This window comes from Streptomyces celluloflavus, assembly GCA_000720995.1.
Classification (GTDB): Bacteria; Actinomycetota; Actinomycetes; order Streptomycetales; family Streptomycetaceae; genus Streptomyces; species Streptomyces celluloflavus.
The window spans coordinates 57,672-115,342 of the sequence record JOEL01000007.1 but is presented as its reverse complement, the minus strand read 5'-3'; the positions used below and the strand labels follow the sequence as shown (position 1 = coordinate 115,342).

At 69.3% G+C, this 57,671-nt stretch carries 48 protein-coding genes, 2 tRNA genes, 1 other RNA gene and 2 pseudogenes (2 of these 53 cut by a window edge); 33 read left to right on the top strand and 20 right to left on the bottom strand.

What is annotated here, in order from left to right:
- Positions 1–272, bottom strand: a pseudogene (locus tag IH09_RS08985) (transcriptional regulator) (its annotated part extends 123 nt beyond the left edge of the window); the annotation flags it as partial.
- Between the two features lie 171 nt (positions 273–443).
- On the opposite strand from IH09_RS08985, the gene IH09_RS36850 reads away from it, so the two are divergent.
- The 4 genes from IH09_RS36850 (at position 444) to IH09_RS36840 (ending at position 2,310) form a co-directional block, all read left to right on the top strand.
- Positions 444–896 carry a methionine adenosyltransferase gene (locus IH09_RS36850; RefSeq protein ID WP_240151000.1) on the top strand — a complete coding sequence of 151 codons (453 nt, stop codon included), beginning with the start codon at positions 444–446 and terminating at the stop codon, positions 894–896.
- Positions 812–1,129 (top strand): glycosyltransferase family protein, encoded by a 318-nt coding sequence (locus tag IH09_RS39715; protein ID WP_052855575.1) that lies wholly within the window; start codon positions 812–814, stop codon positions 1,127–1,129. The genes IH09_RS36850 and IH09_RS39715 overlap by 85 nt, the downstream gene beginning before the upstream one ends.
- A 78-nt stretch (positions 1,130–1,207) precedes the next feature.
- Positions 1,208–1,423 carry a hypothetical protein gene (locus tag IH09_RS39710; RefSeq protein ID WP_240150999.1) on the top strand — a complete coding sequence of 72 codons (216 nt, stop codon included), beginning with the start codon at positions 1,208–1,210 and terminating at the stop codon, positions 1,421–1,423.
- 47 nt (positions 1,424–1,470) lie between these two features.
- A complete protein-coding gene (locus IH09_RS36840; protein ID WP_240150998.1) occupies positions 1,471–2,310 on the top strand; it encodes a hypothetical protein in 840 nt (279 codons plus the stop codon).
- Positions 2,311–2,900: 590 nt separating this feature from the next.
- Here IH09_RS36840 and IH09_RS08965 read toward each other — a convergent pair.
- The 3 genes from IH09_RS08965 to IH09_RS08955 are packed head-to-tail and all read right to left on the bottom strand — an operon-like array spanning position 2,901 to position 4,683.
- Complete coding sequence (locus tag IH09_RS08965) at positions 2,901–3,134, bottom strand: hypothetical protein (RefSeq protein ID WP_052855573.1); 234 nt, start codon at positions 3,132–3,134, stop codon at positions 2,901–2,903.
- A gap of 2 nt (positions 3,135–3,136) precedes the next feature.
- Complete coding sequence (locus IH09_RS08960) at positions 3,137–4,366, bottom strand: WXG100 family type VII secretion target (RefSeq protein WP_190233241.1); 1,230 nt, start codon at positions 4,364–4,366, stop codon at positions 3,137–3,139.
- Positions 4,366–4,683 (bottom strand): WXG100 family type VII secretion target, encoded by a 318-nt coding sequence (locus IH09_RS08955; protein ID WP_052855571.1) that lies wholly within the window; start codon positions 4,681–4,683, stop codon positions 4,366–4,368. Before IH09_RS08955 ends, IH09_RS08960 begins: the two co-directional genes overlap by 1 nt.
- A 469-nt stretch (positions 4,684–5,152) precedes the next feature.
- Here IH09_RS08955 and IH09_RS08950 point away from each other — a divergent pair, with 469 nt between their 5' ends.
- On the top strand, positions 5,153–6,403 hold the full coding sequence (locus IH09_RS08950; RefSeq protein WP_052855570.1) for a competence protein CoiA family protein: 1,251 nt from the start codon (positions 5,153–5,155) through the stop codon (positions 6,401–6,403).
- A 78-nt stretch (positions 6,404–6,481) separates the two neighbouring features.
- Here IH09_RS08950 and IH09_RS08945 read toward each other — a convergent pair.
- Positions 6,482–6,569: transfer RNA gene (locus tag IH09_RS08945), tRNA-Ser, on the bottom strand.
- A 109-nt stretch (positions 6,570–6,678) separates the two neighbouring features.
- On the opposite strand from IH09_RS08945, the gene ffs reads away from it, so the two are divergent.
- The 10 genes from ffs to IH09_RS08900 all read left to right on the top strand — a co-directional run bounded on the left by ffs (position 6,679) and on the right by IH09_RS08900 (position 17,866).
- Positions 6,679–6,777, top strand: an RNA gene (gene ffs / locus IH09_RS36835) — signal recognition particle sRNA small type.
- A gap of 44 nt (positions 6,778–6,821) precedes the next feature.
- Positions 6,822–9,329 (top strand): DNA polymerase III subunit gamma and tau, encoded by a 2,508-nt coding sequence (locus tag IH09_RS08940; RefSeq protein ID WP_052855653.1) that lies wholly within the window; start codon positions 6,822–6,824, stop codon positions 9,327–9,329.
- 236 nt (positions 9,330–9,565) lie between these two features.
- Positions 9,566–9,922: a YbaB/EbfC family nucleoid-associated protein gene (locus tag IH09_RS08935; protein ID WP_094793775.1), complete on the top strand. Its 357-nt coding sequence runs from the start codon at positions 9,566–9,568 to the stop codon at positions 9,920–9,922.
- Positions 9,923–9,989: 67 nt separating this feature from the next.
- Positions 9,990–10,589: a recombination mediator RecR gene (recR, locus tag IH09_RS08930; protein ID WP_052855568.1), complete on the top strand. Its 600-nt coding sequence runs from the start codon at positions 9,990–9,992 to the stop codon at positions 10,587–10,589.
- The gene (locus tag IH09_RS08925) at positions 10,582–11,244 is read left to right on the top strand and encodes a DUF5063 domain-containing protein (RefSeq protein WP_052855567.1); all 663 of its coding nucleotides are present in this window, start codon (positions 10,582–10,584) and stop codon (positions 11,242–11,244) included. Before recR ends, IH09_RS08925 begins: the two co-directional genes overlap by 8 nt.
- A 430-nt stretch (positions 11,245–11,674) precedes the next feature.
- Positions 11,675–12,946, top strand: a complete 1,272-nt coding sequence (locus tag IH09_RS08920) for an aspartate kinase (protein ID WP_052855566.1) — start codon at positions 11,675–11,677, stop codon at positions 12,944–12,946.
- Positions 12,943–14,058, top strand: coding sequence for an aspartate-semialdehyde dehydrogenase (locus IH09_RS08915; protein ID WP_052855565.1), 1,116 nt, complete (start codon positions 12,943–12,945; stop codon positions 14,056–14,058). The genes IH09_RS08920 and IH09_RS08915 overlap by 4 nt, the downstream gene beginning before the upstream one ends.
- A 556-nt stretch (positions 14,059–14,614) precedes the next feature.
- Positions 14,615–15,190: a SigE family RNA polymerase sigma factor gene (locus IH09_RS08910; protein WP_205380142.1), complete on the top strand. Its 576-nt coding sequence runs from the start codon at positions 14,615–14,617 to the stop codon at positions 15,188–15,190.
- 587 nt (positions 15,191–15,777) lie between these two features.
- Positions 15,778–16,911: a hypothetical protein gene (locus IH09_RS38885; RefSeq protein WP_240151019.1), complete on the top strand. Its 1,134-nt coding sequence runs from the start codon at positions 15,778–15,780 to the stop codon at positions 16,909–16,911.
- A gap of 82 nt (positions 16,912–16,993) precedes the next feature.
- Positions 16,994–17,866: an SURF1 family cytochrome oxidase biogenesis protein gene (locus IH09_RS08900; RefSeq protein WP_052855563.1), complete on the top strand. Its 873-nt coding sequence runs from the start codon at positions 16,994–16,996 to the stop codon at positions 17,864–17,866.
- Between the two features lie 118 nt (positions 17,867–17,984).
- On the opposite strand, the gene IH09_RS08895 is transcribed toward IH09_RS08900, so the two are convergent.
- The gene (locus tag IH09_RS08895; protein WP_052855651.1) at positions 17,985–19,778 is read right to left on the bottom strand and encodes a S9 family peptidase; all 1,794 of its coding nucleotides are present in this window, start codon (positions 19,776–19,778) and stop codon (positions 17,985–17,987) included.
- 174 nt (positions 19,779–19,952) lie between these two features.
- Between IH09_RS08895 and IH09_RS08890 the strand changes: the two genes are divergently transcribed.
- The 4 genes from IH09_RS08890 to IH09_RS08875 all read left to right on the top strand — a co-directional run bounded on the left by IH09_RS08890 (position 19,953) and on the right by IH09_RS08875 (position 23,943).
- Positions 19,953–20,786, top strand: a complete 834-nt coding sequence (locus IH09_RS08890) for a class I SAM-dependent methyltransferase (RefSeq protein WP_052855562.1) — start codon at positions 19,953–19,955, stop codon at positions 20,784–20,786.
- A gap of 168 nt (positions 20,787–20,954) precedes the next feature.
- Complete coding sequence (locus IH09_RS08885) at positions 20,955–22,085, top strand: hypothetical protein (protein ID WP_240150997.1); 1,131 nt, start codon at positions 20,955–20,957, stop codon at positions 22,083–22,085.
- Positions 22,086–22,592: 507 nt separating this feature from the next.
- Complete coding sequence (locus IH09_RS08880; protein WP_244934139.1) at positions 22,593–23,351, top strand: DUF4118 domain-containing protein; 759 nt, start codon at positions 22,593–22,595, stop codon at positions 23,349–23,351.
- Positions 23,352–23,685: 334 nt separating this feature from the next.
- Entirely contained in the window at positions 23,686–23,943 is a 258-nt protein-coding gene (locus IH09_RS08875) for a hypothetical protein (RefSeq protein WP_143682207.1), read from the top strand.
- Between the two features lie 96 nt (positions 23,944–24,039).
- Here IH09_RS08875 and IH09_RS08870 read toward each other — a convergent pair whose 3' ends face one another.
- Both IH09_RS08870 and IH09_RS08865 read right to left on the bottom strand, forming a co-directional pair.
- Positions 24,040–24,549 carry a hypothetical protein gene (locus tag IH09_RS08870; RefSeq protein WP_052855560.1) on the bottom strand — a complete coding sequence of 170 codons (510 nt, stop codon included), beginning with the start codon at positions 24,547–24,549 and terminating at the stop codon, positions 24,040–24,042.
- A 16-nt stretch (positions 24,550–24,565) separates the two neighbouring features.
- Positions 24,566–26,173 carry a flavin-containing monooxygenase gene (locus IH09_RS08865; protein WP_052855648.1) on the bottom strand — a complete coding sequence of 536 codons (1,608 nt, stop codon included), beginning with the start codon at positions 26,171–26,173 and terminating at the stop codon, positions 24,566–24,568.
- An 86-nt stretch (positions 26,174–26,259) separates the two neighbouring features.
- Between IH09_RS08865 and IH09_RS38880 the strand changes: the two genes are divergently transcribed.
- From IH09_RS38880 to IH09_RS08850, 3 genes are all read left to right on the top strand, one after another.
- On the top strand, positions 26,260–26,610 hold the full coding sequence (locus IH09_RS38880) for a hypothetical protein (RefSeq protein WP_052855559.1): 351 nt from the start codon (positions 26,260–26,262) through the stop codon (positions 26,608–26,610).
- Positions 26,600–27,433: an alpha/beta fold hydrolase gene (locus IH09_RS08855; protein ID WP_052855558.1), complete on the top strand. Its 834-nt coding sequence runs from the start codon at positions 26,600–26,602 to the stop codon at positions 27,431–27,433. Before IH09_RS38880 ends, IH09_RS08855 begins: the two co-directional genes overlap by 11 nt.
- Positions 27,434–27,781: 348 nt before the next feature.
- Complete coding sequence (locus IH09_RS08850; protein ID WP_052855557.1) at positions 27,782–28,699, top strand: PaaX family transcriptional regulator C-terminal domain-containing protein; 918 nt, start codon at positions 27,782–27,784, stop codon at positions 28,697–28,699.
- A gap of 182 nt (positions 28,700–28,881) precedes the next feature.
- Here IH09_RS08850 and IH09_RS08845 read toward each other — a convergent pair whose 3' ends face one another.
- The 4 genes from IH09_RS08845 to IH09_RS08830 are packed head-to-tail and all read right to left on the bottom strand — an operon-like array spanning position 28,882 to position 36,647.
- A complete protein-coding gene (locus IH09_RS08845) occupies positions 28,882–29,982 on the bottom strand; it encodes a DEAD/DEAH box helicase (protein WP_052855556.1) in 1,101 nt (366 codons plus the stop codon).
- Positions 29,979–31,871 (bottom strand): DUF1998 domain-containing protein, encoded by a 1,893-nt coding sequence (gene drmB, locus IH09_RS38875; protein WP_190233240.1) that lies wholly within the window; start codon positions 31,869–31,871, stop codon positions 29,979–29,981. The genes IH09_RS08845 and drmB overlap by 4 nt, the downstream gene beginning before the upstream one ends.
- A gap of 4 nt (positions 31,872–31,875) precedes the next feature.
- Positions 31,876–35,034, bottom strand: coding sequence for a helicase-related protein (locus tag IH09_RS08835; RefSeq protein ID WP_052855554.1), 3,159 nt, complete (start codon positions 35,032–35,034; stop codon positions 31,876–31,878).
- Complete coding sequence (locus IH09_RS08830) at positions 35,031–36,647, bottom strand: nuclease-related domain-containing DEAD/DEAH box helicase (protein WP_052855553.1); 1,617 nt, start codon at positions 36,645–36,647, stop codon at positions 35,031–35,033. The genes IH09_RS08835 and IH09_RS08830 overlap by 4 nt, the downstream gene beginning before the upstream one ends.
- A gap of 152 nt (positions 36,648–36,799) precedes the next feature.
- On the opposite strand from IH09_RS08830, the pseudogene IH09_RS40575 reads away from it, so the two are divergent.
- The 4 genes and pseudogenes from IH09_RS40575 to IH09_RS08815 form a co-directional block, all read left to right on the top strand.
- Positions 36,800–38,020: pseudogene (locus IH09_RS40575) on the top strand (sigma-70 family RNA polymerase sigma factor); the annotation flags it as partial.
- Positions 38,021–38,233: 213 nt separating this feature from the next.
- Positions 38,234–40,384 carry a helix-turn-helix domain-containing protein gene (locus IH09_RS40570; RefSeq protein ID WP_052855647.1) on the top strand — a complete coding sequence of 717 codons (2,151 nt, stop codon included), beginning with the start codon at positions 38,234–38,236 and terminating at the stop codon, positions 40,382–40,384.
- Complete coding sequence (locus tag IH09_RS08820; protein WP_052855552.1) at positions 40,381–41,373, top strand: hypothetical protein; 993 nt, start codon at positions 40,381–40,383, stop codon at positions 41,371–41,373. Before IH09_RS40570 ends, IH09_RS08820 begins: the two co-directional genes overlap by 4 nt.
- A complete protein-coding gene (locus IH09_RS08815; RefSeq protein WP_052855551.1) occupies positions 41,370–42,257 on the top strand; it encodes a DUF6339 family protein in 888 nt (295 codons plus the stop codon). The genes IH09_RS08820 and IH09_RS08815 overlap by 4 nt, the downstream gene beginning before the upstream one ends.
- Here the strand turns inward: IH09_RS08815 and IH09_RS08810 are convergent.
- From IH09_RS08810 to IH09_RS08795, 4 genes are all read right to left on the bottom strand, one after another.
- On the bottom strand, positions 42,226–43,542 hold the full coding sequence (locus IH09_RS08810; protein ID WP_052855646.1) for a DNA cytosine methyltransferase: 1,317 nt from the start codon (positions 43,540–43,542) through the stop codon (positions 42,226–42,228). The genes IH09_RS08815 and IH09_RS08810 overlap by 32 nt on opposite strands.
- Before the next feature lie 121 nt (positions 43,543–43,663).
- The gene (locus IH09_RS36815; RefSeq protein ID WP_318279415.1) at positions 43,664–44,413 is read right to left on the bottom strand and encodes a DNA cytosine methyltransferase; all 750 of its coding nucleotides are present in this window, start codon (positions 44,411–44,413) and stop codon (positions 43,664–43,666) included.
- A gap of 264 nt (positions 44,414–44,677) precedes the next feature.
- Positions 44,678–44,751: transfer RNA gene (locus tag IH09_RS08800), tRNA-Pro, on the bottom strand.
- A 224-nt stretch (positions 44,752–44,975) separates the two neighbouring features.
- Positions 44,976–45,902 carry a metallophosphoesterase gene (locus IH09_RS08795; RefSeq protein ID WP_052855549.1) on the bottom strand — a complete coding sequence of 309 codons (927 nt, stop codon included), beginning with the start codon at positions 45,900–45,902 and terminating at the stop codon, positions 44,976–44,978.
- A gap of 123 nt (positions 45,903–46,025) precedes the next feature.
- On the opposite strand from IH09_RS08795, the gene IH09_RS08790 reads away from it, so the two are divergent.
- Positions 46,026–46,487: a GatB/YqeY domain-containing protein gene (locus tag IH09_RS08790; protein WP_052855645.1), complete on the top strand. Its 462-nt coding sequence runs from the start codon at positions 46,026–46,028 to the stop codon at positions 46,485–46,487.
- A 290-nt stretch (positions 46,488–46,777) separates the two neighbouring features.
- On the opposite strand, the gene IH09_RS08785 is transcribed toward IH09_RS08790, so the two are convergent.
- On the bottom strand, positions 46,778–49,009 hold the full coding sequence (locus IH09_RS08785; protein WP_052855548.1) for a transglycosylase domain-containing protein: 2,232 nt from the start codon (positions 49,007–49,009) through the stop codon (positions 46,778–46,780).
- 391 nt (positions 49,010–49,400) lie between these two features.
- Between IH09_RS08785 and IH09_RS08780 the strand changes: the two genes are divergently transcribed.
- The gene (locus IH09_RS08780; RefSeq protein ID WP_052855547.1) at positions 49,401–49,742 is read left to right on the top strand and encodes a WhiB family transcriptional regulator; all 342 of its coding nucleotides are present in this window, start codon (positions 49,401–49,403) and stop codon (positions 49,740–49,742) included.
- Positions 49,743–50,206: 464 nt separating this feature from the next.
- Here IH09_RS08780 and IH09_RS08775 read toward each other — a convergent pair whose 3' ends face one another.
- Positions 50,207–51,652, bottom strand: coding sequence for an ArsA family ATPase (locus IH09_RS08775; RefSeq protein ID WP_052855546.1), 1,446 nt, complete (start codon positions 51,650–51,652; stop codon positions 50,207–50,209).
- Complete coding sequence (locus IH09_RS08770; protein ID WP_052855545.1) at positions 51,649–52,686, bottom strand: ArsA-related P-loop ATPase; 1,038 nt, start codon at positions 52,684–52,686, stop codon at positions 51,649–51,651. The genes IH09_RS08775 and IH09_RS08770 overlap by 4 nt, the downstream gene beginning before the upstream one ends.
- A 188-nt stretch (positions 52,687–52,874) precedes the next feature.
- On the opposite strand from IH09_RS08770, the gene IH09_RS36805 reads away from it, so the two are divergent.
- From IH09_RS36805 to IH09_RS08755, 4 genes are all read left to right on the top strand, one after another.
- The gene (locus tag IH09_RS36805) at positions 52,875–53,036 is read left to right on the top strand and encodes a DUF4177 domain-containing protein (protein ID WP_003975360.1); all 162 of its coding nucleotides are present in this window, start codon (positions 52,875–52,877) and stop codon (positions 53,034–53,036) included.
- Positions 53,033–53,497, top strand: coding sequence for a RidA family protein (locus IH09_RS08765; RefSeq protein WP_052855544.1), 465 nt, complete (start codon positions 53,033–53,035; stop codon positions 53,495–53,497). The genes IH09_RS36805 and IH09_RS08765 overlap by 4 nt, the downstream gene beginning before the upstream one ends.
- A 110-nt stretch (positions 53,498–53,607) precedes the next feature.
- Positions 53,608–54,555 (top strand): NUDIX hydrolase, encoded by a 948-nt coding sequence (locus tag IH09_RS08760; protein ID WP_052855543.1) that lies wholly within the window; start codon positions 53,608–53,610, stop codon positions 54,553–54,555.
- The gene (locus IH09_RS08755; protein ID WP_052855542.1) at positions 54,552–55,382 is read left to right on the top strand and encodes an MBL fold metallo-hydrolase; all 831 of its coding nucleotides are present in this window, start codon (positions 54,552–54,554) and stop codon (positions 55,380–55,382) included. Before IH09_RS08760 ends, IH09_RS08755 begins: the two co-directional genes overlap by 4 nt.
- Positions 55,383–55,682: 300 nt before the next feature.
- Here the strand turns inward: IH09_RS08755 and IH09_RS08750 are convergent, their stop codons facing one another.
- Complete coding sequence (locus tag IH09_RS08750; RefSeq protein WP_006604164.1) at positions 55,683–56,357, bottom strand: Crp/Fnr family transcriptional regulator; 675 nt, start codon at positions 56,355–56,357, stop codon at positions 55,683–55,685.
- A gap of 421 nt (positions 56,358–56,778) precedes the next feature.
- Between IH09_RS08750 and nth the strand changes: the two genes are divergently transcribed.
- Positions 56,779–57,671: the 5' portion of an endonuclease III gene (gene nth / locus IH09_RS08745; RefSeq protein ID WP_190233238.1), read on the top strand. Its footprint extends 46 nt past the window's final position; only the first 893 of its 939 coding nucleotides appear in the window; its start codon is at positions 56,779–56,781; its stop codon lies off the right edge, out of view.

Genomic DNA, 57,671 nt, shown 5'->3' with positions numbered 1-57,671 from the left:
TCCGGTGACTTCCCATACGGGGAGCCATCGCGGCCATCCTTCCGCCTGGACCCGATCGTACGGAACGCACAGCAGGTCGGCGAGGACGCGCTGAGCGTCGGCGTCCGGTTCCTGGCCCTGCTCCCACTTCCACACGGTGGTGCGGTTGGTCGCCAGAGGGATGCCCAGCTCCTTCCCCCGCGCCTGCATGAGTCGGGCGAGCTCGGCCTTCCCCATCCGTTCGACTGGCGGACGAAGGTCGGAGGGTGCATTGCTAACGACTCACCAACCATGACATATGTCCCGTCAACTCCGCCTAGTGATAGGGAGATTAGCCACGGTGACGTGCGCATGAGAGCCCTCGGCGCCGAGAGAAACCCCCTGGAAACGTTCCCGCCTGATCTCCGGACGGCTTCACTCGTCATCAGCCGCTCAGCCGTCGACCTTGAGATGGGAGCACGTTCATGCCCCGCACGAGCACGGCCTTCGGTAACAACCATTTAGTGATCGAAACCGGTGCAGCCCGGCCCGACGCGACCACGATCGTCGAGCGCAAGGGCCTCGGCCACCCCGACACGCTCGCCGACCACCTGGCCGAGAGGCTGTCCCGGGCCTACCGCCGGTACACCGTGCGCCACTTCGGCGCCGTCCTCCACCACAACTTCGACAAGCTCGCCCTGCTCGGCGGCGCCAGCGAGGTCCGGTACGGCGGTGGGGGTATGACCGCGCCCGCCCGAGTTCTGGTCAGCGGCAGGGCGGCGCCCATGTGTGGTGGTGAGCGCTTCCCATCACCGACGGCGAGCGCTCGCGGCTCTACTGCTACTCGCCCAAGATGGTCGAGCGGTATGCTTCCCACAACCCGACCGCCGAACTCGCCGTCCACCTGGGGCTCGACGAAGAGGAACCCCCGGCCGTGAAGGGCCGAGACCTTGTGTGGCTCGGACGAATAGACGAGGACAAGGCACCCCACCTCGCCGTACGGGCGGCGCAGATTCTCGGACGTCGTATACGCATGGTCGGCCCGGTCTTCGTCGAGGAGTACGTAAGCCGATACGAGACGGCCTTCGCTTCGGACCGTGTGGAATGGGTCGGGGAACTGGGCGGAGCGGCCAAGACCGCCGCCATCGCGGGGGGCTCGGTCTTCGTTTAAACCTACGCGCGGAACTACGTGGAGGCCGGCGCAGCCGTCTTCGGGGAGTCCCTGTGGGCTGGAACCCCCATCGCCGCCTTGACATGGCATGACGGCACCTGCGCTCAAGCGGCGCTCTGCGAGCCTACAGGCGACACCGTCGTCAGCGACCCCGCAGCCGACGACGAGAGCGCAGCCCATGCGCTCGCCAAGGCTATCGAGCGTGCCTCCGCACTCGACCACTTCGAGGTACAGGCAACGGGGTTGGCGCGCTTCGCCCCCGCGAGCCACTTCAAGGTTCTGGCGGCGCTCTGATGGAGAGCCACTCGGGAGCCCGCGAGGCAGTTGCCGCCCTACGCCAAGTGCTCGGCCCTCAGCGGGAGTTCTCCCTTGCCGACCGCGCCAACCGCACCTTGGAGATCCGTCACCGCGACCGTGGCACTCCGTACATCCCGCCGCGCTCGGCTCCTTCGTGGACCGAGCTGCTGACCACCCTCACCACGGCCTTCGCCGCGCGAGGCGTCATACGGGATGAGTGCCTGCCTTTGCGCTGGGGCCGTGAGACCGAGCTGACGATCTCTGCCGTGCAGGCCCTGGACCCACTGCTGAAGGGCGGCCATGCCCTCACGTACCGCAAGGGTTTCCTCCCTCAGCCTGTGGTCCGCTTTACCGGAGACCGCGATGAACGCGGAGATCTGCTCGAAGGTTTTCTGACGGCCTTCGTCAATGTCTCCCGGGTCCAACCCATCACCGGCATTGGCGACTATGCCGAGGCGCTGGATGACTGGCTCTTCGTCCTCTCCCAACTCGGTTTTCACGCACGGCACATAGAGATCCACGGGCGTGTCGAGGTGTGGCATCGTAGGCAGGTCGCGGGAGTGACTCTGATGTTCAACCACTTGGACCTCACCATCGGTGACCTCGTTCTCCTGTGGAACACGGAGAATCCCGAGCGCATGGCCCTGGACCTCGTTACGGGGCTCGAACGACTCGCCTGGGCGCGGGCCCGTCGGGACTGGAACGAGCTGGTGTTCGGCTCGTTCGCGTCGGCTGCGCCCGCCTCCGTCTCGGACGCGGTCCGGACAGCGACACTGCTCCGGGGGAGCGGCATCACTCCCCCGGCGAGGGGCGCCGGCGGCGTCGCCCGGCGAGTGATCGCGACCATCCCGCCCGGCCTTGTGCGGCTGGGGGCAGTGCCGTAGTCCGAGTGTTCCACCAGCATTGGGCGGCCGGCGTGAATCTTCCGGTGCCGTGGCCTGCGATCTGCAGTGCCATGGAGGGGGAGGTCGCCAGTCGATCCGTTCGTGCATCACCTCGGCGCCGCGCTGGTGGAGAGCTTGTGACGCCGGACGGGACAGGAGCGAGCTGCCGATGGCGTCGAACATCTCCGCAGCGCTGCTGCTGGGAGTGGTCCGGGTAGTGATGATTCGCGGGTAGCCCCTGAAGGCCGGACTGGCGGTTGTGGCCGTGCACTTCGGCTTCTTCCTGGTACCTCGGCTCGCTACGTATGGTGTGGCTGAAGGTGCTTGAGCCGAATCGGGCAGGCATCACGGCTCACGAGAAGGCCGGGGTTCCGTCCAGCGGGACGGCTCCGGCAGCCGGACTACTGGCCTGGCGAGCATGCTGATGAGCTGATCACGGATGCCTTGCTCGAAGGTTTCCTCGGCCCCTCGGCTGTGTCCACTGCCATTGACGCGGGCACATCCTCATAGATCCCGAGTAATCCGCGGGCAAAGCGATTAAGTTCCTCCGTTCCGGCCCGGTGCCGGAACGGAGGTGCGCCGTCACCGAGTCAGCTGACGCTCATTCCGCGTTCCGGCCATTCGCTCGCCTGCTCGTACATGGAATTGATCTTCCGTGACGCCTTGAGGAACAGGTAGTCGACATTCCCGTCGTCTGGCTGCGACTTGCGCGCGTTCTTGTTCATCGTCAGGTGCCGTGTCATCTCGGAAGGGTCTTCGCCGAATGAGTAGACAATGGCGTTGGGATCCTCGGTGATCTTCTTGAAATAGACCAGCGCAGCCACTGTTACCACTCGCTTTCAAAGTCTTCGCGCTTGTTCAACGGAACCTTGCCCTGCCAATTGTACGATTCGTTGGCTACCCGATGGGCATCCTGGTAGGTGGCTCCAGGGTGCTCGCGAAGATACTTGAGCTCTGTTAACTCGTGCTCCAGCAGGATGTGGTCTTCGGGCAGAGCGTTCCCGGAACGCAGACGGATCCAGGCATCCGCGATTTCCGGGTCGGAGTCGAATTTCCGAGTGACGACCTTGCCGGTCTCGTAGTCCTCGATCGGATGCTCTGTATCGAAGACATGTTTCTTGATGGTGGAAATTTCCTCTTCGGAGAACCCGGTGGACCCATCTCCCCGCACCACTTCTCGGCTGTTCTTGCTGATGGCCCCAATATCGCGGGACTCCTGCATGAAGTCGGCGTAGGCACCGTCTGCCCACTTCGTCTGCGCGGGATCGTCCAGCAGATCACGCGGACGCCGCCGAGCACCTGTTAGCCATTCATCACCGGAAGCCAGACGGAGGTCTGACACTGGCACGTCGGGAAGGCGAGCTCCCTTGACGGCTCTCACCCCACGGGCCGCGCCCCCGAGGACTCCCCCAAGAGCACCACCCATCAAGCCGGCCTCAGTGGCCTCGGTCAGGTTGATCCCCTTCTGGTCGCCAAGGAGGTTGCGTCCGCCCTGGGCGACTACCACGTCCACGGTGATGGCTTCAATACCACCGATGGCCGCAGTGGCCAGGACCGTTCCGGCGATCTCGGCGACGGTGGCGGAAACTGCGATGCCTGCCGAACTCGCCGCGGCGACGATCGCCTCGGTCGCGCCGGCTGCCGCTACCTCGCTGATGCCGCCGGTGCAGATCGCTAGTGCCGTACCGGCGACCAGGACAGCGCCGGCGATTTCCAGTTCGTGTTCGATCTCCTTCTTCGCCTCGGCGACCTGGTCGGCGTACTTGTCCAGGGCCCTGGCCATGTCCCGTGCTGCGGAGGCCACATCGTCGAGGTAGCCCTTGCCGCCACCGTGGTAACGCCGCCAAAATCCCCCGAACGCCTCGATCGACTTGCCCTTGTTGTTGTCGATGACGTCCTGGGCCTTCTTGTGGCAGGCGGCCGTGCAGTCCTCGACATCGTCGGCGTAAGTGCGCCAGGCGCGGGCGGCTTCCCGGAGTTCGTCCTCGTCGCCCTCCGGCCACCACATGCCGGTTAAGTCTTGGACGATCTCTTTGGCCTTGTCGGCAGCGACCATCACTTACCGCCCTCAAAGCCGGACTTGGCTGAGCGGTCCGCGTCATCGTGATTGGCCGCCATGTCGCTCATGGCCTTGGTGATGCTGGACAGCCCCTTGGCCAGGGCTGCGGCGGCCTTCTCGATCTTCGCCCGGTTCGGGGCGTAGGCGTGCTCGAACTTCTTGCCCTGCTCGTCACCACCCCACGGCTCCCCCAGCCCGTCGAGCGTGTGCCGGAGCTTGGTCGTCGCCCGTTCCAGCGCGACAGACTCCCGGTGGAATGTCGGAGCGGCGGATCTGAGTTGATCGATATCTACGTCAAAGCCGTCGCCAGCCATGCCTTGCTTCCCCCTTGGCCGAGTTCTCGTAACCCAGGCGAGCCGCTGACAGTACATCCGGCTCACACGTAGTGACGATGGCATACGGCACTGACAACTGACCTGGTGGGGGCGCATTCCAGCCACGAGGCAGATCTGTCCGGCAAGTGGATCACAGACAAGATCGTGGCTCGGCCCCCACCAACCGGATGCGGGTAGGGGCGGTTTGCCGACGACCTGAAATGATGAGCTCTGAATCTCATCGCGCTTGGGGAATTGGCGTCGGACCCAGGCGTTAATCGAGGCGTTTGACAGCGAACTCAGTCGTGCGGGGCTTCCTGCACAGCCACGCCGAAGAGGTCGGCGGACTCATTCATCTAGTCGCCTGAGCGAGCTACGCAGGTCAGCGGCTTGGTCGCTGGGCGGTGGACTCAGCGGCGCCCTGTTGAACCTCAGCCCCTGTCCCTACGGTTAAGGGATGGCAAATGGGGTGTGGCACACCGGATATGGCATAGAGATCAATCTGTCCCTGCCCGACCTCGGTCACCCGGACCGTCCTGATCTGCTCCAGGAGATCACCGCCAGAGTCTCCGAGCGCGACCCGCAGCTCCTCGAATGCCTCGCACACCACGACAAGGGCGAGTGCCTGTCGGAGTCCGGCGGCAAGTCACCCTGGATGTTCATCCGCCGGGGGCGCGCGGGCGGTCGGCGACCGCTCGTCGCCTCGCACCTGCCGATCACGCACAAGGCGACGCCGGCGGAGAGCGCTCAGCACAAGGCCACCAAGGAGCGGATCGTCGAGACCGCCGGGCGGTGCGGTCTGGACGCCGAAGCCGAGGTTCCCGTGGCTAACCGGCGGAGCATCTCGGACGCCGTCGTCACCGGTCCCGGCGGTCTCAGGATCGGCTGGGAGATCCAGTACCACCACCTCAGTCCCAGCAGCGTGCACCGGCGCTCCGTCAACGCCGTGGAACACGGCATCACCCCGCTCTGGGTGGCGAAGGACCGGACGGCTTCCTTGATCGACCGGGCTCCCTGGGCGCGCGTCGACGATATGCCGTGGAAGGACATCGCCGACGGCAAGGAGATGGTGATCCGTGGCGGGTACCGGTACCTCGAAGTCTGGAAGTGTGTGCCGAGCAGCGAGCGCCACTGTCTTGTTAGCGAGGGGGCAGGCCACTGCGGCGCGATTCACGCGGACTGGTTCGTGCCGGCGCTGTGCCTTCCGGAAAAGAAGCCGGTCTTCATCGAGGACCTGGTCCTGCAGAGCGCTACGGGGGAGAGCGTTCCGGTCTACGTGCCCAGTCGGGGCAGTGGCCGCGCTGGGCGGCACATGTGGGTGTCGGCGGCCGATCGTGCGCTGTGGGAGGAGATCGTCGATGAGAAGACGCCCCTGCCAGCGGTCCTGGTCGAAGAAGATGACGACATGATCACCTTCGCCGAGCAGGAGATCGACCGTACCTGCCGGGCGGGCGAAGACAGCTGGTTCGTCAGTGACACCCGGCCTCTTCGCGATCTCGACCAACCGACCGGCGGCTTCACCCTCCCCCGCCTGTCGGCCCAACGCTCCAGCGACCCGACGCGGATCACTCCCGTCGAGCGGGCGGCGGCCTCCGCAGCGCTGGGCTGCCCGCCATGGGAGCTCGGGCTGTGCGCCGGCTGCAGCCAGATGATGCGGCGGTACGGGCTGAACGCGGCCATGTACTGCAACGTGTGCCGGGCAGTCCTCAACGGGCGGTAGCCGGGAACTGCAACCATCAACGCCGAAGGGCCCCACCGCGAACGGTAGGGCCCTTCAACATCGTGCCCGGTGAGGCACTGGCGGAGGATACGAGATTCGAACTCGTGAGGGGTTGCCCCCAACACGCTTTCCAAGCGTGCGCCCTAGGCCACTAGGCGAATCCTCCGCCGCAAACAATACAAGACGTTGGGGAGTGCTCGCGAACATGATCCGGGGGGAGGGGATCGGGTGCGGGCCCGGGTCGTTTCGGGGGTGGGGGATCGGCTACTGTGGTGCACAGCCCCTCACGTGGCGCTATCTGACTGAACTCCCCCAGGGCCGGAAGGCAGCAAGGGTAGGTCGGCTCTGGCGGGTGCGTGGGGGGCGCTTGCGTTTGCGGACGAGTCGGTTGTCGGTGGGGGCCGATATCGTCGTATGCGTGTCGTCCCTCGCGCTGTACCGCCGCTACCGACCCGAGACCTTCGCCGAGGTCATCGGGCAAGAGCATGTGACCGATCCGTTGCAGCAGGCGCTGCGGAACAATCGCGTCAACCACGCGTATCTGTTCAGCGGGCCCCGGGGCTGCGGCAAGACGACCAGTGCGCGGATTCTGGCGCGCTGCCTCAACTGTGAGCAAGGTCCCACTCCGACGCCGTGCGGGGAGTGCCAGTCGTGCGTGGACCTGGCCAGGAACGGCCGGGGATCGATCGACGTGATCGAGATCGACGCGGCGTCGCACGGTGGTGTGGACGATGCCCGTGAGCTGCGGGAGAAGGCGTTCTTCGGGCCGGCGAGCAGCCGCTACAAGATCTACATCATCGACGAGGCGCACATGGTCACCTCGGCGGGCTTCAACGCCCTGCTGAAGGTGGTCGAGGAGCCGCCGGAGCATCTGAAGTTCATCTTCGCGACGACGGAGCCCGAGAAGGTCATCGGGACGATCCGCTCGCGTACGCATCACTATCCGTTCCGGCTGGTGCCGCCCGGGACGCTGCGCGACTACCTGGCGGAGGTGTGCGGGCAGGAGGACAGCCGGGTCGAGGACGGCGTGCTGCCGCTGGTCGTGCGGGCCGGGGCCGGGTCGGTGCGTGACTCGATGTCCGTGATGGACCAGCTGCTCGCCGGTGCCGGTGAGGGCGGTGTGACGTATGCCATGGCGACGGCGCTGCTCGGGTATACGGAGGGTTCGCTGCTGGACTCGATCATCGAGGCGTTCGCCTCGGGTGACGGTGCGGCGGCCTTCGAGGTCGTGGACCGTGTCATCGAGGGCGGGAACGACCCGCGGCGCTTCGTGGCGGACCTGTTGGAGCGGCTGCGGGACCTGGTGATCCTGGCGGCCGTGCCGGACGCGGGGGAGAAGGGGCTGATCGACGCCCCCGCGGATGTGGTGGAGCGGATGACGGCGCAGGCGTCCGTCTTCGGGGCGGCGGAGCTGAGCCGGGCCGCCGACCTGGTCAACACGGGTCTCACGGAGATGCGCGGGGCGACCTCGCCGCGGCTCCAGCTGGAGCTGATCTGCGCCCGGGTGATGCTGCCCGCGGCGTACGGCGACGAGCGGTCGGTGCAGGCGCGGCTCGACCGCCTGGAGCGCGGAGTGGGTGCGGCGGCGCCGGGCGGTACGGGCGCCAGGGGCGGTGCCGGTGCCGGGGCGCCGGTCGTGGATTCCGGAGGCGGGCCCGCGGCCGGGTATGTGCCGGGGCCGGAGGCCCATGCGGTGGCGCCGCCGACGGGACCGTCCGGGCCGGCCGCCGCACGCGCGGCGGTACGGGCGGCGGGCGGCGGCAGCGGTAACGGCGGTGCCGGCGGGCCGGCCGCTCCGGAGGCCCCGGTGGCTCCCGAGGGCGCACCGGTCGGGCCTTCCGGTGGCGAGCAGCAGTGGGCGCAGGCCGGGGGCGCGGCGGCGCCGCAGGCCGGTCCGCAGCAGGCCGAGCGGGAAAGCGCCGCGCCTTCCCGGCCCGGCGCGTGGCCGGGCGGTCCGGGCGGCGGTGCGACGGGTTCTTCCGGTGGTGCTCCGGGGGCTCCCGGTGCCGCCGAGAGCGCGCCAGGCACCTCCGGTGGCGAGGGCGCGCCGACACGGCCCGGCGCGTGGCCCGGAAGCGGTGGCAGCGGCGGCGCGGGTGGCGGTGCCGGGCGGCAGCCCGGCGGGTGGCCTTCGGCCGTGGCACCGGGACAGGGCGGCCAGGGAGCCGGCGGCGGAGTCCCCGCCGGACCGCCCGCCGCCGGGCCCGCGCAGCCCGCGCCCACCCCGCAGCCGCCGCAGGCCGGGGCCGCGCCGGGGATGGCGCAGGGCGCCGCGCAGGTGCGGCAGATGTGGCCGGAGATCCTGGACGCGGTCAAGGGACGCCGACGTTTCACGTGGATCCTGCTCAGTCAGAACGCCCAGGTCTCCGGGTTCGACGGCACCACCTTGCAGATCGGCTTCCCCAACGCCGGGGCGCGCGACAGCTTCGCCAACGGCGGAAGCGAGGACGTGCTCAAGGACGTACTCGCCGAGAAGTTCCATGTGCAGTGGCGGGTCGAGGCGATCGTCGATCCGTCGGGCGGCGCCAATCCGCCGGCCGGGGGCGCTCCCCGCAGCGGCGGAGGCGGCTTCGGCGGCGGCGGTGGTTTCGGTGGCGGGGCGTCCGCCGCGGTGCCGCAGTCGCCGGCGCAGCCCAGCGCTCCGGCGGCCCCCGGCGGACCGTCCGGGCAGGGCGGCGGCGCAGGCGGCAGCCAGGGCGCACGGATGGCGCGGGAGGCCGTGGCCCCGTCGGCGTCCGCGGGGGGCGGACCGGGTGCTCCCGCGGCGGAGCCCTCGTACACCCCGCCGGAGCCGCCGCCGACGTCGATCGAGTACGACATGCCGGCCGAGGACGACCCCGACCTCGTCGACTCCGCGCTCAGCGGCCACGACCTGATCATGCGCGAGCTGGGTGCGACGGTGGTCGAGGAGTACAACAACGAGTAGTGAGTGGCGAGTGGTGAGTAACGCGTGACGAGGTGAGACGGGGAAACGGTGGCGGCGGGCAGGCGGGAGAGCGGGGCTGCCGCCGGGCCGAGCGGGGCTTGGCGGTGCGGGACGCGGCGCGGGCGGGGGCCCGCGGAGTACATCCCGGCTCCTCCGTACGGCGTAGGGCGCGCCGCCCCTGGAACACGTAGGCTCGGGCTACCGCATCAATGTTGTCGTACGGCAGGAGTCACGTCGTGATCCCCGGTGGTCAGCCCAATATGCAGCAGCTGCTTCAGCAGGCTCAGAAGATGCAGCAGGACCTCGCGGCCGCTCAGCAGGAGCTGGCCGAGACGCCCGTCGAGGGGTCCGCGGGCGGTGGTCTGGTCAAGGCGACGGTGACGGGCTCCGGTGAGCTGCAGAGCCTGGTCATCGACCCGAAGGCGATCGACCCGGAGGCCGGCTCCGCGGAGGAGACCGCCGAGACGATCGCCGACCTCGTCCTGGCCGCCGTCCGGGACGCGAACGCCAGCGCCCAGCAGCTCCAGCAGCAGAAGCTCGGCCCGCTCGCCCAGGGCCTCGGCGGCGGCGGAATCCCCGGTCTCCCCTTCTGAGGAGCGGCCAACTAGCGTACTCAGCACGGCAGACGCACCCAGCACGGCAGAAGAGAGAAGACGTTCCGTGTACGAAGGCGTGGTTCAGGATCTGATCGACGAGCTGGGCAGGCTGCCCGGCGTCGGTCCCAAGAGCGCGCAGCGGATCGCCTTCCACGTTCTTCAGGCCGAGCCGACCGATGTCCGCCGGCTCGCGAACGCGCTGATGGAGGTCAAGGCGAAGGTCCGGTTCTGCAGCGTGTGCGGCAACGTCGCGCAGGAGGAGCAGTGCCGGGTCTGCCTCGACCCGCGGCGCGACCGGGCGGTCATCTGCGTCGTGGAGGAGCCCAAGGACGTCGTGGCGATCGAGCGGACGCGCGAGTTCCGCGGCCGGTACCACGTCCTGGGCGGCGCGATCAGCCCGATCGAGGGCGTCGGCCCCGATGACCTGCGGATACGGGAACTGCTGGCCAGGCTCGCGGACGGTACCGTCACCGAGCTGATCCTGGCCACCGACCCCAACCTGGAGGGCGAGGCCACGGCCACGTACCTGGCCCGCATGATCAAACCCATGGGGCTGAGAGTCACGCGACTGGCGAGCGGACTGCCGGTCGGAGGCGACCTGGAGTATGCCGACGAGGTCACGCTCGGGCGGGCCTTCGAAGGGAGGAGACTTCTCGATGTCTGATGCCACCCTGCACAACGCGACACAGAATCCGGACGATTTCGCCGTACAGATCTCCGACTCGATCGAGAGTTTCATCGTCGCGGTGACAGAGGTCGCCAAGGGGGACGAGCCGGACAGCGCGGTGCCGTTCCTGTTGCTGGAGATCTCCCAGCTGCTGCTCACCGGCGGCCGGCTGGGGGCGCACGAGGACATCGTCCCGGACGAGCGGTACGAGCCGGACACCGGCCCGGAACCGGACGTGGACGACCTGCGCGAGCGCTTCGCCGCCCTGCTCGAACCGGTGGATGTGTACTCCGAGGTCTTCGACCCGTACGTGCCGCGCAGCGAGCCGGTCGCCTCCCGGATCTCCGACGACCTCGCCGACATCGTCACCGACCTGCGGCACGGTCTGGCGCACTACCGCGCGGGCCGGGTCAGCGAGGCCCTGTGGTGGTGGCAGTTCTCCTACCTCTCCAACTGGGGGCCGACCGCCTCCGCAGCGCTGCGCGCACTCCAGTCGCTGGTCGCCCACGTACGCCTCGACCAGCCGCTGGACGAGCTGGACGGACTGGACACCGACAGCACCGGGAGCGGGGACGAGGAGCTGCTCGCCGAGCAGGCGGGCCGGGTCATGTCGGAGGAGATCGCGGGGCCGCTGGGGCTGCGGCGGGTGTGAGCCGTCCGCGGGCGGCCCGGATGCCGGGCTCCGGTCCGGCGGCGGGCCCGCGAGCCGGGGCGTGTGACCTGGGTTACGTTCCCGTGTGCGCCGGTCCGCAGGGGGCAGGCGCTCGCCGAGCGGGCGCGACGATGCGCCGCGCGGATCCGCCTCGGGGTGTGGCGGCCGGCCCGGTGATGGTGGGCCGCCAGTCACCGTGATCACATCGGTCACCGGGACAGCCGTGACCGCAATGGCCGCAGCGATCGCACCGGTCACCGCGGCCGCAGCGACCGCGGTGACCGGTGCGACCGCAGAGTGAGTCCCGTGTCTCATGATGTGGTATCGGCGAGGCGAGATCCGCCTGCTCGGTAGACTGAGCCGACCGCAGTACCCCCATTTCCGGGGGTCCGGGAGGAAACTCCCGAAGAGACAGTTGCGAGGAGCGCACGTGGGCCTTGTCGTGCAGAAGTACGGCGGCTCATCCGTTGCGGATGCCGAGGGCATCAAGCGCGTTGCCAAGCGAGTCGTCGAAGCCAAGAAGAACGGCCACCAGGTGGTCGTCGTGGTTTCGGCGATGGGCGACACGACGGACGAGCTGATCGATCTCGCTCAGGAAGTGTCCCCGATTCCATCGGGGCGCGAGTTCGACATGCTGCTGACCGCCGGAGAGCGGATCTCCATGGCCCTGCTGGCGATGGCGATCAAAAACCTCGGCCACGAGGCGCAGTCCTTCACCGGCAGCCAGGCAGGTGTCATCACCGACTCCGTGCACAACAAGGCACGGATCATCGATGTCACGCCCGGCCGTATCAAGACCTCCGTCGACGAGGGCAATATCGCCATCGTCGCCGGCTTCCAGGGCGTGTCCCAGGACAAGAAGGACATCACGACGCTGGGACGCGGCGGGTCGGACACCACCGCCGTCGCGCTGGCGGCCGCCCTGGACGCCGATGTCTGTGAGATCTACACCGATGTGGACGGTGTCTTCACCGCCGACCCGCGGGTCGTGAAGAAGGCCCGGAAGATCGACTGGATCTCCTTCGAGGACATGCTGGAGCTGGCCAGCTCCGGTTCCAAGGTGCTGCTGCACCGCTGCGTCGAGTACGCACGCCGATACAACATCCCGATCCACGTCCGCTCCTCCTTCTCGGGGCTGAAGGGCACGTGGGTCAGCAACGAACCGCAAGGGGACCAGCCGATGGAGCAGGCGATCATCTCGGGCGTCGCGCACGACACCTCCGAGGCGAAGGTCACGGTTGTCGGAGTCCCGGACAAGCCGGGCGAGGCCGCACGCATCTTCCGGGCGATCGCGGACTCCGAGGTCAATATCGACATGGTCGTCCAGAACGTCTCGGCCGCGGCCACGGGCCTGACCGACATCTCGTTCACGCTGCCGAAGGACGAGGGCCGCAAGGCCGTCGCCGCGCTGGAGAAGACCCGTGCGGCGGTCGGTTTCGACTCGCTGCGCTACGACGACCAGATCGCCAAGATCTCGCTGGTCGGCGCGGGTATGAAGACCAACCCGGGCGTGACGGCGACGTTCTTCGAGGCGCTGTCGAACGCGGGCGTGAACATCGAGCTCATCTCGACCTCCGAGATCCGCATCTCGGTCGTCACCCGCGCCGATGACGTCAAGGAGGCCGTGCAGGCCGTGCACAGCGCCTTCGGTCTCGACTCGGAGAGCGACGAGGCCGTGGTCTATGGCGGCACCGGACGATGATTCCGGCCGAGGCGGGCCGTCCGTCCCATGCGGTCACCGCGGGGGCGGACGCCCGTACGGCCCGTAAGCCGCATCTCGCCGTCGTCGGTGCCACCGGCGCCGTCGGCTCGGTGCTGCTCGGCATCCTGTCCGAGCGGGCCGACATCTGGGGCGAGATCCGGCTGATCGCCTCCCCCCGTTCGGCCGGCCGCAAGCTGACCGTACGGGGCGCGCAGACCGAGGTCATCGCGCTCGACGAGGACGTCTTCGACGGTATCGACGTCGCGATGTTCGACGTCCCGGACGAGGTCTCCGCGCGGTGGGCGCCGATTGCGGTGTCCAAGGGCGCGGTGGTCGTGGACAACTCCGCAGCGTTCCGGATGGACCCGGACGTGCCCCTCGTGGTGCCCGAGGTCAACGCGCACGCGGCGCGGGTGCGCCCGCGCGGCATCATCGCGAATCCGAACTGCACGACCCTCTCGATGATCGTCGCACTGGGCGCGCTGCACGCCGAGTACGGCCTGAGCGAGCTGATCGTCTCCTCGTACCAGGCGGTATCGGGCGCGGGGCAGGCCGGGATCGACACCCTGCGGGCGCAGCTGGCGGCCGTGTCCGGTACGGAGCTGGGCACGACGCCCGGCGATGTGCGGCGGGTGGTCGGCGACACGCTGGGGCCGTTCCCGGCGCCGATCGCGCTCAATGTCGTGCCGTGGGCGGGCTCGCTCCAGGAGGGCGGCTGGTCCTCCGAGGAGCTCAAGGTCCGTAACGAGTCGCGCAAGATCCTGGGGCTGCCGGGGCTGCCGGTCACCGCGACCTGCGTCCGGGTGCCGGTGCTCACCACCCACTCGCTGACCGTGCACGCGCGGTTCGAGAACGAGGTCACCGTCGCCGGTGCGCACGAGATCCTGGCCGCGGCGCCCGGCGTGGTGGTCAGCGACGATCCGGCGGGGGGCGAGTTCCCGACACCTTCCGACGTGGTGGGGACGGATCCCACGTGGGTTGGGCGGGTCCGGCGGTCGCTGGACGACCCGCGGGCGCTCGAACTGTTCGTGAGCGGCGACAACTTGCGCAAGGGGGCGGCGCTGAATACGGCGCAGATCGGTGAGTTGGTCGCGGGAGAACTGGGCGGGTAAAGGAGTTTCCTCCGGGTTGGGGCGGGTGTCGGGCCGTGGTCCGGCGCGGCCCTCGGCCCGGCCGTCCGGCTCCGGCGGCGCGCTGGGGCGGCCGGTGCGGGGGTGCGCGTGACTTGGCGGAATTGGCCGTCGCGGACTTGACCGCTTAGGACATACTTTGAGGGACGTGTGAAGATCCCGTGAGCGAATTGTCGGTCCAAACCACTTGATCTGGGCCGACGGTCTGTTCGACCATTCGCTCCCCGTCGTACTGCAACCGGCAGTCGGGCGGGGAGCGTCTTTGTGGCCGCTCCGCAAGGACGGTCCGGGGTGTTCGGGATCGCTTCGGATGTCCCTGGATACCGGGGCAGATGCGTCGGGATAAATGGGGCATTGGGGAAGAGCTGGTACGCATGAGGGCATTTGACGCACCGTCAAAGGCGGTGCCTTGCGCGTACAACCCTGATGGGGGGAAGCGTGTCCAACAAGCGTGGCAGAGGTACTCGGATTCAGCATCGCCCCAGGGGGGACGGCCGGCGCGGCAGTGCGCCCGCCGCGCTCCCGGGCGCCCGGGGGCATGCCGGTGATCGCTCCCTGGTCCGCCACGCGTCCCGCGCAGATTCCTTCTCAGCGTGGGGACACTGACGAGGCGATGGCAGCGGGCACCACAGTCGACCATCTCACCGAGACCTACCGCGCGCACTACCGTTCATTGCTCGGTCTCGCCGCACTGCTCCTGGACGACACGGCCTCCTGCGAGGACGTCGTACAGGAAGCCTTCATCCGTGTGCACTCCGCCCGTGGGCGGGTGCGCGACCCCGAGAAGACCCTCGCCTACCTGCGCCAGACCGTCGTCAATCTCTCGCGCTCCGCGCTGCGCCGCCGCATCCTCGGGCTCAAGCTGCTCTCCAAGCCGATGCCCGATATGGCGAGCGCCGAGGAAGGCGCGTACGACCTGCTGGAGCGGGACCAGCTCATCCAGGCGATGCGCGGTCTGCAGCGACGGCAGCGCGAGGTGCTGGTGCTGCGTTACTTCGCCGATATGACCGAGGCGCAGGTCGCCCAGACGCTGGGGATCTCGCTCGGCTCGGTCAAGGCGTACGGGTCGCGGGGCATCGCGGCGCTCCGCGTCGCGATGGAGGCTCCGGCATGAGTGGCAAGACGTTCGGCCCGTACGGCCCGCACGACCCGTTTCACCGGAGTGACTGGTTCGGCCGCGGTGACGGGCCCGACCGGGGTGAGGGGCGCGATCCGCGGGCGGGCCGGGGCGGCCGTGGCGGCTGGGGGAGCCAGGGCGCCCGTGGGCTTCAGGGGGACCGGGAGGCCCGTAGGACCCATGAGGGCCACGGATTCCATGGGAGCCATGGGGAGAGCGGCTCGGGTGCGGCGCGAGGGACCTCGTGGGGCACCTCGGGAGGCTCTGATCCGTTCGACTCCCTGAGACCGCTGGGTACAGGTGTCCCGCATGATGCGGGTGAGCTGAGTGAGCGCGGTACGCCGGGTGGGCGTGGTGCGTCGAGTGAGTGTGGCGTGCCGGGCGAGCGGGGAGTGCGACGTGGCGCTCCCGGCATGAATGGTGCGTCGGGTGAGGTGCGTGGGCTGTACGTGGCGCGTGAGGTTCAGGGCGCGGGAGACGCGGCGGATGGCCGTCGGCAGAACCCGGCGAACGAGCCGGACGGCCGCCGGCCGGGTGCCGGCCTCGGGGATGACATCGCTGTCGGCGAGGGTGCCGGCGGTGCGGTGCGCGGTGCCGTAACGGGCGGCGGAAGCGGCCGGGGCGGCGGGGCCGGGAGCGGCGGCCGGGGCGGCGGTGGCTTCGGCGGCGGGGACGGCTGCGACGGTGGCGACGGCGGCGGTTTCGGCGGCGAGGACGAGCTGCGGCGGCTGCTGCAGTCCCGCGTCGGCGAGCTGGAGCCTTCCGTCGACGCGCTGGACCGGTTGCGCCGCGCGGTACCGGCCCGGCGTCAGCGCCGTCGGCACCTCGTCGTCGGCGCCGCCGCCGCGCTGCTGCTCGGCGGTACGTCGATCCCCGCCATGGTGCATGTGGTGAGCCTCGGCGACAACCCCGAGGACCGGCCCGCCAACGCCGCCAGCAGCCAGCGCGCGCACGGCGGCGCCGAGGGCGCGCACGGCGAGGGCACCGAGCAGGCGGGGCCTCGGCCGACCGGTAAGGACGGCCGGAAGCCGGACGCCGGCGCGCCCGCGGAGAAGGGCGCGGCGAAGGAGCAGGACGGCCAGGGCCACGAGGCGGGCGCCGGCACTCCGGATCCGCACGCGACCATGGACGTCAGCTCGCCCGTCTGCGGACGCCAGCAGCTCGGCAACGGCACCGGCACGGTGGGCGCGGCGGACTCGGCGGGCCGCGTCTACGGCGCGTTCCGGGTCGTCAACACCTCCGCGAGCGCCTGTACGGTCGACGGCGGCGGCGCGGTCGGCCTGGTCGCCCAGGGCGCCACCAAGCCCGACCGCGTCCACGTCGTCGACCACACCTCGGGCGACGACGCCACCGGCCTGCCCGATCCGGCCACCGCCCCCGGCAAGCTGGTCCTCAAGCCGGGCGAGGCGTACGAGATCAAGTTCGCCTGGATCCCGGAGTCCGGCGGCTCCACCACCGGTTGCGTCAACCCCGGTCCCTCGCCGACTCCCCTCCCCTCGAAGGCGCCCGGGGAGACCACCCCGGCCGCCTCCTCCGTCGCGGGCGACGGCGGCGGCCAGGCGGGCGGCAGCGACGGACCCGGCGACGGCGGCGCGGTGCCCGGTGCCGTCCTCCTCAGCCATACGCCCGAGGCGGGCGAGCCCGCGGCGGCCGATGCCAAGATCCCGGACGCCTGCGCGGGCACGGTGTACCGCACCGGGGCGCTGGCGGCGAAGTGAGGGCCGGTCCGCCCGGCGGCCGGGGCGGTGCCATGGAGGGGGCGGTGTGGATCCGTCGTCGTGGCCCCGTACCTTTGAAGGCGTGTACCGGTTCCTGCTGACCCCGCGGTGGTGGGGAATCAACGTCTTCGCCGTACTGGCGATCCCCTTCTGCATCTTCATGGGCAGCTGGCAGCTGAGCCGCTTCGAGGCGCGCGTCGATACGCACCAGCAGCAGGAGGTCCGCGCCGCCGACGCCAAGGCCGCGGCCGCCCGCCCGCTGGACAGCCTGCTGCCGGTCGACACCGTCACCTCCGGCCGCCAGGCCGGCGCCCGCGGGCACTACGACACGGACCACCAACTCCTGGTGCCGGGCCGTACGTTGGAGGACAAGCAGGGCAAGCGGCAGGGCTTCTACGTCCTGACCCTGCTGCGGACGGACCACGGCAAGGCCCTCCCGGTCGTCCGGGGCTGGCTGCCCGGCGACCCGGGCAACAAGGCCGACGCGGCGAAGGTGCCCGCCCCGCCGAAGGGCGAGGTGACGGTCACCGGCGCGCTCCAGGCGTCCGAGAACCAGAGCAGCACAGGGGTGCACGCCGACGGCGGACTGCCGCCGGGCCAGCTCGGCATGATCAGCGCGGCGTCGCTGGTGAATATCGTGCCGTACGACGTCTACGACGCGTGGATCACGCTCACCGACACCCAGGCCCCGCTGCGCGCCGTCCCGCCGGCCGCCGCCCAGGGCACCGGGCTGGACCTGAAGGCGTTCCAGAACCTCGGCTACACCGGCGAGTGGTTCGTCTTCGCGGGCTTCGTCGTCTTCATGTGGTTCCGCCTCTTCCGCCGCGAGGCCGAGGCCGCCAGGGACGCGGCACTGGGCATCGTGCCGGCGGACGAGGCGCCGGGGACGCCGGCGGCGGAGCCGGACGCGGACGCGCGGGCGGCGGACGAGAGCGCGCCGGTACCGCGCGTCTGAGCCGGCAGGCCCGGCGGGGCGGCTGTCCGGCCGCCCCGCGGGACCACGGGCGGACGAGCGGCCGCCCGGCCGGGGACGGCCGCTCCCGGCCGGGCGCCGGCCCGGCGCCCGGTGAGGGTCAGGCCCCCGGGCCGCCCACGTACCGCCGCGCGAAGTCGAGCTCCAGGCGGACCTGCTTGATGCGCTCCTCCACGACGAGGGAGCCGTGCCCGGCGTCGTAGCGGTAGACCTCGTGCGGGTGGGCGCGGCGGGTCAGCCGCTGGACGTAGTTCTCCACCTGCTGGATCGGGCAGCGCGGGTCGTTGACGCCCGCGGAGATGTAGACCGGGGCCCGCACCGCGTCCACGTACGTCAGCGGCGAGGACGCCTCGAAGCGCTCCGGTACCTCCTCCGGCGTGCCGCCCAGCAGCGTCCGGTCCATCGCCTTGAGGGCCTCCATCTCGTCGTGGTACGCCGTGACGTAGTCCGCGACCGGGACCGCCGCCAGCCCGACGGCCCACGCCTCCGGCTGCGTACCGAGCCCCAGCAGCGTCAGATAGCCGCCCCACGAACCGCCCGCCAGCACCAGCCGCTCGGGATCGGCCAGCCCGGAGGAGACCGCCCAGGCGCGCACCGCGGCGATGTCCTCCAGCTCGATCAGCCCGACGCGGTGCTTGAGCGCGTCCGTCCAGGCGCGGCCGTAACCGGTCGAGCCGCGGTAGTTGACGCGGACGACCGCGAAGCCGTGGTCCACCCAGGCCGCCGGGGCCGAGGCGAACGCGTCGCTGTCGTGCCAGGTCGGGCCGCCGTGGATGTCGAAGACCGTCGGGAACGGCCCCTCGCCGGCCGGCTGCTGCACCAGGGCGTGGATACGCCCGCCGGGGCCGTCCACCCAGACGTCCGTCACCGGTACCGAAGCGGGCGCCTTCATCCCGGGCGGGTCCAGGACGACCGCGCCGCTCGTCGAGCGGACCTCGGACGGCTGCGCCGCCGAGGACCACAGGAACTCCACCGTCCCGTCCGGCCGGGCCGTCGCGCCCGAGACCGTGCCCGCCGGGGTCTCGACCCGGGTCAGCAGCGGGCCGGCCGCGCCACCGGCCCCGCCCAGCTCATAGCGCCACAGCTCGCTGCGGGCCTGGTACTCGTGCTCCACCAGCAGGGCCGAACCGTCCGGATACCAGTCCGCGGCCACATCACCGGGCAGATCGATCGCCAGCGCCGTCTCCACACCCGTCAGCGGGTCCCAGAGCATCGGCTCCCAGCGGCCCCGCCGCTGATGGCCCACCAGCATCCGGGTGTCACCGTCCACCGGTGCGAAGCCCATCACCGACAGGCCCAGCTCCTCGGTGCCGCCCTTGGTGTCGTCCAGCTCCGCGACCGTCGAACCGTCCGGGCGGACGACGCGGATCGCGGAGTGCATCGCGTCGCCGTGCTCGGTGTGCTCGATGGCGATCAGGGCGCTGTCGTGCGAGAGGTCGCCGACGCCCGCCGACTCACGGTGGCGGTAGATCTCCACCGGCGGCTCCCCGGGCCGTACGACATGGATCGTCGAGCCGTCCTCGTCCGTGGAGCGCCCGACGACCGTCGTGCCGTCCCGGCCGATCGCCAGCCCGCTCGCGTACGAGGCGGCCAGCCCCGGGGTGGCCTCCTCGTCCGCGCCGCCCGCGAACGGCTGCCGCATCCAGACGCCGAACTCGTCGCCGTCGGTGTCCGCGAACCACCAGATCCATTCGCCGTCCGGCGACAGCGTCCCGTCCGTCGTGCCGTTCGGCCGGTCCGTGGCCTGCCGCTGACCGCCGGTCGCCCGGTCCCACGCGTACAGCTCGTAGGTGCCCGTGGCGTTCGAGAGGAACAGGGACCGGTCCGGGGCGTCCTCGGCCCAGTCCGGCAGCCCGATCCGCGGGGCGCGGAACCGCTTCTCCCAGTCCGGCATGCCGGCTCCCGCTGAGCCGGTCGAGTCGTGCGAAGGAGCCGGAGCGGCGGGGCGGCCGGTGTCGTGGGCGAGGGCGTGGTCGGAGCCCTTGGTCTCGTCAGTCATGGCCCCATTCTGCGCCCGGCTGCCGTAATTCCGTTGGCGAGGCCATGGGCCTGTGGATAACTTCGCGGCATGCGTGCACAGACGGGACCTGACGACTGGCGTGAGGCCAACCGTGCGATGTGGGACGAGCGCGTCGCCATCCACACCCTGAGCGACTTCTACGACCAGGCGGGCTTCCGCGACAGCCGGGACGTCATCCGGGACTTCGAGGCGGCGGAGGTCGGCGACGTCACCGGCCGCAGCCTCCTCCACCTCCAGTGCCACTTCGGCCAGGACACCCTCTCCTGGGCCCACCGCGGCGCCACCCGCGTCGTCGGCCTGGACTTCTCCGAACGGGCGACGGAGGCCGCGCGCGAACTGGCCGCCGAACTCGGCTACGGCCCCGACCGCGCGTCCTTCGTCACCGCCGATGTCTACGACGCCGTAGAGGCCGTCCCCGACGCTTCCTACGACATCGTCTACACCGGTATCGGCTCGCTGAAATGGCTCCCGGACCTGGACCGCTGGGCGACGACCGCCGCCTCCCTCGTCGCCCCCGGCGGCTTCCTCTACCTCGCCGAATTCCACCCGCTGTGCGACGCCCTCGACGACGAGACCGGATCGCGCGTCACCCACGACTACTTCCGCCACGACGCCTGGGTGGACGAGACCTCCGGCACCTACACGGATGCCGACGCGCCCACGGTCCACCGCCGCAGCGTCGAATGGACGCACACCCTCGGCGACGTCGTCACCGCCCTGGCCGCCGCCGGGCTGCGCATCGACTTCCTGCACGAGCACGATGTGACGCTCTTCCAGCGCTTCGACGACCTGCGCCGCGGCGCCGACGGCTACTACCGCTTCCCCGCCGACCGCCCCCGCATCCCCCTCATGTACTCGCTGAAGGCGACGCGTACGTCCTGACGGCGACCGGTCGGCCGGGACGGCGATCCGTCCGCCGTGGCGGAGCCGTCGCAGGTGGGGGCCGGTGCGCGGCCGGGGGCGGCGCCGGGCGCTCCGCCGTCGGCCGGATAGTCTGTCGGGCCCGCCCGGAGCGGGGCACGGGCCGGGAACAGCGGTCCGGGAACAGGGATGCAGAGCAAGGACCCGGAACGGCGGTCCGAGATCAACGGGGGAATGGTGCGGGTGCGCAGGCGAATAACGGGTGCCGTGGGTGCGGGTGTGGTCATGCTGCTGGCCGCGGGGTGTGCCGGTGCGGCCACCGGAGGGAAGGCGTCGCCCGGGGCATCCGCCTCCGTCGTGGCCGCCGAGCCACTGCCGCTGCCGCCGACGCCGCGCGCGGTCACCTGGACCGATTCCGACCACAAGGCGCACCCGTTGCGGGTCACGCCCACCCGGCTGGCCAGGGGTGACGCGGCCAACCTTGAGCACGTCAGGCTGGACGACGACCTCAAGGGGATGGTGCCGTACTACCTCACCTTCTCGTACACCAACACCGGCAAGGCCCCGGTGAGCGGGGTGGATCCGACGGGCAACTTCTCGGTCAACGGTGCGGACGGGCGGGCCGGGCAGCCGGTCTCCCTCTTCCGGACCAACCCGCTGGCCACCAGCTCGGGCCAGCCCGAGGAGTGCCGCGAGAGCGGCCGGGCGCGGCTGGCCGCCGGTGAGACCGCGGCGCTCTGCCAGATCTTCATGCTGCCCAAGGACCGGAAGATGGCGACCGTCTCCTACAAGGACGACGGTGGCGACACCTTCCTCTGGGACATCGACGGCGCCGCCGCCGAGGGGAATACCGCCGGGGTGCTGCCCGCCGGCCGGCCCGCCGACTCCGTCACGCAGGACACCTACGACCACGCCGTCCCCGTGCACCTCACGCCGAAGGGCGTGCGTACCGGGTCACTGGCCGATCTGGACCGCTTCGACCTGAGTGCGGAGACCAAGAAGATGGTCCCGTACTACGTCACGATCGAGTACCGCAACACCGGCAAGTACGACCTGCTGCCGAGCATGAAGGACGGCGTGGTGCTGCGGAGCGCCGGTGGCCAGGAGGCGAAGAAGATGCTGCTGCTGGACATCGGCGGCCCCGGGGTCGGCCGGTGCCTCGAGTCCGTCCCGCACGGGATGGTGCGGCCGCAGGCCACGGTCACCGAATGCTCCATCCACCTGCTGCCGAAGGGCGACCGGCCGGTCACCGTCGTCTTCCAGGGCAAGGGGCAGGGCGCGCAGCCGGTCGTCTGGCGGGCCACCGGCGGCGACCGGTAGCGCCGGGGCGCGCGTTACGGGGGGCGGTTCGCGCGCGGGTACGGGCACCGTCCGGCGCGCGCCGTCTCCGGCCCCCGTCACCGCTCCGTCAAGACCGCCGTCATCCGCGTCAGCACGGCGTCAAAGCGTCCCGGAGTCGGACACATCGGTCCCAGACTGGGCAACACGGGGCGGATGACGTATCCGTACGGGGTCGATGGAGGGCGCGTGCCGAGCACCGCCGGAACCGTGCGCAGCCCGGAAGCGGGGGCCTTGGGCTGATGCCGAGACGCCATGCGGATACGTCGTCCCGCCACCGGCCCGCCGGGCCCGCGGCCACGAGGGCGGCCGCGGGCCCGGCGGGTTCTCGACCGCCGCGCCGTCGCCGTACTCACCGTCACCGGCGCCGTCCCTGCCGCCGCCGTGCCGCCCCTTCCGCCGCGCGGGCGCCCCGCGGCCGTGGTACCCAGGGCGAGGACGGAGCAGTACGCCGACGGACCGATCCGAAGAGGTGGAGAGGTGGCGTGTGTGGCCGGATGGACCGGATATCCGCTGCGGGACCGGATCGCGGTGCTCGCCGCGCTCGTGGGCCCGTTCCTGGTCGCGCTTGCGCTCGTGCCCTTCCGTACGGACCTCTCGGACACCAACGCGGCGCTGGTCCTGGTCGTGGTGGTGGTCGCGGTGGCCGCCGCCGGCAACCGTGTCGCGGGCGCGCTCGCGGCGCTCTCGGCCACGGTGTGGTTCGACTTCTTCCTCACCCGCCCGTACCAGCGGTTCGCCATCACCGGCGCGGCCGATATCGGGACCGCCGTACTGCTCCTGATCGTCGGGCTGATCGTCTCGCAGCTGGCCGCCAGGGAACGGCGGTTGAAGGTGATCACGGTGACCGACGCGGCGCACCTGGCGCGCGTCCACGACACCGCCGCCCTGGCCCGGACCGCGGCCTCGCCCGACGCGGTGGTCGAGCACGTACGACAGGAGCTGACCGGACTGCTCCGGCTGCGCGGCTGTCGCTTCGAGTACGGCACGCTGATGGGCCGGCCGCCGCGCCTGGAGCAGGACGGCGGTGTGGCCGTCGGCCGCAGGCGCTGGGACCTCGACCACGCCGGCTGGCCCCCGGGGGAGATCGAACTGCGCGCGAGCGCCCGCGGCCGCTACTACGGCCGGTTCATGCTCACCCCCACACCGGGCTCGGTGCCCCCGTTGCCGGCCCGCCTCGTCGCGGTGACCCTCGCCGACCAGGTGGGCACGGCCCTCGACACGGCAGGGCCGCCGCAGGACGGGTGACGCGGCGAAGGACGGGTGACGCGGCGAAGGACGGGTGACGCGGCGAAGGGCGGCCGGTGGACCGGTGGACGGCGGGGCGCCGACGGATGGTGGCCGACGCGGCGGCCCGCGACCGTACGCGGGGTAGGCCCGGAGCCGGTCGCCCGGCACGACGATCCGGCCGGCGGCGGTACCGGCCCCTTTCGGGCAGGAGGAGAACCACCTTCAACCGGAGAAACAACGCGTACCTTCAGGTGATTTGACGGTACTTCACCTATAACCTCCCGGCATCCGCGGAATATTGCCTCCCCCGGGTGCGTGACGCGCGCCCGCCAACGAGAGGTGATTGATTCGCGTGCGAGTGTTCACACGTGCCGCGCTGGCCGTGGCGTGTGCGGCCGGTGCCGCCCTGTCCTTCGTCCCGGCGGCGCAGGCGGCCCCCGGTGCGGCCGCGTCCGGTTGCCGGTACTACTACACCAGCTTCTTCCGCGGTCCGAACGGCGAGACCACCGGCAGCGGCAACTACGGCGAGGGAGATATCGACCCCGAGGGGCGGGTCTGCCGCAATGGCTGGTGGATGGGCCAGTACGACGACGAGGGCGCCTTCGGCTGACGGCGCCGCGGGCGGCGCCCGTACCGTCCTTCCGGGGCGCGGAACCCGTGCCCCGGAAGGACGGCTTCCGGCTGTCGGACCGGATGCGCCCGCCGGCTACCGGGGTCCTCGTATCCGCCCCGCCGCCCCGCCGTCCGCGGACAGGCGCGTACGCAGGAGGAAGCCGATCGACAGGATCCCGCCCAGGGTGCTCAGGAGGGAGAGGGCGAACCAGAAGCCCACCCAGGTGGCCGGGACTGGCATCAGTGCGGCCAGGACGGCCGGATAGAGCAGCAGCAGCCACCGCAATCGCCGCTCCGCCGCCGCCTGTTCGCGAAGACGCCGGGTGACGCAGCCCGGCGCGGCGGTCCGGTGGACGGACGGCATGAGCCCCCGGGGGAGCGTCAGCCGCCAGGTGTGGACGGTCGCGCCGATCATGGCGAGCAGCACACCGAGACCGGATAACTGCACCCATTCCGGCACGCGGGTGTGGCCGGGGGTGGTGACGAGAAGCGTGGTGACCGAGAGCGGCAGCGTGCTCAGGGCCTCGACGGCGAACAGGCGGGTGGCGGGGGTGCGGCCCAGCACCTCGCGGAGGGCGCGCCACCGCGGGCGGGATCTCGTCATGGTGCCGGTGCCCGGATCAGCCGGCCGTACGTACCGTCGGCCGGTCCGGTGCGGTCCCGGGTGGTCCGCCGCGCGCCGCGGTCAGCGTGTACCGCTCCGGGTCGAAGCTCCGGGTCCGGCGCCGGAACCGCCAGGTCGGCTCGGGCCAGATGGCGGTGATACGCCCGTGACGGTCCTGGTACCAGCCCGCGCAGCCGCCCGCGGCCCAGACCGTGCCGGCCATCCGCCGCTGGAGTCCGGCGTTGTACGCGAGCTGGGCGTCGGCGCGTACGTCCATGGCGCCGATGCGCCGCTCGCGCATGAACCGCAGGCTGTCGAGCAGGTAGTCGATCTGTGACTCGATCATGTAGATGAGGCTGGTGTGCCCGATTCCCGTGTTGGGGCCCGCCATCAGGAACAGGTTGGGGAATCCGGCCACGGTTGTGCCCAGATACGCCTGCGGACTGCCCTGCCAGACATCGTGCAGCGTCCGCCCGTCGGCGCCCACGAGGAGCTGCGAATAGCCGGTGTCGGTCACCCGGAATCCGGTGCCGAAGATCAGTACGTCCACGGGGTGCGTGACGCCGTCCGCCGCCGTGGGGGACGCGCTGCCGGACGCGGTACCGGGTGCGGTGAGCACCGCGTTCTTCTCGATGCGCGCGATCCGTTCGGTGACCACGTCGACGTTGGGTGCGCCGAGGGCGGGGTAGTAGTCGTCGGACATGAGGACCCGCTTGCAGCCCAGCGCGTAGTCGGGCGTCAGCTTGGCCCGCAGGACCGGATCCGCGACCTGGCGGTGCAGATGGGCCAGCGCCTCCTTGCGGCCCATGGCGGCCATGGTGCGGTTACCGAGCAGCGCGGGCAGCCCCGCCTCGCGGACCGCGTACTCCCAGCCGCGCGCCAGCCGTTGCGCCGGTGGCGCCAGCCGGAACAGGCGGCGGCGCCACTCCGGGACCGGCCGGTCGTGGCGCGGCATGATCCACGGCGGGGTGCGCTGGAAGACGGTCACCTGGCGGGCGGTGCGCCGGAGATGGGGGACGAACTGGATGGCGCTCGCGCCGGTCCCGATCACGCCCACCCGCTTGTCGCTCAGATCGAGGTCGTGCCGCCAGCGCGCGGAGTGGAACGCCTCGCCCGCGAAGTCGTCCATACCGGGCAGCGACGGGACGGCGGGCTCCGACAGGGGCCCCTGGGCCATCACCAGACTCCCGGCGGTCAGCGTCCCTTGACCGGTCCGCAGCTCCCAGCGCTGCCGCTCGGCGTCCCAGACGGCGCCCTCCAGCGCGCAGCCGAGCCGCAGATAGGGCCGCAGGCCGTACCGCGCGACACAGCGCCGCAGATACTGCTCGATCTCCCGCTGCGGGGCGTAGCGCCGGCTCCACTCCGGGTTGGGGGCGAAGGAGAACGAGTACAGGCGGGACGGTACGTCGCAGGCGCAGCCGGGATAGGTGTTGTCCCGCCAGGTGCCGCCTACCTCGTCGGCCTGCTCCAGGATCAGCAGGTCCCGGTGCCCTTCCTGCAGCAGCCGGATGGCCGTGCCGAGGCCCGCGAACCCCGCGCCGACGATGACGACGGAGACGTGCCGGCCCGGCGGCGATGCCGGTGATGCCGGCGATGCCGGCGATATCTCAGCCCTCTCGGACATGGTGCCCTCCATTCACAACCCACGTTCAGTTTGAAATCGATCGTATAACATACGAGCGTATGGAGGGTGATAGGAGTGGTGGTGGGATGGAGATCCTGGCACGCGGCGGCCCCGGTGCGATGGGGGCGGTCGCGGTACGTGTGGCCGGCGCGCTGCCCGGTGTGGCCGAGACCGGTGCGGCCGAGGCCGAGGCGGCCGCCGTCCCGCCGGTGCCGGGGCTCGCGCAACTGCTGTACGGGACCAGGGTGCGGCCCGGTGCCCACCCGCCCGAGGCCGTCATCGACGCCGGGCGGTTCTTCGCCGATCCGGCCCGTGAGGTGCACACCTTCGTTGGGGCCGGGGCCGGGGCCGGGGCCGGGGCCGGGGTCGGGGCCGGGACCGGGACCGGCCGCGACGGTGCGATCGTCGAGGTGACGGAGGCGGGCCGTGGCGAGTGAGCCCTCCGCGGCATTCGTGGACGTGGGCGGGTACCGCGTCCGCTACCGGACCACGGGCACCGGGCGGCCCGTGGTCCTGCTGCACGGCACCGGTCGCAGCCTGGAGGACTGGGAGCCGCTGCGCGCCGCGCTGCCCGCGCGGCGGCTGATCGCCCTCGACCTGGCCGGTTTCGGGCTGTCCCAGCCCCTGCCGGACCTCCGGCTCGGGGCACTGGCCGAACACGTCGCGAAGACCCTGGACCGGCTCGGGGCCACCGCTCCCGCGCACGTGGTGGGCAACTCGCTGGGCGGCGCCGTCGCGATGCGGCTCGCCGTCCACGACCCCGCCCGGGTGGCCTCGCTGGCACTGGCCGACAGTGCCGGATTCGGCCGTGAGGTCACCTGGCTGCTGCGCGCCCTCGACCTGCCGGTGCTCTGGCGGCTTCTGCTGCGCCCCGACGAGTACGGCGCGCGGCCGGCCGAGCGCTCCCTCTTTCACGACCCGGCCTTCGCCACCCCCGACCGCATCGCGCTGGCCCGGGAACTGGCCCGGCGACCGGGCGCGGCCAGAACGACGCGCCAAGTGGCCCGTGCCCTCGGTTCGTTGAGCGGGGTGCGCGCCGACCGGCGCGGGAACCTGCTGGCGGCGGTCGAGGCGCTCGACATCCCCACCCTCGTCGTCTGGGGCGACCGGGACCGGATCCTGCCCGCCGCCCACCTCACCCACGCGGCGACCGCCCTTCCCCGGGCCCGCACCCACCTGTTCGCCCGCACCGGCCATCTGCCGCAGATCGAACGGGCCGCGGAGTTCGCCGCCCTGCTCGACGAATTCTGGGCGGATTAGGGCGGCTGCCGTTGCGTGCCGTACGCGGGTGCGCAGCGCGTCGCGGGGGAGGGAGGGGGAGGGCGAGGGTGAGGCCGGGGCGCCGCACTGATCCCGAACCGCACCAGCCGGACGATCTCCTGAAAACGATCGTAAATATTCCGATAGTTTATGATCGGGCGGTGCGGTGCGATGTGGGTGGTGTGTGTGGTGCGAATGAGTGACCTCAACGCCGCCATAACGGCACCTCGCCCGGGAGACCGGCCTCGCCGTGACGGCGCTCCCACCCCTTCCGTGCGTTCACCCGGGCCGCGCACCGCGGTCAGCCCGCGCCGTACCGTCGTCCCCACCCGAAAGGCCCGTCACGCCATGACTTCCACGCGCGACACGTCAACGCCCGTCGTGCAGGTCCCCACCCGGATGCTCGTCGAGGCACTGGTCCGTACCGATCACACGGTCGATACCGGCGAGGTCTACGCCACCGCGTCCCTGCTGGGCATGAGCGATCAGCAGGTGCGCCTGTGCATCAAGCGGCTGGTGGTCGAGGGGCGCTTCACACAGGAAGGCAGAGGCCGCAAGGCACTGCTGAGGGCCACCGACGCCACGGAGCGAATGCTGGGCCCCGACGCCGACTTCGTCGCCCACGCCTACCGGCAGGACGCCGGCCTCGCCCCCTGGGACGGGACCTGGCATCTGGTCGCCTTCGCCGTCCCCGAAACGGCACGCGTGGCCCGCGACGCACTGCGCACCGCCCTCACACGCCTGGGCGGCGGCCCCGTCCAGGGCGGCCTCTACGCCAGCCCGAACGCCTGGGAGCCGTACGTGCAGGAGCAGGTCCGCCACCTCGGCGTCCTCGACCATGTCTCGTTCCTGACCACCGACGACCTGCGGCACGGCAGCGAACGCGATCCCGCGGCGCTCGCCCGCCTCTGGTGGCCGCAAGCGGAGACAGTCGACCGCTACCACCGCCTCACCGCCGTGACCGAACCGCGCCTCGCCCGACTCCGCGCCCCCGAGAATCTTCCCCACGCCCAGCGGCTCACCATCGCGGTCGAACTCGCCGCCGAGTTCACCCGCGCCATGGAGCCCGACCCGCTACTGCCGCCCGAACTGCTCTCCCAGCCCTGGCCCGGTACGAAGGCCCGTGAACTCGTAGCGCAGTGCTGGTCACTCCTGGCCGACCAGGAGGAGCCGGACCCGAACCCGGGGCAGGGCCCGGAAGGGGAGGGCGTCCGCCTCTTCCGGCTCTACAGCGATGTCATCAACCAAGCGGTCATCGATATGTGAGGTGCCTGCGCGGTAGATGGTTCGGGGACGGCCACGCCGCGCTGCACGTGGAACCCGGGGAGGGAGCCGTCGACCCGGAATGCGGGCCTGCCCGTGCGAATTTCCGGTGTGTACGGCCCCCGAGCCGGGTGTGCAGTCACGGTTCTGCTCCTGCCAGGGGACGGAATGACTGCGCCGCCGAATCAGTCGGTGTGTCGAACCAACAAGGATTCCGGGATGCTCGACAAGATGGCGGGCTCTTGGGGGCCGCGGTGAGCGAAGTGGAGATCCTCGCGGGCGCGAGTACACAGTACGAAGAACCGAAGACGTGCGTCCACACCGGTCGGGTCCTCTGTGTACGCGTCCATGTCTGGAACGAAGACGCTGTCGAACTCCAAACCCTTCATGCTGGCCGTGCTCACGATCCGGATGGGCCGAGCCGAGAAGTCGACGGTGTCCCGGTAGCGATCGTCGTGCGCATATGCCTGGGTGTGCTTGGCGAGACCGAGTTGTGTGAGTTCGCTCTGGATTTCCCGTAGCACATGGGTCGACCTGCAAATGATTCCGATACTTCGCTCCGGATGCGCGTTGAAGTACTGGGAAACTCCGGTGAGGAGATTTTTCAGTGAGGGAATTTTCAGGACAGTGGGTGTACGGCCGGCGCGTGTCGGGAAGGGAAACGCATCCCCGGCCCCCTCGCGGAACTCGGATGCCAGCATCGCGATCTCCCGACTGTTCCGGCGGTTCTCGCGCAACACGAGCGGATCGGCCCGTATGGCAAGGGCCCGGCATATCTCGGACACGGTGCTCTGATCGTCACCGATCAGCTGGTTCTCGTCTGCGCACACGGTGACGCCGACACCAAGGATTCGACACAACTGATAGAAGCCAACAGGAAGGTTCTGCCCCTCGTCGATCACCAGATGCGCGGTCGACCCGACCCTGTGCAGGATGCAGTCCCGCTGCATCTCGATCCAGTCGTAGCTCCAACCTTCCTCGTCGGTCCGTGGCGGTTCGGTCCGGAAGTGTTGGCGCCAGAAATCTCTGAGCCACCGATGGTATGTGGTGACGTGGAGAGCTTCCGTGAGGTCCGGTGCCATTTGTGCGAGGTACTGATGCAGCAGATTGGAGTGCGTGAAGAGGGCGACGTAGCGACGGGCGGTCACCAGTGCCCAGGCGCGGTAGACGGCCATCACGGTCTTTCCGGCGCCAGGTGTGCCGGTGATGACATGGCTTCCGTGGAAAGGAAGATCGACGACGGCCCGCTGCTCCATGTCGAGGTCGAGGAGGGAAGGGATCTTCATGGCAGATCGACGGCTTCGGCTGATTCCTCGAGCGCGGCCTGGACCACTTCCCGAAAGAATCCTGGGACCTCTCCGTCACCGATCAAAAGTGTTCTGTCCAAAAGTGAGTTGCCGATCTCGCAGCACGTTTCGGGAAGGAGCGTGCACGCATGGCAGGCGGCACGGTTGAGGTTGGCCAAAGACCTACCGGTCGAGTCGGCGCACAGAGGGTCCTGGGAGCACCATTGCGCCGATTCGAGCAAGCGGATCAGAGTCTCGACGAGGTTCGGCGGCAGGCCCTGACGGACGAGCCCTCCCAGCGTTCCCTCGGCGTCGCCCGCGGCCGTGTAAATGAACACCCCTGCTTGTGGCGGGAGGTCACTGCCCGGGGCATGACTTCGGGCATAGACGCGTTCACGCAGCGAGGCCGCGTTGTAGCCGCTGTCGTAGGAGAGCTGGCGGATGAAGTGATGGGCCAGGGTGTGCAGCATCACGAATCGTGGGAGGAGCCTCGGGCCGGACTTGTCTCTCAGGCGGTCCGCCTTGAAGGAAGCGTCCATGTTGTGCTCGATCCGTCGGGTCCAGTCGCGCACCGACGGAAGTTCCTCCCATGTGCTCAGACTTTGCTCGTCGACGGAGATGAAGATTCCTTCACCGTAGGTGTCGATGGCGGGCAGCCACTTGGCCCGGCCCCGAGTATCGACCGACACCACGCGGCCGCCTTCTCCCTCCTCGCCGTCACCGGCGTTGGGCTCGTAGCGCGAGAATCCTTCGAGCGCGCGGACTTCGCGCACCCGATCGGCCACGACGACTCCGGAGATCCGTGCGTACATCTCCTGAACGGATTTGGGGGCGTCATGGCGAACCCCAAGGTGAGTGCGACGGACGGAGAAGGTCTGAGATTCGGTGACGGACTCCGGCGCGGAGAAGGCTGCCCATTCGGCGATGCTGAGATCGTCGTCCGTGTCGAGCGCCGAGGGCATCGAGGAAGCCTCGTCCGCATGGCGGCGTCGCAGAGTCTCGACGAATGCCTCCGGGACCTCGCAGTCCCGTGCGATGTACTCCTTGAAGACATCGGAGGCCGGCCCGTCCTGTGAACTCTTGAAGTCGGGCCACATACGGTGATTGACGACGTTCTGAACCATCTCCTCTTCCTCGGAAAGCCCTTCGGGAGCGGGGATGTCGAGGGCCGAGTGCGTGATCGGGAAGTACACGTTGGAAGCGCCGCGCTGCACGGCTTGCGGAGTCTCCTCGCAGGGGTCCGCCTCATCGTCCGCAGATTGCCAGGGGTGGCTTCCCGTGCATTCCACGCCGACCTGCTTGAGAATGTTCGGCTGGCTGATGCCTGCCAGATTTCGTCCGGCGTGACAGGCGATGCAGACGACTCGCAGGGCTTCCAGACCAGAGGATTCGGGGGTCGCGACGAATCGAAGTTTGTGAACCCGGCACTGGCGTTGGTCGTGCCCTACGCTCCTGGAGTGGGCCCACCGTCGCCAGTCGATGTCGGCCATGTGGCCTGCCCTGCACACCTGGATGAAACGCATGGGTGCCAGCTGCGGCTTGCCGGCACAATTACCGCAGGCCGCTTGCTTCTCCCATTGCTCGAGGTTCTGTCGCCAGAGAACCATCTTCCTGCACTGAGGGCAGAACAACCATTTAGGAAATCGCACGTACGTGGGGCCGATACGGGTTGCATGTGCGGCCTTGCCGGAGGGGATCACAGGGGCCGAGCGAAAGCCCTGGACTCCCAATTTCGTTGCCAGCCGAGGGGATTCGACCCGTTCGCCATTGGCCGCCCAACTACGGATGTCGGCGGCTACGAACGATTCGCCTCGGAGGTCGATGATCCCGCCGACGCCGAAGGGCACGATGGTCTGTGCCCTGCGAACCTTGCGGCGAACGTCCTTCATCGCTTCATGCTCCTCTCACGGCGACGAGGCACTCGCGGTCGACGTTGCGCATCGACTGCGGTGTTGGCCAGACGCCGCCCTGCTTACCGAAGTCGGTGAGGAGCGATGTGTGCAAGCGCCCCTGGGGTTGGTAGTAGAGACGGCTGCCATCACCCCGCATGATCTCGGCCCACTGCTGCCAGGTCTCGATCAACGAGTCGAGCTTCTTGGCTGCCGCATCGGCCTCGGTCGGGTCGGCCCTTTGCACGTGATCCACGATGAGGTCACGGATCCGAGCGACACCATCCGAATGGTCGAGGATGTCCCCCGCCCGGTTCTCTGCGGTCAGGCCGATTCCGTGACGCACGAGGATGGTGAGCACCGCATGCAGGGCACGGTTACGGGAGGGCATGGACCACGGTGTGACGCTGGTGGGCTCGACGTGGCGGTAGAGCGAGCGGTGGTACACACCGAAGGATTCGTAATGCGACCGGTCCCGTGGCTTGGTCGAGCGGAAGAGCGTGACGATCAACCCGGGCACATGACGCCGGCCGACGCGGCTGGTTGCCTGGATGTACTCCGATGTCGTCTTGGGCTGTCCGTTCATGAGCATGAGACCGAGGCGGGGTACGTCGACTCCGACCGAGAGCATGTTGGTCGTGGCGAGGAAGGAGATGCTGCCGCGGTCCTTGAAGTGCTTGCCGAGGCGCTCGAGGAGCCGAGGCTGGGCGGCACGTGAGACGTTGCTGGTGAGTTCGACCACTGAATCTTCGTTCAGTTTCCGGCGCCGTGTGGCGTCCTTCGTCAGGTGCTCGAGACGCGCGGGAATGTCGTCCCGCGCGATGGTGACGGTTCGGCCGAGCTCTCGCAGGCTGTTGTGATAGGCGACCGCGGTCCAGTACGTGTCCCGAAGGGTGTCGTCGTCGCAGATCTCCTTCGGGGCCTGCAAGGAGGCGGCACCGACGTGGACGGTCGAGGTCGACGCAGTGTGCCCCTGGGCCATGACTCCCACGTACAGACGCCCGGGTTTCTCCTGGTCGGGTGAGGCGAAGTACGAGTCGCCGGCCTTGATGCCCGCCGGGGGGAAGAGCTGGGCGGGGCGGCCGTAAAGGCTGCGGATCTGTTCCTGCGAGCGTCGGATGGTGGCGGTGGAAGCGATGACCTTCGGCACGGTGCCACCCCACGCGCACAGTTCGAGGATGGCCGACTCGTACAGACCGACCGTTGTTCCCAACGGCCCGGCCAGGAGATGCAACTCGTCCTGGATGATCAGCGAGGGTTTGCGCATGCCGTTCTTTCCGAAGAGGTTTCCCGCCTCCGGCTCCCACGCCAGTCGCGCGAACTTGTCCACGGTGCCGAGTACGAACGTCGGCGGATTCTCGTAGATCTGCTCGTCCACCACGGAGACCGGAAGCTGTTCGTGGAAGACGCACGTGTCACGCGGACAGAAGAACGAGGTGGTGACGCCATCTGCTCGGATGCCGAAGTCCCGTTCCTGTCCTTGTCGTTCCGGGACGATCTCGGTGCCGCACCAGGGACAGCGTTCCAGCAGGAAGCGATCATCGGGTGCGTTCATCTGCTTCAGCACACCGAGCTCGATCTGGGCGGCCGAGATCTTGTTCGGCGTGGTCTCCTTGCCCACCCAGAGTCCGATGGAGATGGGCTCCTCCCCCAGCTCGTGGGGCAGCGGCCCGTCGTACCCCTTCCTGATGTACTCCAGGGCACAGATGGCCGTAGCCGTCCGCTGGAACTGCTGTGTGGTGAGCAGACTCAGCGTGTATCGGCTCAGCACGGCCGTACCACCCCCGGCCGCGCCGAACCGCAGCCGACGCCAGATGATCTCGAAGCAGGCGGTGAGGAGGTATGCCTCCGTCTTGCCTCCTCCCGTGGGGAACCAGATGAGGTCGACCGTCTTACGGTCTTCGTGCGCAGGGTTCAGCAAGCCCTCGACCACGAGCAGGAAGTAGGCGAGCTGGAACGGGTGCCACGCATGGTCGCCACCCGGCTCGGACAGTTCGAGTACTTCGCTGTTCCTCCGGCGACGGCTGCCGGCCAGTTCCGGACGGCTGTGGAGCATCTGGAGCGCCATGGCTCGGTTGGCCAGGCGAAAAGCCTCGCGTGCCTTGTCCCCCGCGGAGGTTGATGCGGTGAGGGACTCCACCCCCGACGTCATACGGTCCAGCGCGGTATTGATGCGTTCGAGGATGCGTTTGGCGGGCGCAGCGGCCCACGGTCGCAAGGACTCCGCCTCCGACACCTGGGTATCGAACCATTTGCGATAGCCCAGGACGAAGGAATGCAGTTCGGCTCCGAGGTCGTCCACGGCCAGATCGGATCGGGAGAGGTACGCGAGGTTGAGTACCGGCAGATCCTTGGGACCGTCGGGTTTGATGTCCTTGACCACTTGTTGAGGCATGACCTGCGCTCGCACGGTGGTGACCTGGCAGGATTCGTCGTCCCACTCGACGGCACATCCGTGCCCCACGGCCCGGGTCACGATGTGCCGGTACTGGACGCGGAGTTCCTGCTCCTCCTCGTCACGGCTGTTGAGACGGGTACTCGGATATTCGAGGATGGTTCCGCCGAGGGTCGTCGCCCTCAGTTCGGCCTGGAAGAGCATCAGATCGCGATCTTTGTAGCTGCTCTCCTCTTCGGCATGGGCGTTCGCCAGCACGCACGTGACGAGATGTCCGGCGCCGAAAGGGCGCCATCGAACATGGAGGCGACCGTGACCGTCCAGAACGCGGACCGGGGCCGTCCGTTCCGCAGAGACGGTCTCCGTTGTGGAGAGCCGCGGTTGCCTTCGCCAGCTGCGACGCCCGCCCTCGCGGGACGTCAGGTACCGGGAGGCCCCACAGGTGACCTCGATTTCACGGGCGTTGGTGAAGAAGGAGAAGCCGAGAGATGACGGGAGCCATGCGTTCGCCTCGGCCACGGGGTCGTCGGCGAAGCTGTCCTCCTCGCCGTTGCCGGCCTCCGTTTCGTTGAAATCCTGCTCGCCGTCGTCCTGCGAGTGCTCCAGCAAGGAGGCTCCGCGCGGATACAACGTGCCCATCAGGTAGCGCCGGTCAGGTGGGTCGGCGAGGATCTCGTCCTCGGCGACGGCCGGACCGACCAACTGCCGGCGGAGATACGTCACGAAGTCGGCGCGGTGCTCGGAGAGTCGTGATTCGGAGTCGTTCACCCGAGGCGCCCTTCCCGCGTCAGTACGGCTACGCCCAGGTCTTTCAGCATCCGGCGGGTACCAGGGCGGCAAGCGACCCAGAGCTGGGCACGGGCCCTGGTCAGGGCGACATAGAGTGCGTCGAGGCGGCCCTCGAGGTGTCCGGGTTCGAGGTCGATCAGACAGACGACATGGTTCTCATGGCCCTTGAAGTCGGAGACGGACGACCAGGTGAGACGGTGCTTCGTGCGGTCGGTCCCGACCACATCGGCGAATCGCTCGATCTTGGTGACTCGCTGCGACAGACGGGCCGAGCTCGTTTCCCAGTCCCCGGAAGCGGACAGCAGCGTGATGTCCCGCGGCGAGACGCCCTCCCGCACGAGTTCGTTCACATAGGCGTCGAGAAGGACGGCCTCCTCCGGAGCGTCGTGCACGTCGGTGTAGCGGACCGGCTCACCCTCACCCGCGGAGGCGATGCCCAGGTCGGCACCCGTGTAGGAGCGGACCTGTTTGACGATTTGCACAGTGTTGCGGCAGTTGCGCTTCAGGGGCCCGAACTCGATGCCCAGAAGGTCCAGATACTTCCGGGCTTGGAGAGCGTAGGCATCCGGGGCCAGCACCTGGTTGTTCGGGTCGAGCATGAAGATCCACCGGCCTTCTGCGAGACGTCCCGATACCAGAGCCTCCAAGGTATCGAGAGCCTCGAAGGTCATCAGGTCCTGCGCCTCGTCCACGATCAGTTGGTCGAAGACACGGCCCTGAACCTCGTCGAGGCGATCGTACGGCAGGACAGTGATCGCGTCGTCGGCGAGGACGCGATCCAGATGGGTTGCCAGCGTGGTGCTCGCGCAGGTCAACAGAACGCTGCCGTGGGCGGACTTGCGACGGGCCGCCTCCGCGGCGAGGAACGTCTTGCCGGTGCCTGCACCACCGGTCCAGATGAGGCGTGGGACGGACTCCAGCTCGTCGAGTCTTTCGAGCTGTTCGTTGGTGAGGCGTTCGAAGGTGACGTCGAGATGCGTCAGTCGGGACTGCAAATTGGGTACGAGGTCGAAATCCGGCCGGATGGCCTCGAGCATCTTCTTGCGGAGAGCGGCGGAGACGGGGGTGCGGGCCCACCTGTTCCGCGTGAGCCAGAAGCGGGTGGCTCGTTCGATGCCCGGTGCCAGACCGCGTCCGCCGTCGTACGCAGTGGTGCCGAGATACTGTTGGGGTTCGAACTCGGTCGTGCGCCGGAGGTCGACGTCCGTGGTGATCACGAGGTATCCGCTGGGGACACCGTGGTCTCTCAAATCACCGACCAGGGCGCCGATCTCCCTGTCGAACTCGTGCATACCTCCGCTGGCCTGCGCAAACGGGCTCTCTTTCGGGCCTTCCTCGCGACCGGGCGGACCGTAGTACCACTTCCCGTCGCGTTGGTGGACCCGACCGCCTTTGACCTCGATGAAGAGCAGGATGTCGGGCGTGATGACGACGAAGTCGATCTCGCCGACGCGCTTCCTGTGGTGCTGGGGGAGATGAACCGTGTGCAGCGCGACGCTCCGGTCATCAGGAATCGCCTTGAGCGCGGCGAACACACTGCGCTCGGCCTGGCTCCTGGTTCTGCTCGAGATCTCACTCGGAATAATTCGCATCAACTCTCCCCATGGTCACGCGAAGACCTCCCTAAAATACCGAGCGACGGATCCTCGGGGCGCGGGCCCCGGCGAGGAAGCGCTGGCCGCGACGGCTCGATGAATGATGGACTACGGGGGAACGGAGACGAAGCGCGGGTGCGGGGGGCGTGATGACCACGGAGCGGGGCGGTGTATCCGGCAGACGGATGGACGAAGCCGGACGGGATCTGCTCGTCGGCCTCATACATCGATTCACGGCCGAAGGACTCGAACGCCGCGCAGCGCTGCGACAAGTGATGAGGGCTGCGCGCCTCGATGCGCAGGAGACCCAGATCTTGTACGAAGCCGTGACAGCGGCGGAGGTGGAAGACGAACACGGCGAAGACGGGCCGGACGTCCCGCAGAGTGCGAATGACGACCACCGGACCGGTCCCGACGAGGATCTCGACGACTCGGATTTCCTGGAGGAAGAGGAAGCCCCGGACCCGGAGTCTTTTCGTGGGACGGTGCGTGTCGACGACATGGAAGCGGCCCGTCGTGCGGCTCGGGACCTGCTCGAGGTCGATCGGCGGCGATTGAACCCGCACCGGCGTCTGCTGAGCGCCGAGGAGGAAGTGGGGCTCTGCCTCTTGTTCCGAGGAGCCAGAACATCGTCGGAGGAGTTGCCCGATGACTACTCGGCGACGCTTTTGCGAGACAGCGAGGCGAGCAGGGCCTTGAACGCAATGGTTGTTCATAATCAGCGTCTCGTTCATAAGATTCTGCATGGCTTGGGGCACTGGCAGCTCAGTCCCATGTACGAGGATCTTGCGCAGCACGGAATGATCGGGCTCATACGTGCCGTGGAGAAGTTCAATGTTTCCATGGGGTGCAAGTTTTCCACCTATGCCACTTGGTGGATTCGGCAACGCATCACTAGAGCCGTGGTCAACGAAGGGGCAGCCATTCGGCTCCCGGTCCACATCTGGACCGATGTGGAGAAGGTGCGAAAAAAGGAAAAGGCGTTTCTCGACCAGGGTAGAAGTCCCAGCGTGGATGATCTCTCCTTGGCGTGTGAGCTCAGTCCCGAAAGGGTGATGGACTGCCTGCGGCTGGGGCGTCGGGCAGTTCTGTCGCTTGAGCAACCTGTCGGTACGAACGTCACTCTCGGGGAATTGGTTGTCGATAATTTTCGGCCCGTTCCGGGTCCGGAGCAGGTGCTTCGGTCCGAATTCGAGCGTCAGGAACTGTTCCAGTTGTTCGATGCTTGTGTGTTCACGAAGAGAATTCAAAATGTTCTTTTGCTGCGATACGGATTCGTCGACGGCGCATCCTGGACGCTGGACGAAATCGGTAAACGATTCGGAGTGTCACGCGAGCGTATTCGGCAGATCGAGAATCGCGCACTGAAAGACCTGAGGATTCAAGTGGGACTGGAACCCGACGATGCTGACTCGGAACGCCGTCGTATGAAGGCCGCTCGGAAGATCGCTCAGGAGGCCGCTGAAGAGACCGCACGTCGCCGAGGCCCCGAGGGGCGGGAGGAAGCAGGGCGCTGCGATTCGCTGCCGAACGACAGCGTCGTCACGCCGGGGACGGAAAGCAGTTGTGACGGGAAAGAGGGAATGGTGGCCTTCAAGGGCACGGAGTTCGGTCGGTGGTTGGCCGAGCGGATACAGGAAAACGGTGCGGACGAAAGCGAACTGGCACACCGCCTGGGAGTGCCGCGAGCGCTCGTCGAAGCTTGGCTCGACGACCGCTCTGTGCCTCGCCCGGACCTTTTGGTCAGGGTGCAGGAGATCTTTGGAGTCGAGGACGAGACCGGGCAGGGCTTCGCAACCGGTCCGGAACGACAGGCCGATCCCGTGGAGAAGACGCCGGCCGTCTGGTACCACCGTCCTGGACACGACGATGGTGGGCGGGAGTTCGGAAATGCGGCGGCCTTCGCTTTCGAGGCCGATCTGGAGGTTCTGGCCCGCGAGGCGACCCAGAACAGCCTGGACGAGCACGACAGGAGGAACGACCGCCCGGTCACGGTCCGGTACACCCTGCATGAATTGTCCGGCGACGCTCTGGCTCGGTTCCGTACCGCGATCCACTGGGGCGACCTGCAACCCCACTACGAAGCGGCCGCCGCGCAGGACCAGAAGGTCGGACGCGTCATCAGCGCCGGACTGCGAGAGATGTTCGAGCGGGATCGGCTGGTCCTTCTTCGCATCGACGACTACAACGCCAATGGGCTGACCGGTGACGACTACGAGGACGGCCGATTCGCCGCCGTGGTGCGGCGGCAACTCGAAAGTCGCAAGTCGGATGTCGCGGCCGGCGGTTCATACGGTCTAGGTAAGGCCACGCTCTGGGCGACCAGCCGCCTGGGGCTGGTCCTCATGAACTCCACGCTCTCCGAACCGCACGAGGGAAACACCCGGCGGCGGCTGATCGGACGACTCGACCTACCTTGGCGAGAGGTTGACGGAAGGAGATTTGCCGGCCCCGCCTGGTTGGGTCGGCCGGATGCCGAGGCGGACAACGCAGAGGTCGTCCGCTCCTGGTGGGCCGACGAAGACACGGTCGAGAATCTGCATCTCACCCGTGAGAGCGATGACCCCGGTACGTCCTTCTTGATCGTCGGAGCACATGATGTCGCCGGGCTCGCCGAGGCCGGACAGAGCCAAGAAGGCGACGTGGACGACGACGAGGACACCCTGGAGCGCATGCACCAGAGGTTGGTCGGTGCGCTCGGTCGTAACTTCTGGGCCGCGATGACCGCAGGGGGAGAACGCCCGCCGCTGCTGGAAGCATCGGTGCGGACGCTCCGCAATGGCGTGGAACACCTTGCGGAGGAGCGGGTCGATCCACAAGTGCATCAACCCGCGCGCTCGCGTGCTCTCCATGCCTTCCTGAGCGGCACCACGGTGAACCGCCTCACCGAAGCAGGCCAAGTGGCACTTGTCACGGTGCCGTTGAAGGTGCCCGAGAGGGATGGTCTCACCGGTACGGCCGGCGAGCACCGGGCGGTGCTCCTCGTCACCGAGGCCACCGACGCCGATGGCCGGATCAACCAGGTGACCGCGATGCGCGGCAATCGCATGACGGTCAAGACCAGGGGGGTGCCCAACCTGCCCATGGGGACCAACCCGTTCCAGGGAGTTCTGCTCACGGGTCGGGCGGCGGGAGACGATGCGCCGTTCGCGGCCGAGGCCGAGGAGTTTCTGCGTTCCTCCGAGCCTCCGGAGCACAACAAGTGGGGCCGGACCGAAGAATTGCGGATGCGCTACTCGCCCTCGGCACATCGGCGGATCGCAGCCTTGACGACGGAGACCAACAGGGCCGTTCACGAACTTGTGGCGATCCCCAAGGAGAAGAAGCCGAGCGGCACGAGCAAGGTGAGCAAGCGGCTCAAAATTTCCGGCAAGCCCGCCGGTAAGCCCAGAGGGACGGTAGTGCCGCCGAAACTGGATGATTTGGAGGCCGTGATCGACCCCTCCGGTGCATGGCACATCACCGCGGAGGTCAAGGTGTCACCCGGGGAAGAGCCCTGGCGTATGAGCCCCGTAGCCAAGCTGGAGGTTCGCTCCGGCCCTCGTCCCGTGGTCAAGTGGGCCGAGCTTGTCGCTGTCAGCAACTGTGAACTGTCCGACGGCGTACTGCATTTCTCGCCGGGGACTCGCCGTGCAGTCTTTCGAGGCGTCACCGATGTGTCCACACATCCGGTGCGGGCCGCGCTGACCGGACTCGTCGTCGAACTCCAGGAGAGCAAGGGAGGCGCCGCGTGAGGGTCTACCCGTACCCCCGACTGACCGGTGCGGTGACCGCGCGGGTCACGGCCGTGCGGCTGCGCGGCCCCGACGACACCCGAGAGTACTTGGACTCAAGGGGGTACTCGGTTGTCGAGCAGGTCGTGGCACTCGGTACGGCCGAGCGCGCCGATTGGCGAACGGCACGGCTCGCTCTGACGGCGACCGTACCGGCTCGTGAGATCGAGACGAAGGGCCACTGGTCCGACATCGCCGTCGTCGCCGTTCTGACGGAGGGGGCCACCAACGCGCGTACGGTTTCCCGGTTGACGCCTGGTGGGGAGAGCGGGAGGGAATGGACGGGTGAGATCGAGCTCGACCGGGACGACCACCTGGACCGTGCGTCCCTCTCTGTGCACGTGGTGGCCACAGTCGGGGGTGTGGAGGGTCGGATCATCGCGTCCACCGACCAGGAGTGGTTGATCGACATGACGGCCGACGGCCCGCTCAGAGATCGTCAACTCGATGTCAGCACGGTCAGTTTCGCCCGCGGCGCCGAATGGTTGCGGAGTTTCCGGGACGCACCCTGGATAGTGGATACGGCGGGGCGGATGCCCACCGTCCGTCTGAATTCGGATTTCGAGGGCCTCGTGGCGCTCGTGGCAGGCCAGGGCTCGAAGGTGGAGAGCGTCGTGGGCGAGATGCTGTTGGCCCAGATGTGCGCCGATGTGTGGACTGCCGTTTTCCACACCGCCATAGGTGACCTGGAGATCGAGGACGACGGGACACCGCTCTTCCCGCCCGACTGGCGGGGTGCGGTGCTCCGCGAGATGCTTCCGGACATCGTTCCGGGGCGGTCGGCGGAGGACGCTCTCCGTGAGGTGCACATCCGGCGTACCGGCGAGGGGAGTTGGGCGGAGCTGCAACCGCGTATCCAGTACGCGGCCGCCCGTCGTGCCGAGGTTCCCAAAGCGTTGGCCGGCACTGTCCGCGACATCGAACGACTCGACCAGGAGACCCACGCGTGACCTCCCGCCCCGAGCACCTGCCGGAACGGCTTGCTCTTATCACCGATGTACAGGCTGCCGAGTACATCTCCACAGGACTGCTCGAGGGACGCGAGGACGTCCCTTCCATCGCGTTGAACAAGGTTGCCGAGGCGCTGCCCGGCGACGATGTGCGACTGCGGCTGCACCCGGTACGGGATCTGATCGACGATGCCGTGACCAAATACCGGGACGGGCGTCCCACGGCAGCGGACGCGTGGCTGGCACCCCGTCTGCACGAGACCCTTCGGCTGACTCGCCGGGAAGCGTCCGAGAAGAGTCTCTGGACGTATATGGCCCTTGGGGTGGCTCCGGATTACGTCGTCTGGCGGCACCTGTCCGAACCGAAGGCGGACGGTTCGCGCGGACGAGTGGCCCGGGACAGGTTCGTCGGCCCGCACCACAAGCAGACGTTCGCCCGACTCTGGTGGGCGGCTGAGCTCTTCCGCGACGGCCCGGACTACCGACCCGTCGAGGTGGCTTGCGGCAATCAGGACATGCTCAACTCCGCTCTTCGGCTGGACATCGTCGACCATCGCCCGACGGCGCTTGCGCTCGTCGGACTCATGGAGAGAGGGAGTGTGCGCACCGGTCGCGAGGTCAACGCGCTGACGTCCGCAGTCAACGCCGCCGCGGCGACATTGATGTACGACGTCATCGCCCCGGATGTGGAGCGTGACGGAGAGCCTCTGCGTGACTGGATCGCAGGGGCCGAATCAGCCCTTCCGTCCCCTCGGAACAATCTTCCTGAAGGCCCGGATGAGGAGCATGTGCCGGAGGAGGCGGTTCGGAGACTAATCGCCCACTTCGAGGAACTGTTCGCGGACGCACCGGTCAGGGGGCGGACTTCCGACGAGCGCGAGTGACTTTGTGTGAGTCCGGAGGGCACTGGCCCTGATCGCCGCATCCGATGGCGCGCAGCTCGGTCGTAGTGGTCCGGGATACATCGGGCCAAGTGGTCGCGGCCGCCAACTCGTCCTCCGAGGGGGCGTTCCCGCGCAGCGCCCTGCTGAGCACGTGCATGCCGAGCCGGGGTGGTACAGCATTGCCCACTTGCTGCGCCTGGTCGTTTCCCGACCAGGGGAAGTTGTGCGGGAACGTCTGGAGCACCCCGGACTCCGGGATGGTGAAGCGGTCGGGCTTCTCGGCCTCGTACTCCGCGATGCTCTTGTACACCTTGTTCCGGGAAATCTTCCCGGTGACCGTGAAGGCGGGCTCGGATGACAGGCGCCGACCTCGCTTCTTCGGGTTGCCCCCGGAACCGTAGTTGGAGACGACGAAGAACTTCATCTTGTCTCCCGTCCGGAGTCGGGACACGTCCACGGTTGAGCCCTTCGGCTTGCTGGCCGCGTCAAGGGCTTCCGCCATGGAGAGCCAGTGCCGCTTGGTCCCGGGAACCGCAGAATCGGTCGGGAGCATATCCGCCTGAGCGGCATTGCCTTTCCCTCGATACAGGTCGAAGGGCAGATGAGTCGCTTCGAGTGGTTCGATGGCCCCATGTCCCGGGCGCCGGGCGACGAGTACGGCGCGTGTGCGAGTCTGCGGCACCCCGAACTGTTCGGTCTTCAGCTCCCAGCATTCCGCTTCGTACTTGACGCCCTGCAGTCTTCCTTCTCCGCCACGCAGAAGCTTTGCGTAGACCTCCCAGAGGGGCAGGGCCGCAGGCACTTGTTCCAGAACGATCGCCTTGTACGGGTCACGCCCTTCCGTCTCGATCGCTTTGAGGAGCCAGCGAAGGGGCTCCAGGACCAAGGCGGTGCGCGAGTCGCCGAGGGCGTGCAGCTCTTCGTCGATCTTTGCTTCGTCTTCCCCGTCCACAAGGCGGTGGATGAACGTCTTCACCGTGTCCAGTGCTCGCCGTCCCGTGCCGCTTCCCGCGACGGAGAAGGATTGGCAGGGCGGCCCCCCGGCCAGGACGTCGACCGATTTCGGGATCTCGTCGAAGCGGCTCTCGCGCATGACGCTCACATCGGCGTGAATCGTCGGTAGTCCTGCCGCGTAGCGTGTCTCGCACGCATTTCCGTCCCACTCGATCCCGATGCTCTTGAAGCCCAGGAAATGCGCGGCCACGTCGAGTCCGCCAGGACCTGCGAAAAGGTCCAAGATCCGGATTCCGTCGAGATGGCGAACATGTGTTCCCGGGCTGTTCATGGGGTTGAAGTGTAGCCGGCGACGGAGGCTGCGGGCGCTGCCCATGCGGCTCGGACCGCAGGTCCGAGCGCCCTGGCCATCGGCGGTGTGGAGGCATGCCCGATCCGGCGACCGCGGTCCGTCACGGTGCCTCCACCGACCCCTGTCCGGAGCCAGACCTTCTTGGTCCCTGTCGGTCCGAGATCCACGTTCCTCGCCGGTCCGACCCGCCGACAGAGGTCGGTGCCACGCTCGGCGCCCGGGCTGCCCATCGGTCGGCGTCCCGCCAACCGCCGATGGATATCGAGCGGCGCGGAGCTCGGCCCACGGACGGATGCTCGCGAACCGTCGGCTCCGGTGGACGGAACACGTCGAAAGCCTGCTTCGCGAGCGCGACGCCCGGCCCGTGCTCCCGGTCCTGCGATACCCCGAAGTCGGCTGCGTTCAGCAGGAACCGCCGGAACCGATGGCCGAGATGATTCAGCTCCCCATGTATGGGGTCGCGTATCGGCTCGAGGTCGGGCGCGCACACCGGCTCCGGTACATTCTCGATGACCAGGGCTCGAGACTGCCCGGCATATGCCGGGCAGACGGTCGTCTCAAGCAAGCGCAGTTGGGTCTCGATCTCGGTCCGCCCGACGGCCGCGCCGGGCTTCACGTGGGGCAGTCCGCCCGACAGCGGATCGATGTCGTAGATCTCCTGCTGCCGAGAAGGGGCGAAGCCCGGTAGGTCCGATTCCGGAACCTGCCACGCCGGACGGTTCCTACGCAGCGTGTCGTACGCCACAGGATTCTTGTCCAGGAGCGGTACGGGTTCGAAGCCGGCGTGTGCCGGCCCCGAGGCCGATCCACCCGCTCCCGCGCACACGTCGACGAATCGCAGTCCACTCATCGGCCCCGCGCAAGGGTGACCCGCAGGCTCTGCGGCTTCGGTGTCCTCAGTTGCGAAAACCTGGTCCACGAGCAGTCCTCGGGGGCGAGTTGGCGGGCGGGCTTGCGAACGCGCAGTTGGGGGCTACTGCACGAGACGTGGTGATCGCATATCGGGAGAGGCCGGCCAGGATCTTCTCCCGTATTTCTCCCAAGCGATCCCCAGGAACGAGTCAGGGGCCTGATCCACTCAATGGATCAGGCCCCTGACCTGTTGTTCCTTCAGTCGGGGTGGCGGGATTTGAACCCACGACCTCTTCGTCCCGAACGAAGCGCGCTGCCAAGCTGCGCTACACCCCGAAGCAACGAGCTCTACTTTAGCGGACTGATCCCCGTAGACGAAATCCGGTTGTCGGAGTGCGGGGGAGAGGGGCTGACCTGGTCGGTCGCGAGATCCCGGCGGCCGCGCCGCGGGCTGCCTCCCTGCCCCTGGGCGCCCACCCTGAGCACCCCGGCCGCCCGCACCCGAGCGCCCCCGGTTCCCCGTGCCCCAGGTTCCCCGCGCCCCTCGCTCCCGCGTCTCCTCAGTCCCGCGCCGTGAGGGTGAGCAGCGTGGCCTCAGGGGGGCAGGCGAAGCGGACGGGGGTGTAGCGGTTGGTGCCGCAGCCGGCGGAGACGTGGAGGAAGGAGGTGTGGCCGCCCGCGGTGTGGGTGGACAGGCCCTTGACCCGCTCCGGGTCGATATCGCAGTTGGTGACCAGGGCCCCGTAGAAGGGGATGCAGAGCTGGCCGCCGTGGGTGTGGCCGGCCAGGATCAGCGGGTAGCCGTCGGTGGCGAAGGCGTCCAGGGAGCGCAGGTAGGGGGCATGGACGACGGCGAGGGAGAGATCGGCGCCGGATTCCGGGCCGCCGGCCACCTCGGCGTAGCGGTCGCGCTTGATGTGCGGGTCGTCCAGGCCGGTCAGGGCGATCTCCGCGCCCTCCAGCTTCAGGCGGCCGCGGGAATTGGACAGGCCGATCCAGCCGGCCGCGTCGAAGGCGTCGCGCAGGTCTTCCCACGGGTTGTGGACGGCGTGCACGGCGGGTGCGTTGCCGTTGAGGCCGTGCTGCCCCTTGAACCGCTCGGTCAGATAGCGGGCGGGGTTGCGCAGCCTGGGGCCGTAGTAGTCGTTGGAGCCGAAGACGTAGGCGCCGGGGAACTCCATCAGCGGGCCGAGGGCGTCCAGGGTCTCCGGGACGCCCTCGGGGTCGGAGAGGTTGTCTCCGGTGTTGATGACGAAGTCGGGGCGCAGCCCGGCGAGCGACTGGAGCCAGTGGCGCTTCTTGCGTTGTCCGCGGACCATGTGGATGTCGGAGACCTGGAGGACGCGCAACGGCCGCATACCGCGGGGCAGTACGGGCACGGTGACGCGCCGCAGGCGGAACGAGCGGACTTCGAAGGCGGCGGCGTAGGCCAGGCCGGCCGCGCCGACTGCGGTCAGGGACAGGGGTACTCCGTATCGCGCGCGCATGTATCCCATGGTCGCAGAGCGGCGGGCAAGCGGGGCCGCCGAGGGGAGCGGACGCGGGCCCGGCGCGGGGTGGCGGGGCGAATTCGCTCGGCGTTGTCCGTGCGTACGGGCATACTCGACGGCATGACGACGCTCAAGGCCAGACTGCACGACGACCTCACCCTCGCGATCAAGGCGCACGACAAGCTGCGCTCCGCCACCCTCCGTCTGACGCTGACCGCGATCCAGAAGGAAGAGGTCGCGGGTACCGCGGCGCGTGAGCTGTCGGACGTCGAGGTCGAGAAGATCATCGCGCGGGAGGCGAAGAAGCGCCGCGAGGCCGCGGAGGCGTTCGACAAGGGCGGCCGGACCGACTCCGCCGAGCGGGAGCGCGCGGAGGGCGAGGTGCTCGCCGACTACCTGCCCAAGCCGCTGACCGACGCGGAGCTGACGGAGCTGGTCGCGGCCGCCGTGGCCGAGGCCAAGGAGGCCGGAGCCGAGGGGCCGCGCGCGATGGGCGCCGTCATGAAGATCGTGAACCCGAAGGTGGCGGGCCGGGCCGACGGCGGCCGGGTGGCCGCCGCGGTGAAGAAGCTGCTGGCCTGAGCGGCAGCAGGGACGGCAGGGCGGCAGGGGCGGATGGTGCGCGACCACGTCGCGTAACCGGTGGCCCCGACGCGCTGGCCGTACCCGATGACGCAGATGCAGATGCAGACACAGACGTAGATGTATACGCAGATGCAGCCGTAGATACAGACCTGCGTACGCATCGACACAGCTCACGCCGAAGGGGCGCCCCCAGTTAGGGGACGCCCCTTTGGCGTGATGTCGTCCGGCGGGTTCAGCGGGGGCGGTGCCCCGTCACGCCGTGGCTGTCCGGTCGCGCAACGGCCGGATCACCAGCCGCCGTTGCCGCCGCCCAGTGCGCCGGGGAAGCCGGGGATGTCCCAGCCGCCGCCCGGCTTGTTGTCGCCGCCGTGGCCGGGCTTGCCCTTGCTGTTCGGCTGGCCTTTGCCCTTCCCCTTGCCTTTGCCCTTGTTCTTGTCGTCGTTGCCCGGGGCGCCCTGGCCCGGGTCGCCGCCGTCGTCGATCGCGACGGTGGGCAGGGGCGGTGCGGGCCGGTTGGCCAGGGCGCCGGACATCGCGTCGCGCCAGATGGGGCCGGGGGTGTCGGCGCCGTAGACCTTGTCGTGGTAGCTGCCGCCGATCTTGATGTCGAACATCTTGCGCCGGTGCTGCGGGTCGCCGACCCAGACCGCGCCGGCTGCGTTCGGGGTGTAGCCCACGAACCAGGCGGCGTAGCGGTTGTCGCTGGTGCCGGTCTTGCCCGCGCTGTCCCGGCCCTGGAGGCCGGCCTCCTTGCCGGTGCCGTCCTCGACGACGCCCTTGAGGAGGGTGTTGATCGTCTCCGCGGTCCGCTGGGACATCGCGCGGTGGCAGCTGGTCTGCGGCACGCTCATCGCCTTGCCCTGGGCGTCGGTGATCGACGCGATGGCGACCGGCGAGCAGTACTGGCCGCCGTTGGCGAAGGCGGCGTAACCGGCGGCCATCGTCAGCGGCGACATCTCCTGCACACCGAGCGTCATCGACGGCACCTGCTCCAGCTTCTTGCCGTCGGCCCGCTGGATGCCCATGCTCTCGGCCATCTTGACCGCCGGGCAGATGCCCATATCGCTGATCAACTGCACGTAGTAGGTGTTGACCGACTTCGCGGTCGCCTCCTTCATGCCGTACGGGCCGACTTCCTCGGGGTTCTCGTTCTCGGTGGTCTCGTGGCCTTTCCACTCGCCGTTGCAGGTCTGCACCGGGCTCGGGTAGGCCATCCGGTACGGCGAGGAGTACTCCTTGTACGGGCTCATGCCCTGCTCCAGCGCGGCCGCCGCGATCACCGGTTTGAAGGTCGAACCGGGCTGGTAGCCGGCGCCGCCGCCCATGCTCCGGTCCACCGAGAGGTTGATCTGGGTCTGGTGCTCGCCGAAGCCGTAGGGGCGCGACTGGCCCATGCCGAGGATCTTGCCGGTGCCCGGTTCGACGATGGACGCCGCGCTGGCGACCGGATCGTCGTCGTAGACGTGATCACCTATCGACGCCTGGATCGACTTCTGCGTCTGCGGATCGAGGGTGGTGCGGATCGTCATACCGCCCTGGTTCCAGCGCTGTGCGCGGATCTTGCGGGTCTTGCCGAAAGCCTTGTCGGTGAGGAAGACCTCGCGGACGTAGTCGCAGAAGAAGCCGGCGCCGTTGGTGGCGGTGATGCAGCCGTTCTTGGGGCGGCTGACCGACAGCCGGAGCGGCTTCCGGGCGGCCGCGTCGGCCTGCGCCTGGGTGATGTCCTTCAGGTCGGCCATCCGCTGGAGCACGGTGTTGCGCCGCCGGGTGGCTTCCTTCGGGTCGTTGACCGGGTCGTAGCGGCTCGGGGACTGGACGATACCGGCCAGCAGGGCCGACTCCTCCAGCGTCAGGTCCTTGGCGTGCTTGCTGAAGTAGCGCTGGGCGGCGGCCTCCACACCGTATGCCTGCTGCCCGAAGAAGGTGATGTTGAGGTAGTTCTGCAAGATCTTGCTCTTGCCGAGCTCCTTCTCCACCTGGATCGCGTACTTCAGCTCCTTGACCTTGCGGCCGATGGTCTGCTGGGTGGCCTGTGCGACCTTGTCCGGGTCGTCGCCGGCCTCCTCGATGAAGACGTTCTTCACGTACTGCTGGGTCAGCGTCGAGGCGCCTTCGGAGACGTTGCCGGAGCGGGCGTTCTTGTTGAGCGCGCGCAGGATGCCCTTCAGGTCGATGGCACCGTGCTGGTAGAAGCGCGCGTCCTCGATCGCGACGAGCGCCTTCTGTATGTACGGCGACATGTCCTTGAGGTCCACCACGGTGCGGTCGCGGGAGTAGACCTTCGCGATCTCGCCGCCCTTGGCGTCCAGGATGGTGGTCCGCTGGCTGAGCGGTGGTCTCTTGAGGTTGGCCGGGATCTCGTCGAAGCCCTCGACCGAACCCTTGGCCGCGAGGCCGAGTGCGCCGGCGGCGGGGAGCGCGAGGCCGGCGAGGACCGCTCCGGCCAGCACGCTGACACCGAGGAACTTGGCGGCCTGCTGGGTCTTGGACAGACCCCCGCCGTCGTGCGTCTTAGCCATGAGGGCACCCTACGTTCTCAATCGCCGGACAGGGGCGCACGTGTTCGCTTAACCTGTTCACAACAGTCCCAGCGGAATGCTTTTGCCTCGTTCGCCAACCTCCTCTTCCCGAATAAGCCCTGTCTCGGGTGTCGCTTGTGCCACCTTGTGTGACGAGATAACCGGTGTGGCCACGGTGAACTGTCCTGCCTTGTAAGGAAAGCGACGTATGCCGTCCGGTCACTCCGTTGGGTGATCTGCCGCATACGCATAGTCCGTTCGGGCCATTCAAGATTGGGCCCGAAGGGGGTGTTGCGCCCTGCCTGCCTTCCGTAACGTCCTCAACTGGCAACGGTGAATATGCCGCTTGCCGCCGTGGGGGAGCCTCGATTCGGGAGAGGACGGCGCCAGCATGGGCTGGGTAACCGACTGGAATGCACAGGCAGCCTGCCGCAGCACTGATCCGGATGAACTGTTCGTTCAAGGAGCGGCGCAGAATCGCGCCAAGGCGGTGTGCACCGGATGTCCGGTGCGCACGGAGTGCCTGGCCGATGCCCTGGACAACCGGGTGGAGTTCGGCGTGTGGGGCGGGATGACCGAGCGCGAGCGGAGGGCGCTGCTGCGCCGCCGCCCGACGGTGACGTCATGGCGCCGCCTGTTGGAGACAGCGCGCACGGAATACGAGCGCAGCACGGGCATCCTGCCGGTGGACTGCGACGACGACACCTTCGACGAGTACGCCGCGGCCGGCTAGCGACGCGCACGCCGGGGCGGCCGAGAGGGTTCGGGCGGCCGGCGGCGGACGTGGCCCGGGGCGGGCGGACGGTGGCCGGAGACGGACAGGCGGTCGGCGGCCACGAACGGTTGGCGCGGCAGTGTGCCGGAGGGGCCGACCGTGAATTCGGCGTGCCCTGGGGCCGGGTGCTCGTGCCGTCGGGGGTGTACGCGGCGCTGTCGTGCGGTGGCGCGCTGCCGCGCGGCGTCGTGCGGTGTTGCGGCGCTGTGGGGTGCCGTCGGGGCGGGCGGCCGTGCTGGATACGCCGGCCGCGGGTCGGGCAAAGGCGAGCGCGTCGGCCTGGACGAGTGCGTCGGCCTGGGTGATCGGGGCGGCCGGGGTGACCGGCGGTCCGTCGGTGGGCTGGTGGGCCGGGATGTCTGTGAGTCGGAGTGTCGGCGTGTCCGCGGGTCGGAGTGTCCGTGGGGCAGGGCGCCCGCGGGTCAGCTGTCGGCGTCGGCGGAGCCGAGGGCGAGACGCTCGCCGATCGCGCGCAGGCCCGCGAGGTCGTGCACATCCCCGGGCAGCGCGGCGACCTCTGTCACCGGTACCTCGGGATGCAATGCGGTGAAACGGTCCCGGGTGCGCCGTTCGCGCGCGAGGACCTGCATACGCTCCGCGTGGAGTCGCAGCAGTCCGGCGGCGAGTTGTGGCGCCGAGGCCGAAGGGGGTGTCACATGCTCCGCCGCGGCGGGGGAGTGGCCACTGGCGGTACGAGATCCAGCATTCCCGCCGTCGAGATCCACAATGCCGGTCGGGACAAGATTTTCGGCGGGGTCGTCTCCGGGGGCGTCTCCGTGCGCGGTACCAGGAGCGACGGGCGTGGCGGCGGAGGCGGGATCGGTGCCCGTGTCGGCTTCGACGCCCGTATCGGCCTCGGCGTCGGCGGGAGCGCAGTCGTCGGGGTCTGTGTCCGTGTCGTCCGGCGTCCGGTCCGTCAGCGCTTCCGCGGCGGCCAGTGCGCGCTCGGCGCTGAGCTGTGCGGCGCCGCTGCCGTGCACCCGGTTCAGCACGAGACCGGCCAGCGGCATCTGCTCGGCGGCCAGCCGCTGGACGAAGTACGCCGCCTCGCGCAGCGCGTCCCGCTCCGGCGCGGCCACCACCAGAAACGCCGTGCCGGGTGCCTGGAGCAGCCGGTACGTGGCGTCCGCGCGGGTGCGGAAGCCGCCGAACATGGTGTCCATCGCGGCCACGAACGTCTGCACATCGCGCAGGAGCTGGCCGCCCATCAGCTTGCTGAGGGTGCCGGTCATCATCGACATACCGACATTGAGGAACTTCATCCCGGCCCGGCCGCCGACCTTCGCGGGTGCCATCAGGACCCGGATGAACTTGCCGTCCAGGAAGGAGCCGAGGCGTTTGGGCGCGTCCAGGAAGTCCAGCGCGGAACGGCTCGGCGGGGTGTCGACGACGATCAGATCCCACTCGTCGCGCGCGCGGAGCTGGCCGAGCTTCTCCATGGCCATGTACTCCTGCGTGCCCGCGAAACCGGCCGACAGGGACTGGTAGAAGGGGTTCTCCAGGATGGCGCGGGCCCGGTCCGCTTCCGCGTGCCCCTCGACGATCTCGTCGAAGGTGCGCTTCATGTCCAGCATCATCGCGTGCAGTTCGCCGCCGGCCGCCTCCTCGACGCCCTTGACCCGCCGCGGGACGTTGTCGAGCTCGGAGATGCCCATCGACTGCGCCAGCCGCCTGGCCGGGTCGATGGTCAGCACGACGACCTTGCGGCCGCGCTCGGCGGCCCGTACGCCCAGCGCGGCGGCGGTGGTGGTCTTGCCGACACCGCCGGAGCCGCAGCACACCACGATGCGGGTGCCCGGATCGTCGATCAGCGCGTCCACTTCCAGCCAGGGGGCCGAGGCGTCCAGCGTCGTGTCGTCCGAGGTCATATGGGCCCCTGTTTCCGCAGATCTCTCGCCAGGCGGTAGAGCCCGGCGAGGTCCACTCCCTCGGGGAGCAGCTCCAACTCGTAGGTGGGCAGGCCGAGTCCGGTCAGCTCCGCATACTGGACGCGCTCCAGCTCGACGCGCTCGGCATGCTCGCGGGCCTGCTCCAGCAGCGGGTCGATCAGCTGGTCGGCCCACCCGTCACCTGCTACGGCCCCGGCCGGAGACGCTTCGCGTCGCCCCGCCTTGAGGTGGTCGTCGGCGCGGCGGGGGCCGCCCAGGCCGGCCTGGGCGAGGGCCTTGGCGATGCCCGTACGCGCCCCGCGGGCGGCGATGTCGAGATCGCCGGTGTCCAGTACGGCGGGCCGGGTCATGTTGATGACGGTGCCGCCCACCGGGAGACCGGCGGCGCGCAGCTCCGCGACGCCGTCCGCGGTCTCCTGGACCGGCATCTCCTCCAGGAGGGTCACCAGATGCACCGCGGTCTCGGGCGATTTGAGGACCCGCATGACGGCCTGTGCCTGATTGTGGATCGGCCCTATCCGGGCCAGCCCGGCGACCTCGTCGTTGACGTTCAGGAAGCGGGTGATGCGGCCGGTCGGCGGGGCGTCCATCACGATCGCGTCGTAGACGAACTTGCCGCGCTTGTCCTTGCGGCGCACCGCCTCGCACGCCTTGCCGGTCAGCAGGACGTCCCGCAGGCCCGGCGCGATGGTCGTGGCGAAGTCGATGGCACCGAGCTTCTTGAGAGCCCGGCCCGCGCTGCCGAGTTTGTAGAACATCTGGAGGTAGTCCAGGAGCGCGCGCTCGGCGTCGATGGCCAGGGCGTGCACCTCGCCACCGCCCGGCGCCACGGCGATCTTGCGCTCTTCGTACGGAAGCGCTTCGGTCTCGAACACCTGGGCAATGCCCTGCCGGCCCTCGACCTCGACCAGTAGGGTCCGGCGCCCCTCGGTGGCGAGGGCGAGGGCGAGGGCAGCGGCGACCGTGGTCTTTCCGGTGCCGCCCTTGCCGCTGACGACATGGAGCCTGCTCACGCCAAGGAGCCTAACCAGTCCGCGTCCCGGCTACGCACCGGATCCACCGGGGACATCCCTGGGAAAGGCCCCGGAAACGTCAGGGCAACCATGGGGGCGTGCCCTGGGGCCCGGTCCGGCCCCCTGGCTCGCGCGGGCTTGCGGGACGGCGTCCGCCCGAGTCCTGGACAGGCATTACGCTCGGCCCCATGACCAAGTGGGAATACGCGACCGTGCCGCTTCTCGTGCACGCGACGAAGCAGATTCTGGACACCTGGGGCGAGGACGGCTGGGAGCTGGTCCAGGTCGTGCCGGGCCCGAACAACCCCGAGCAGCTGGTGGCCTATCTGAAGCGGGAGAAGCAGGCATGAGCGAGGTGGAGGACAAGATCGCGGCGCTCGGTCTGAAGCTGCCGCAGGTCGTGCCGCCGCTGGCCAAGTACCAGCCCGCCGTGCGCTCGGGCAGCTATGTCTTCACCTCCGGCCAGCTGCCGATGGTGGACGGCGCGCTGGTGGCCACCGGCAAGGTGGGCGCCGAGGTCGGCCCGGAGCAGGCCAAGGAACTCGCCGCGGTCTGCGCGCTCAACGCACTGGCCGCCGTGAAGTCGGTGATCGGCGACCTGGACCGGATCCGGCGCGTCGTGAAGGTCGTCGGATTCGTGGCCTCTGCACCGGACTTCACCGGCCAGCCGGGCGTCGTCAACGGTGCCAGCGAGCTGCTCGGCGAGGTCCTGGGCGACAAGGGCGTGCACGCCCGGTCCGCGGTCGGCGTCGCGGTGCTGCCGGTCGACGCCCCGGTCGAGGTCGAGATCCAGGTCGAGATCGCCGAATAGCGGCGGACCGGCCGGCGCCGCGCGGTACCGGTGGGTGCCGGCCACCGCGCGGGCGCCCACTGGCCGGAGATCCTCTCGAACATCCACGCGTGAGCGCATAACATCCGGCCATGTCGTCGACGACCAATGGCCAGTGGTATCCGCCGGAATGGCCGGACCGCATTCGGGCGCTCACGAATGGCGAGCTGACCCCCGCCGCGCCCCGGCGGGCCGCGACCGTCCTGCTGCTGCGGGATTCCGACTCCGGCGGCCCCGCCGTCCACATGCTGCGCAGACGCGCCTCCATGGCTTTCGCCGGAGGCGCGTACGCCTATCCGGGCGGTTCCGTGGACCCGCGGGACGAACGGCCGGTGGCCTGGGCCGGGCCGTCGCGCGCCCAGTGGGCCGTACGCCTGGGCGTCGACCAGGCCGCCGCACAGGCCATCGTCTGCGCCGCCGTCCGCGAGACCTTCGAGGAGGCGGGCGTGCTGCTCGCCGGCGCCTCGGCCGGGACCGTCGTGGCGGACACCACGGGCGAGGACTGGGAGGCGGACCGTGCGGCGCTGGTCGCCCACGAGCTGTCGTTCGCTGACTTCCTGAGCCGCCGCGGCCTGGTACTGCGCTCCGATCTGCTCGCCGCCTGGGCCCGCTGGATCACCCCGGAGTTCGAACCGCGGCGCTACGACACCTGGTTCTTCGTCGCCGCGCTGCCCGCCGGCCAGCGCACCCGCGACGTCTCCACGGAGGCGGACCGTACGGTGTGGATCCGGCCGGCGGAGGCCGCTGCCGGGTACGACCGCGGGGACCTGCTGATGATGCCCCCGACCATCTCGATGCTGCGGGCCCTGGAGCCGTACGACAGCGTCGCCCGGACCCTGGCCGCGGCGCCCGCGCAGGACCTCACGCCGGTACTGGCCCGCGCGGAGCTGGTCGCCGGCGAGATCGTGCTGAGCTGGCCGGGCCACCACGAGTTCACCCGGCACATCGCGCCGGACCGGGACGGCGCCCAGGGCGCCGGACCCGGCGCCCTCGACGGACCGTCGAGCACCCCCAGAACCACGGGAGGTACCCCCGCATGACCGACGCAGCCGCCCTGCCAGGACAGCCCCGTGGCGGAGTCATCTCGGGACCGGCCACCGCGCGCGCCCGGTGCGTGCTGGCGCCGAACCCGTCGCCGATGACCCTGGACGGCACCAACACCTGGATCATCGCCGAGCCGGACTCCGACCTCGCCGTCGTCATCGACCCCGGGCCGCTCGACGAGGCCCACCTCCAGGCCGTCATCGACACCGCGGCACAGGCCGGCAAGCGCATCGGGCTGACCCTGCTGACCCACCACCACGCGGACCACGCCGAGGGCGCCGGCCGCTTCGCCGAACTGACCCGTACGGCCGTACGGGCCCTGGACCCGGCGCTGAGCCTGGGGGGCGAGGGGCTGGCAGCGGGTGACGTCATCACCACCGGTGGCCTGGAACTGCGCGTGGTGCCCACACCGGGCCACACCGCCGACTCGCTCTGCTTCCATCTGCCGGCCGACGGCGCGGTCCTCACCGGCGACACGATCCTGGGCCGCGGCACGACCGTGGTCGCCCACCCCGACGGGCGGCTGGGGGACTACCTCGACTCGCTGCGCCGACTGCGCTCGCTCACCGTCGACGACGGTGTCTCGACCGTCCTGCCCGGTCACGGACCGGTGCTGAACGATGCCCAGGGGGCGGTGGAGTTCTATCTGGCGCACCGCGCCCACCGGCTCGCCCAGGTGGAGACGGCGGTCGAATCCGGCCATCGCACGCCCGCCGAGGTTGTCGCGAATGTCTACGCCGAAGTCGACCGCTCCCTGTGGCCGGCCGCCGAGATGTCCGTACGGGCGCAGCTGGAGTATCTGGGGGAGCACGGGCTGATCTGAGCGGGCCGGCCGACGCCGCGCTCGCTGCCCGATAGCGGCGCGGTCCGCCGGCCACCAGGGGGCCGCTGTCCCGAGCCCGGCCGCGTGCGGGGCCGCCCGCCGGTTCCCGCCGCTGGGCGAAGCGCCCCGGTGGTGCGGGTCCCCATGGCGAAGGGCCCCGCCGGAGCGGGGCCCTTCGGATGCCGGTACGGCGGTGCGCGAGGCGCGCGGCTGAGTGGTACGCGTTACGCGCCCGTGCGGGCTGTGCCTCGTACGGACCGCGTGTCGTACGGGCACGTGCGTCGTACGAGGGAGGCGGCGTCAGCGCGAGCGCTTGGCCAGCCGCTCGACGTCCAGCAGGATCACGGCGCGCGCCTCCAGGCGCAGCCAGCCGCGGCCGGCGAAGTCCGCGAGGGCCTTGTTGACGGTCTCGCGGGAGGCGCCCACCAGCTGGGCCAGCTCCTCCTGCGTCAGGTCGTGCACGACGTGGATGCCCTCTTCGGACTGCACACCGAAGCGGCGCGACAGGTCCAGCAGGGCGCGCGCCACACGGCCCGGTACATCCGAGAAGACCAGGTCGGACATCTGGTCGTTGGTCTTGCGCAGCCGGCGGGCGACCGCGCGCAGCAGGGCCGTGGCCACTTCGGGGCGGGCGTTCAGCCAGGGCTGGAGGTCGCCGTGGCCCAGACCGAGGAGCTTGACCTCGGTGAGGGCGGATGCGGTGGCGGTGCGCGGACCCGGGTCGAAGAGCGAAAGCTCGCCGATCAGTTCCCCGGGGCCCAGGACGGCGAGCATGTTCTCCCGGCCGTCCGGCGAGGTGCGGTGCAGCTTCACCTTGCCCTCGGTGACCACGTACAGGCGGTCGCCGGGGTCCCCTTCATGGAACAGGGCGTCGCCGCGGGCGAGCGTCACCTCTCCCATCGAGGCGCGCAGCTCGGCCGCCTGCTCATCGTCGAGCGCCGCAAAGAGCGGTGCGCGCCGCAGAACGTCGTCCACGAGTTCTCTCCTTGTCGACATGCTCCGGGGGCTGTGGTCCCCATCATGCCGGAATGCAAAACAGTGCGATCAATCACAAGGATGCCGGACCCGTGGCCCAAGCCATACGGCAGGGGGCCGATTGGGGTGAGGAATGACGGTGATCGAGTCGGATGTCAGTGGGTGGCCTTACTCTGGCCGGGTGTCCAACACGCCGGTGAGAGCACAGGACAAGGGGGTTGGACGAGTGAATGCAGAGCGTGATTCCGCTGTGGGCGAACAGCCGTCCGTCGAGGCTCTGAATACGGGCAAAAGCGATAAATCGTCCTCCAGGGTGACGTCCGGCCGGAAACCGGCGGGACGCGGATCCGGCGCGTCGCGGTCGACGGTGGGGAAGGCGGCTGCGGGGGAGACGGCCGCGCAGGCGCCGGCGAAGACCTCCGTGAAAGCACCGGCGGGGAAGAAGGCCGCCGCGCCCAAGAAGACCGCCGTCAAGCGGACGGCCGTGAAGACCACCACCGCCAAGCGGACAGCCACGAAGACCACCGCCGCCGCGCCGAAGTCCGCGAAGGCCGCCGCCGCGAAGACTCCCGCCGCCAAGGCCCCCGCGCGCAAGCCCGAGTCGCGGGCCGCCATGATCCGGCGGGCCCGCCGGATCAACCGCGAGCTGGCCGAGGTGTATCCGTACGCCCACCCGGAGCTGGACTTCACCAACCCCTTCGAACTGCTGGTCGCGACGGTGCTCTCCGCGCAGACCACCGACCTGCGGGTCAACCAGACCACTCCTGCCCTGTTCGCGCTCTGCCCGACGCCGGAGGACATGGCGGCGATGGATCCGGAGCGACTGGAAGAGCTGATCCGGCCGGCCGGTTTCTTCCGTGCCAAGACGAAGTCGCTGCTCGGCCTGTCCGCGGCGCTGCGCGACCGGTTCGGCGGCGAGGTGCCGGGCCGGCTGGAGGATCTCGTCTCGCTGCCCGGCGTCGGCCGCAAGACCGCCAATGTGGTGCTGGGCAACGCCTTCGGCGTCCCGGGCATCACCGTGGACACCCACTTCGGCCGCCTGGCCCGCCGCTTCGGCTGGACCACCCAGGAGGACCCGGAGAAGGTCGAGGCGGACGTCGCCGAGATCTTCCCCAAGAGCGAGTGGACGATGCTCTCGCACCGCGTCGTCTTCCACGGCCGCCGCGTCTGCCACTCCCGCAAGCCCGCCTGCGGCGCCTGCCCGATCGCGCCGCTCTGCCCCTCGTACGGCGAGGGCGAGACGGACCCGGAGAAGGCGAAGAAGCTGTTGAAGTACGAGATGGGCGGCCAGCCGGGCCAGCGGCTGCGGCCGCC

Bases quoted from the DNA above. Each gene is read 5' to 3' on its own strand.
- IH09_RS36850 (WP_240151000.1), top strand. From the start codon at position 444: ATGCCCCGCACGAGCACGGCCTTCGGTAACAACCATTTAGTGATCGAA.
- IH09_RS39715 (WP_052855575.1), top strand. From the start codon at position 812: ATGGTCGAGCGGTATGCTTCCCACAACCCGACCGCCGAACTCGCCGTC.
- IH09_RS08960 (WP_190233241.1), bottom strand. From the start codon at position 4,366: ATGGTCGCTGCCGACAAGGCCAAAGAGATCGTCCAAGACTTAACCGGC.
- IH09_RS08955 (WP_052855571.1), bottom strand. From the start codon at position 4,683: ATGGCTGGCGACGGCTTTGACGTAGATATCGATCAACTCAGATCCGCC.
- IH09_RS08925 (WP_052855567.1), top strand. From the start codon at position 10,582: ATGTCTGATGCCACCCTGCACAACGCGACACAGAATCCGGACGATTTC.
- IH09_RS08915 (WP_052855565.1), top strand. From the start codon at position 12,943: ATGATTCCGGCCGAGGCGGGCCGTCCGTCCCATGCGGTCACCGCGGGG.
- IH09_RS08910 (WP_205380142.1), top strand. From the start codon at position 14,615: ATGCCGGTGATCGCTCCCTGGTCCGCCACGCGTCCCGCGCAGATTCCT.
- IH09_RS08895 (WP_052855651.1), bottom strand. From the start codon at position 19,778: ATGCCGGACTGGGAGAAGCGGTTCCGCGCCCCGCGGATCGGGCTGCCG.
- IH09_RS08890 (WP_052855562.1), top strand. From the start codon at position 19,953: ATGCGTGCACAGACGGGACCTGACGACTGGCGTGAGGCCAACCGTGCG.
- IH09_RS08885 (WP_240150997.1), top strand. From the start codon at position 20,955: ATGCAGAGCAAGGACCCGGAACGGCGGTCCGAGATCAACGGGGGAATG.
- IH09_RS08870 (WP_052855560.1), bottom strand. From the start codon at position 24,549: ATGACGAGATCCCGCCCGCGGTGGCGCGCCCTCCGCGAGGTGCTGGGC.
- IH09_RS08865 (WP_052855648.1), bottom strand. From the start codon at position 26,173: ATGTCCGAGAGGGCTGAGATATCGCCGGCATCGCCGGCATCACCGGCA.
- IH09_RS38880 (WP_052855559.1), top strand. From the start codon at position 26,260: ATGGAGATCCTGGCACGCGGCGGCCCCGGTGCGATGGGGGCGGTCGCG.
- IH09_RS08850 (WP_052855557.1), top strand. From the start codon at position 27,782: ATGACTTCCACGCGCGACACGTCAACGCCCGTCGTGCAGGTCCCCACC.
- IH09_RS08845 (WP_052855556.1), bottom strand. From the start codon at position 29,982: ATGAAGATCCCTTCCCTCCTCGACCTCGACATGGAGCAGCGGGCCGTC.
- drmB (WP_190233240.1), bottom strand. From the start codon at position 31,871: ATGAAGGACGTTCGCCGCAAGGTTCGCAGGGCACAGACCATCGTGCCC.
- IH09_RS08830 (WP_052855553.1), bottom strand. From the start codon at position 36,647: ATGCGAATTATTCCGAGTGAGATCTCGAGCAGAACCAGGAGCCAGGCC.
- IH09_RS40570 (WP_052855647.1), top strand. From the start codon at position 38,234: ATGGTGGCCTTCAAGGGCACGGAGTTCGGTCGGTGGTTGGCCGAGCGG.
- IH09_RS08810 (WP_052855646.1), bottom strand. From the start codon at position 43,542: ATGAACAGCCCGGGAACACATGTTCGCCATCTCGACGGAATCCGGATC.
- IH09_RS36815 (WP_318279415.1), bottom strand. From the start codon at position 44,413: ATGAGTGGACTGCGATTCGTCGACGTGTGCGCGGGAGCGGGTGGATCG.
- IH09_RS08795 (WP_052855549.1), bottom strand. From the start codon at position 45,902: ATGCGCGCGCGATACGGAGTACCCCTGTCCCTGACCGCAGTCGGCGCG.
- IH09_RS08790 (WP_052855645.1), top strand. From the start codon at position 46,026: ATGACGACGCTCAAGGCCAGACTGCACGACGACCTCACCCTCGCGATC.
- IH09_RS08785 (WP_052855548.1), bottom strand. From the start codon at position 49,009: ATGGCTAAGACGCACGACGGCGGGGGTCTGTCCAAGACCCAGCAGGCC.
- IH09_RS08780 (WP_052855547.1), top strand. From the start codon at position 49,401: ATGGGCTGGGTAACCGACTGGAATGCACAGGCAGCCTGCCGCAGCACT.
- IH09_RS08775 (WP_052855546.1), bottom strand. From the start codon at position 51,652: ATGACCTCGGACGACACGACGCTGGACGCCTCGGCCCCCTGGCTGGAA.
- IH09_RS36805 (WP_003975360.1), top strand. From the start codon at position 52,875: ATGACCAAGTGGGAATACGCGACCGTGCCGCTTCTCGTGCACGCGACG.
- IH09_RS08765 (WP_052855544.1), top strand. From the start codon at position 53,033: ATGAGCGAGGTGGAGGACAAGATCGCGGCGCTCGGTCTGAAGCTGCCG.
- IH09_RS08760 (WP_052855543.1), top strand. From the start codon at position 53,608: ATGTCGTCGACGACCAATGGCCAGTGGTATCCGCCGGAATGGCCGGAC.
- IH09_RS08755 (WP_052855542.1), top strand. From the start codon at position 54,552: ATGACCGACGCAGCCGCCCTGCCAGGACAGCCCCGTGGCGGAGTCATC.